Source organism: Proteiniphilum sp. UBA5463 (genome assembly GCF_002427225.1).
Classification (GTDB): domain Bacteria; phylum Bacteroidota; class Bacteroidia; order Bacteroidales; family Dysgonomonadaceae; genus Proteiniphilum; species Proteiniphilum propionicum.
The window spans coordinates 1-54,976 of the sequence record NZ_DIQL01000015.1; the positions used below are offsets into that span (position 1 = coordinate 1).

The window sequence follows — 54,976 nt, forward strand, 5'->3', positions numbered from 1 at the left end:
TTTACCCGATACTGATACTGTTCGTTGTTGTGCTTACGGTGATCCCGGCCTGGATAATGAGCCGGAAACTCAGCCGCCTGTCGGGAAGCGATTACAGGCTGTTTTTCGTAACCAAGAAAAACCGGTGGATCGGCACGTTGGTAACCGCGCAGTTCTTGATTGCCATTGCGCTCATTACCGCTGCCATCACGGCAAACCGGCAAGTAAGCCTGGTAAAACAAAACGGCGACCGTTACCGCAACCTGATTGAAATATCCGAAGTGATGGAAATCGGGAAACTTCGCGAACTTGAAACCCGCATACAAAATATCCCCGGCGTATCGGGTGTTTCAACCGGAAACCTCCCCATGATGAACGCGTGGATTATGCACAACACCCTGCGGAAAGAATCGGGCGAAGAAATTGAAACGGCGGTGTTGCAACTATCGGGCGATAAGGAATTTCTACACATTCTCAAACTCAGGCAGCTATCGGGAACCGATTGGGAAACGCTGTTTGAAACCAACCCGCACGCGGTGCTTGTAAATAAGACGTTTGCCGACGCGCTGGACAAACCGGAAACGGAATTAACCAACGAGCCTTTATCCAAATATTTCGATTCGGGCGATTCACTGGCCGTTATCGGTGGTGTGATTGAAGACTTCTATTTTAATTCTCTGGAAGAAAAAAACACATCCATCCTCATTGGCCAATATGTCCACGACCCACGATACACCAGCACACTACGCGTAAAACTTACGGATAAAGGAAATTCCGAAACCTTTTCCACCATCAAATCGGTTTGGCGGCAAACCTTTCCCGATGCCGGATTCAATTGCATCGACACTTATCACGAATTTATAAAGCTCAACAGCAAAATCTTCGAGATGTCACGCCTGCTAAACATGTATTCGCTTATCAGCATTCTGCTTACCTGTTTCGGGTTGTTCGGCATTACGTTTTACGCCGTGCAGCAACGCACTAAAGAAATCGGTATCCGAAAAATCAACGGCGCCAAAACGCCGCAACTCCTGTGGCTGCTGATGATACCGATGTTCGTATGGATGGCGGTGGGATTTGCCGTAGCCCTTCCGCCGGCATGGTGGCTGATGGAACGGTGGTTGCAACAGTTTGTGTATCGGGTGGATGTGTCGGTAGGTTCGTTTCTGCTCGCGCTGCTGTTGGTTGCCGTCGTCGCGTTCGCAACCGTCGGCTGGCACGTGTGGCGCACGGCACGAAGCAATCCGGTGGAAAGTTTGAAAGCGGAATAAACGGGAGACGATGACTCCGCCTTCGTCAAAAAAATCACGAAGCCAAAGGCGTTCGTGTCCCGAACAACAAGTCTAATAAAACAAATCGTAAATCGTAATTCTAAAATTGTAAATAAAATATATGCTTTTACATTATCTAAAAATCGCTTTTCGAAACTTATTTAAGTACAAAACCCAAACAATTGTCAGTATTTTGGGTTTGGCAATCGGCTTTACGGCATTTTCGTTCACTATGTCGTGGATAAGGTACGAAATGGGATATGATAGCCATAATCCCGACAGGGACAGAATTTATATGGTTGCCAAAGTAGATGAAAAAAGAGCGGGTGGGTTATCAAATCTGGTGCCGGATGCTTTAGCGGGATACCTGAAAAAAACTTTTCCGGAAGTGGAAGCGGCCACAATGCTTTCTTATAATGACAAAATGAGGATAAAAGATTCATTGGTGTCTATACATTTGATTGAAACGGACATCTCTTTTTTCGAGGTTTTTTATCCCGAAATCACCGTCCGGTTTCCGGAACCATTGCCCGAAACCGGAATTTCTTTAGTTACATCAACTGATTATCAAATGTTGAAACAAAGTGGAATCCCCGATAGCTTACTGATTAATTACAAGATAATTCCCGAAAAAACGCTCCACAGCAATGTGGCATACGACCAAATCAATATCCGTCCATACAAACTTCCAGATGAAAGATATTCGCCGTGGGTATATCATTCAAAATCGGCATTTGTGCGCTTTTACGCCGGAATAGATATCAATGCCTTTCAACAGAAACTCGATAGCGTTAACGTAGAAAATTCAATGCAAGGAGTGATGTCTTACAAACTCATTCCGCTGAAAAAGGTGCATTACACCATACCCGATGCTAAAACAAACATCAAGTTTAACCATTTGCGTATATTTGCAGGAGTGGCGTTGCTGGTTATTCTTTGCGCGTTGTTCAATTACTTGATGTTGTTTATCAACCGGATAAAGATCAGAAGCCGAGAAATGGCGTTGCGGAAAGTAACAGGAAGCGGAACCGTACAGTTGTTGACTTTGCTGTTTTTCGAGTTTATACTTATTCTGTTTTTATCGGTGTTTATCGGTGGCGTGCTTACTGAATTGTTTTTTTCTGCTTTCACAAAACTGTCGCAAATTGAAGCTGCAAAAACCTATTTTGCACGTGAAATGATGCTGTATGCCATTGGACTTATCATCGTTTCGGGACTCTTCGCTTTCTTTCCTATCCACTATTTTATGAAACGTAGCGTTCGCGAAAATATTCAACCCGAAACGAGACAACACCTCGGTTTCAAAAACAGTTTTACGCTCATTAGCATTGGATTACAGCTTTTTATCGGCGTATTGCTTATTTTCTGCACATCGGTTTTTTTCCATCAGATGTGCCTTTTAAACCGTGCAGAGATTGGTTTTAACAGGCACAACATCAGTCAAGTGAATATGTGGGCATTGCACGATCCCATCCTTTTGGAAGAAGTAAAAAGCGTTTCGGGAGTGGAAGATGCCATCTATTTTCCGCAGGCTTTTTTGCCAAGCAGGAGTAGTGCTTCTACCCAGGTTTCGTTAGAAAAAGGAACGCCTTCTGAACGCATGCAGAATTTTGAATTGTTTAATGTGCAGTCGCCCGAATTTTTCGATTTCTTTGATATTAAATTGCTCCAAGGTCGTGCTATGAATGAAAACGAAACGCGTGTTTGCGTGATTAATGAAACCGCGAAAAGAATGATTGGAAAAGAAAATCCTATTGGCGAAAAACTAAATAGCCACTGGACAATTGTCGGCGTAATCCCCGATTTGCACGCTCAATCTCCTTTGTTACCCATTCAACCCACCCTATACCGAACACCACAAGATGCAGGCAATACAAATATGGCCGGAAACACAATTGCATATAAATATGCGAAAGATTTCCGCAAACAAACGGAACAAGCCATAGAAGAAATAGCAGGTAAGAAAGACAATATGCCCTACAATAGGGTACATTTCGAAAATATGGAAGAAGTCTATTCCGAATACACCAAATCTGAGCGTTGGCTACTCATTTTGTTGGGTATCATGACCGTCGTTGCCATCCTCATCGCCGTTTTCGGCATTTTTTCGATGATTACCTTGGCGTGCAGTCAACGGCGCAAGGAAATCGCCATTCGCAAGGTAAACGGTGCGAAGGCAAAAGAAATTCTGGCGTTGTTTTTTCGTCAATATTTCGTGGTAACGGTGACGGCGTGCTTGGTGGCGTTTCCCGTTGGTGTGTACGTGATGTTGCGATGGTTGGAACAGTACACTCGTAGGGTATCTATGGAATGGTGGCTTTTTGCCGGTGTGTTTGTGTTGGTGGCTGCCATTGTTTTTACCAGCATTATTTTCAGGGTATGGAAGGCGGCGAGCGAAAACCCGGCAGAGGAGGTGAAGTCGGAATAAATTTGATAATTTAAAGAAACATCTAGTAATCAAAAAGGAATGAAAATACTGACAACATCCGTTCGAATTTTAAATCGATTCCGGCTCTATTCCGTCATCAACGTGTTAGGGTTGACGCTCAGCTTGGCGTGTGTTATCACGGTATCGCGGTATGTGCATCAGGAAACCACGGTGAATCGGTTTATCGATGAGTTGGACAGGACGTACCTAACAACTATTGAACAGGAAAACCGTCCTAGACGATTGGGCGCCGCCGTAAACATCAATCGCCGTGAAGATTTTACCAGTCCGTTAGATGCCCCCTCGGTTGAGAAATCAACAGATTTTATCGCTTTTGATAATGAGCAAATTGGGGTAAAAAATCATCGTTACAGTGTGAATATTTTTGTCGTGGACAGTGCTTTTTTGCAAATTGTTCCTTATCCCATTGCGCTGGGGAGCAACAAGCTGCAGGCTCCGGAAGACGCGATTATTACATCGAAATTGGCAAAGCGACTTTTCGGAAACGAAAACCCCATCGGGCAGAAAATCAGTTACGTGTCGGGCGATTTGCTTAATGCGGTGGGCGTATGGCAATCCGGTTTATTCCCTCCGACCCACTGTGCCGGTAAAAATCGAAGGAGGAGAATACAAAAGTGTGGGCTACTTGAATATGTCGCAAAAACAGATGAAAATCTTTAACTACCAACTGCTCGAAGGGCGCTTGTGGGATTCAACCGATGTGTCCATTCAATATCGGTTCATCATCAACGAAACGGCAAAAAAACAGTTCAACATAACCGATATTCACACCGCATATCTGCAACCAGAACATCGGCTTTGGTATGCACAAGGCGATATGAGCGTTAATCCCGCCTACGAAATTGTGGGCGTAATAAAGGATTTTAATACCGGCCATTTGTCCAACCCAACCCTTCCGGTGGTTATTGTATATCAGGAAGAATATATGAAAGAAGAAAATTTGATTGCTAAAATTGCTCCTGGGAAACAGCAAGAAGCTATAGAGTTTCTCCAAAAACTCAACACGGAACTTTATGGCGATGCCGAATTTACATATACGTTTATGGAAGATGAAATAGCGGCATTGTATGCAGACGACAAATGTATAATCCGTATATATACAGCGTTTTCGTTAATCGCCATTTTCATCTCCTGCTTAGGCTTATTTGCCCTTTCGCTGTTCGATATCCGTCAGCGATACCGTGAAATAGCGCTGCGAAAAATCAACGGTGCCAAACCCAACGACATTATGCGCCTGTTGCTGAAAAAATACGCGTATCTGCTTGGCGCGGCGTTTGCGGTTGCCGTTCCCGTTTCGTATGGGGTAATTAGCCGATATATGGAAAGTTTCGCGCATCGGACGGCGATTTCGTGGTGGCTGTTCGTGGTTTCGGCAATTGTGGTAACCGCCGTGTCGCTACTCACGCTTATGTGGCAGGTGCGGCGGGCAATGAAGATTAATCCGGCAAGCGCGATAAAAGTGGAATAAAATAATATGCCAATAACTAGACATCAGAAAACAGATTTTTTGTGCAACGTGGCGCCTTTGTGTCTTAGTGGCAAAAAACAAAACAATAAAATAAAAACAACAGCCAATAATTCCACCAAAAAGTCTTTACTTTACTCTTGGTTCTTGGCTCTAAAATCTCAAAAAAAATGATTAAAACAGAAAACTTACTAAAAATCTTCCGCACGGAAGAAGTGGAAACCTGGGCATTGTCCGATGTGGATATAGAAATCAACGAAGGCGAATTTGTCGCCATTATGGGGCCGTCGGGCTGCGGAAAAACCACGTTGCTCAATATTTTGGGCTTACTGGACAATCCCACGTCGGGACATTATTTCCTCAACGGAACCGACGTGTCGAAATTTACCGAAAACGAGCGGACAAGCCTTCGCAAAGGCGTTATCGGCTTCGTGTTCCAGAGCTTCAACCTCATCGAAGAACTCAACGTGTATGAAAACATCGAGCTTCCGCTCCTCTACATGAAAATCCCTGCTGCCCAACGCAAGCAAAGGGTAAAAAAGGCTATGAACCGGATGGCTATTTCTCATCGTGAGAAACATTTTCCACAGCAACTTTCGGGCGGACAACAACAACGCGTTGCCATTGCCCGCGCCGTGGTAGCCAATCCCAAACTCATCCTTGCCGACGAACCCACGGGTAACTTAGACAGTAAAAACGGCGCCGAGGTAATGAGCCTGCTTACCGAACTCAATAAGGAGGGAACCACAATTGTGATGGTTACACACAGTCAGCACGATGCCGGTTATGCCGACCGCATAATTAAATTGTTTGATGGAAAAGTGGTACCGGAGGTGGTGCTGTAGTTGTTATCAAGTAGCTATAGCACTAAATGCTAGAGCTACTTAGAATTCTAAATATCAATATTATCATGAAGTCAAAAACAATTCTTATCCTTTTGCTTATCGCCGTGGCAATATCGGTGCAAGCGCAAGACAATACTAAAAAGTTAAAAGAAATTCGCGTTGACCTTGTTCAGCTCGATACAATAACGGCGCAAGCGAAAAAAACGGAGCCACTTATTCTGCAAGGGCAAATAACCAACAGTCCGGAAAAAGAACTCTATCTTTTCACCGACAGCGTGGGTAAGTATAAACCCGACACCCTGCGGCTCGATAATGAGGGACGCTTTTACTTGAAAACCTACAATGCAATCAATCCCCAAAAGGTAAGTATTCAAAACAAGCGAACCCAATTAAACAACATATATGTCGCGCCCGGTTACAACCTGACCATCACCGCCGATGCTTCCGACTTTCCTACCTTGATGGAAACCACTCAGATTACCGGGAAAGGAGCGGAAAGCAACCGGTATCGGGAACTTTACCTCAAAGAATACATCCGCCGGAAAGAGGCTGACAACTGGTACGAATTTACCGATGAAGCCAAATTCTCAAGTTACCTGGAAGCTGAAAAACAGTTGACCGACTCCATAGAAAAGGTAGCCTTCGGCAAGGCGGTCGGCAACGACCCGTATTTCTCCCACTTTGAGGAAATGACCCGCTTGGACAATTTGTTTCTGCTCGAGTACAAAAAAATAGCCTTTACAAAGCTTACGGGAATGAATGCCAGGCAGGCGCGTGAATTTGTAGAAAAACTGGCTGACGCAACGTTGATCAAAGATATCAACAACGAAGCCTATTTCATCTCGGAGAATTACAAAGGATGATATGTGAATGAATACCTTGATTATCTTCTGAAACTCGATTATGATAAAGATTCCACGTTGCTTGCCAACAACTTCTACAACATTGAAAAAATTAATCAAACCCTCAAGGGGAAAATACGTGAACACACCCTGTACAACAAACTGATAGGAAAAATTCATTATGCCACGGGAAATTTTCAGCAACTGAATGAAACCCGGGAAAAAGCGCGTCCGTATGTGGCTTCCTTGGAAAACCGATATTTCAGGCAAGCCATCGAAAACGCGTTTGCGGAGAAAGAGAAGCTGCTTTATCGTACGCAGAAAGGACAGCCCGCCCCACCGTTTGCGCTCAAAAGCGACAATGATATGACGTACAGTCTAAGCGATTTCAAGGGGAAAGTGATTTACCTGGATTTGTGGGCGAGCTGGTGCGCACCGTGCCGCGCTCAAATTCCGGACCTGAAGAAGATTTACGACACCTATAAAAACGATGACTGAATCGAAATCATCGGAATAGCCGTGAATGACGGTAAAAAAGAATGGCTGAGCACCATCAAGAAAGACACGCCGCAATGGTTGCAACTATACGATGAAAATGGAGCCGTGCATCGTTCTTACAATGCCATTGCCATTCCCAAGTATGTGTTGATCGACAAAAACGGGAACATCGTCGATTTTGACGCGCCTCGTCCGTCGGATTACGAAAAGTTGATATCGGAAATTAATAAATTGTTAGAAGAAAAATAATGATGAACCCAAAAACACTCCTTACCTTTTTGCTGGTTGCCGCGGCAATATCGTTGCAGGCACAAATAAAAACAGTAGATTTACCTCATGCGGCATTCGCCAACAACCGTGCGCTGGAAATCTCCAAAGTAACGTTATCGGACACCACAACGGTACTTGACGTGGAAGCTTTTTTTACACCCGGCTATTGGATAAAAATAGCATCCGATACTTATCTGCTTGCCGATGGTAAAAAGTATATGGTTCGCAGCGGTGACGGCATCGAACTCGATTCGCTGTTCTGGATGCCAAAATCGGGCGAAGCATCGTTTAAACTCATGTTTGAACCGCTACCCCAAAATACCCGCACGTTCGATTTTATCGAGAGCGATTGTAATGATTGCTTTAAAATATATGGCGTTGATTTGGTGAACAAACGCATACAACTTCCTGAAATTCCGGCAGAATTTAGACAAAAACATCGGGCAGAAAATAATTTTCAGGCTCAATTACAGAAAGGCGAAGCCCTTGTGAGCGGAAAAATAATGGCTTATGCGCCCACACACGAAAAATATACACTCTATTATTTAAATCCGATAACGGGTACCGAAAAAAACGAACCGGTTACGATAAATAGTGACGGCTCTTTTTCCGCATCTATAACCGTCGATAGCCCGACGCTGGTTTTATTGACAGACCGTAAACTTTTTACCGTTCCCATTCGGGTTGCACCCGGTCAGGAATCGAAGGTATGGGTAAACTTTCCTGAAATCTATCGTGCCGGATCGCGTCTGTTAAAGGAAGAGTTATCGTATGGAAATAAAGCTTATTATTCCGGTTATTTGGCAGAACTCAATACCGATCTGAGCCACAAAAATATATCCAACCTGATTGAGGGAGATTTCAGAAATGAGATTGCCGATATGGATGTGTACCAGTTCAAGGATTTTATGATTACGAAATACAACGAAGCCGTTGAATACAATAACAATCTCAATATCAGTTTGCTGGCGAAGAAAATTGCCAATTATGAGATGGCATACAAATTAGTAAACTTTCTTTCAATGGCAGATTATGTTGTTATCGATGCCTATGCCTTTAAACATGGCGTAACGTTTGAAGATGCAAGAAAAATCAAAAATCCTGCACAGTTTACCGACGATTTCAATGACTTTTACCGGATGATCCCCTATGATGATCCCGATGTGCTTCTGGTTCGAAACATCGGACATTTCATTCGCAGCTTACTGTATGCAAAAGAAAATTTAAACGACCCATTGGTAGTCATACGGTATCTCTCTGAAAATAAAAAGGTATCCCTGGAAGACCGTCAATTTTTCAAAGATTACATTTCGGCACAGGAAAAAGGGGAAAAGTTTGAAAAAGCTTCTTCCATCGGTTCGGTATTCAATAAATATCAGAACATTGCCAACAAATTTATGAAAACCCAATCGGGCGAAGGATTCCTTTCTAAAATATGGAATACCAACAATGCATTTTTATTCAAGTTGATGAGGTCGCAACAGTTATGTTCAGCGTTGCAGGACTTCAATCCACTTACCGATGAACAAAAATCCGAACTCACCACCCTGCCCCCGTTGATTCGGGAAGTTATCCTAAAAGAAAATGAAGATTTGCTGGCAAAAATAGAAGAAAACAAAAAGAAAACCGGATATACCGTTTTAAATCCGCCTGCCAATGTGGATGAGCAACTGTTTCTCGAATTGATGAAACCCTTTAAAGGAAAAGTTGCACTGGTAGATGTTTGGGCAACCTGGTGCGGGCCGTGCCGAGCGGCACATGCCGAAATGAATCCGATGAAAGCGCAGTTTGCCGATAAAGATGTGGTGTTTTTATATCTCGCGGGCGAAGACTCTCCCGAAAACACGTGGAAAAATATGATTGCCGATATCCACGGTTCGCATTACCGCTTGAATCAGGCACAATGGGAGTATATTTATAAAACCCTGAATGTAAGAGGAGTCCCGACCTATCTGATATTAGACAGAGAAGGAAATCAAACATATTACACCACCGGTTTCCCAGGCGTGGATACAATGAAAAATGAATTGAACAAAGCGTTAGATAAAAAATAAGAGCCACCAATTACCACGCCGCTTTAGCGCGCGGATAAAACAAACCGGATATCCGGCCTTAGCCGAAGTTTATTTTCTCTTTATTGAATGTCTCCGATATTCGGGATAAGTTTGGCTAAAGCCCTTTTTAGAGTACTTTTACATCCACGACTTAAAAGTCGTGGCAACAGATATAAATTATTGAATAATAATGAACCCAAAAACAATCCTCTTCCTCTTCCTCTCCCTTATTCTCTCTACCTGCCAACGGCAGAAAGAGGACGGAATGCCGCCCATATTTACCGGGGAGAAAACAGACCAGGGCGAGAAAGCCATTATTACCGGGAAAATAATCAATCTGGATGTCTATCCACACGTTAAAAAGCTCGAAATAAAACTGCTCGATTTCTACGGAAATGAAACCACGCACACCTCGCCCCTTACCGAAGACGGGATGTTCCGTTTCGAAATTTACCCCATCACCACCCGCGAAATATCGTTTGTTCCCGTGGAAGACCGCATCGTTATCGCTCCGGGTGACAGTTTGTATATCGAAAAAGATTTTCGGAACATCTCTCATACTGTTTTCGGGGGCACTACTGCCGAACTGAACAAGCATATCAACGCCTTCCGAAATCAATATTTGGGACGATACTCCCAACCTTATGAACTGCTATTTTCGGATTACAGGGCGGAAACCAATAAGCAATACAACGAGACTTTGCAAAAGCTCGCCACGTTTCAGCAAAAACACAACACACCGGAAACGTTTAACACGTGGGCAAAAAAGCAGGTGGCATTGGATTATTACCAGGCGTTGTTCACATATCCTTACCAGCACGCCATTCGAACAAAAAAGGAACTGACAAGAGAGGAGCGAGAGAAGTATTACGATTTCGTGAAAGAATTTGAGAAAGAAGTGGATAATTCGATGATGATGGCTGATTATATTGGAACGGTCAGTTTGTTTTCGAGATACAAAGTAGAAGAAAGTAACCCCGAATTATTTAAGAAAGAGAACGCGAATATGTCGTGGGACGGAATGTTGGAAAAGATGAAATCTAGTTCTGAAAACAACTACCTCTCGCAATTAGCCTCTGCCATTTTTGTTAGTAACTTCTACCTCACCGCTCACAAAACGGATTGGATCGACAGCAACCGCGTAATGATAAACAAAACAATTACCGACCCGTTCCTACGAACCACGCTCAACAACCAATACAATCAGGTAAAAGCCTACAATGCCAATCCGCGCGTTTATTCCGATGCCGTTTTAGGACGAAACGCCATTGAATTGCACGGAAGCGGTTCGCTGATAACTGACTCTGCTAACATTGTAAAACACATTCTCGATTCCAATCCGGGGAAGGTGGTGTATGTGGATATCGGTGCGACGTGGTGCAGGCCGTGCATGAGGCAAATACCGTACAGCAAAACCCTTCACGAAGAACTTGCCGACAAACCCATTGTGTTTGTTTATTTGTGGCTGGACAGTGAAACCGAACGCGGAAAAAACATCATTGCAAGTCTCGACCTTCCCGGCATTCACATAGCCCTTACCGATAAAGAGTGGCAAGACATCGTAAAACGTTTCAACACGGGAAGCAGCGTCCCTTATTTCCTGCTTTTCGATAAATGCGGTGTAATGGTGGATTTTGGCAACCACATACTTCCGTCTTTACCGGAAACCAAGGTGGCGATTGAGAAGTTGTTGGAAAAATAAAAAAGTAGCTGCTGCTTAAAGAAATTGTAGTATCTCAAAAGTCATTCATTAAGCTTTAGAAAAAATTATTAACCGATTATGTTTTGAAATAAACTTGACACTAGGATATTATAATACGATGTTACGGTATTGTGATGTTATGATATGCAAGTTAGTACATACACCAGTTAGTCGATGTACAAGTACAGAGCTAAACAAATGTAAATATGTCGATATGTACATATATTGAATAGTTGTACAAACTTTACAGCTGTGTTGCTACTACACTTCATCCCTGTTCGCAAATAAACATCTTTGCATCTCTATCCCTACCTTTCATCCTATTTGACCAGGTGTCCCAGTTTTCAGGTTAAATGGATAATTTCGTGCTGAAGTGTGAAACAGTTCCTTTAACAGTTATTCTTGCCATAATAGGCATTGTTCCGTCTTTTTTAGAAGCTGCTTTTTAAGAAAAAAGCGTGGAAAAGTTGTTCTCATAATTCCTCATTTTTAAGTTACTAATTAATTACAAAATTATAGCATAATTGAATAATTAGCGCAGCTTTTAGCACGCCATAAAGCGCCAATAAAGAGTCACTTACAGCCAAATCGCGACTTATTTGGCTCATTTTGGAGTAGGTTACGAATAGGTTACTTTTCAGGTGTAGTTTATGGCTTGTTTGCGGCTTTTTCATGACCTGTAAGCAAGAGGATATATAAAATAAAAAATCCTGTAGATGAGATTCTTACAGGATTTTATTTATTTTTTGTTGACTTTTTTAAGCCTTTTTCGCGGAAGCGGGGGGATTCGAACCCCCGGTACAGTTACCCGTACGGCAGTTTAGCAAACTGCTGGTTTCAGCCACTCACCCACACTTCCTTATGAATTTTTGCTAAAATCGGATGCAAATATACAAGTTTGTTTTTAACTTGTCAAAGAAAATGTGATATTTTAAAGCGAATCTTTCTACATTTGTTCCTGTTTTCATGTCTCACTATATAAAAGATGAAACTTCCGTGTGAAGCGATGTTACAAAAGACAAATTTATTTGGATTATTATATCGGGTAAAACAGTGCAATAAAAATTGAACAAGTGAAGAAAAAGAAAAAAAACAGGCTTCTGCCATGGATCACCGGCGTTCTGCTGCTGCTTGTCATTTCAACAAGCGTCTATGCATACAATCTTATCTTTAAACCGTTTTCATTATCAGAAACGGCTTACATCTATATAGACCAGGACAAGAACTATGAAAAAGTGGTTGATCAGCTAAAAGCAAAAGCGGGGCTGCCGTCGGAACATATATTCCGGCTACTGGCAGAGAGAATGAATCTTGCGAACAGAATAAAAACCGGAAGATACGCCATAAAGGATGGCATGACCATGCCGGATGTGATACGACTTTTGCGGTCGGGAAATCAAACGCCCGTGAATCTTACTTTTAACAACATGCGTACCAGCGAAAATCTGGCTGGGAGAATCTCCCAACAATTGATGATAGACAGCCTAAAACTGTTGAATGCCCTTAATGATACTGCAAACGCCAAAAAATATGGGTTTAACGAATACACGTTTATTTCGATGTTTATTCCAAACACCTACGAAGTGTACTGGGATACGGGTATTGAAAATCTTCTGGACCGGATGAAGAGGGAGTATGGCGCTTTTTGGGACGAAGAACGAAGATGCAAAGCAGAAAAAATCGGACTTACACCATTAGAGGCATCGATACTTGCTTCCATAGTGGAGGAGGAAGCTACTTATACAGATGAATATCCGGTTGTGGCAGGACTATATCTGAACAGACTAAAAAAGGGGATGAACCTTGAAGCCGACCCGACAGTAAAGTTTGCCGTTGGCGATTTCACCCTGCGTCGCATTTTATATAAACACCTGGAAACAGATTCGCCTTACAATACCTATAGGAACTCCGGCCTGCCGCCGGGTCCGATCAGGATACCGTCCATAGCAGCAATAGATGCGACATTATCACCTCAGCAACACAAGTATCTGTTTATGTGTGCAAAAAACGATCTCTCGGGCCGTCACAACTTCGCAGTTACTCATGCCGAACATACACGCAATGCAGCAGCGTACCAAAAGGCTCTGAATGAAAGAAAAATCTATTAGAATGCAGTTTTATGAATTGCCGGGCACTCGGATAAAGCCCTGAATAATTAAAGGAACCATTTAAATCCAATCCCGGAAAGGACAATGGTTTCATTTGAGGCATACAAGCTCAAATAAATAAAAATTATAAACAGAACAGGGTTTGACAAGGCAAAGTTTTAGGAGAGAAATACCGATACAACTATCTAATATTTTTCAACCTTTTCTTCACTGACTCTTTATCCTGATGAATTTGTGCAACCAGCTCCTCAATGGTATCAAACTTCTCATCGGCTCTGATAAAATCTATAAATTCAACCGCCATCGACTGATCGTAAAGATTCGCTTCGAAATCAAAAATATTTACCTCCACGCTTGTTTCAGTGTCTGCATGAAGCGTTGGACGAGTCCCAATATATAACATACCCGGATATATTATATCTCGAAGATGAACCTGGACAGCATACACACCCAGTTCAGGCAACACCTTATAACGCTCCCATACACATATATTTGCTGTAGGGAAGCCAATAGTACGGCCTACCTGATAACCCTCCACTATTTTTCCCGACAACCTGTAATTATAAGACAATAGCAGATTCGCCTCCTTTATTTTTCCTACTTTTAACAACCTTCGGATTCTAGATGAGCTGACATCGCTCTCCCCATATTGAAGTTCGGCAGCCTTAATAACATTTATTCCCAGCTCACTCCCATATCGCTGATATTGGGTATAACCATCCTCCCTGTTATGCCCAAAACGATGGTCGTAACCCACAAACAGCGTATCTACATGAAGTTTCTCCTTAAGTACCTTTTGCATGAAATCTTTGGCAGAAAGCTCCGATAGTTCAATCGTAAAGGGCAGGCTGATACAATAATCTATACCTGTTGTAGCAAGCTGCTCCAATTTTTCTTCAAATCCACAAAGAAGAGCTGGTTGAAAATCTTTTTGTAGCACTTTGCGTGGATGTACTGGAAAAGTGATAACCGCCGATGGTAAATTTCGATTCCGGGCTTCGGCTTTCACCTGATTTATAAGATGTCTGTGCCCGATATGTACACCATCAAAAAAACCTACAGTTGCCACATATGATAAATCGGCAATCTCTTTCTCTACAGCTAAATCGATGAATTTCAAAATCTAATGAATAATTTGTTAAACTGTGCCTGTATAAAACACAAATCTAGTGACTTTAGTTTAAAAACAGCTGGAAAATAGTTTTATATCTGATAAATTCAATTACTTCTGTAAAAAAAGAAGAATTTATATGCATATTGTCGTTTTTAAGCAGAAAATCATATCTTTGCATAGAATTAAATGTTTAATCCTATAAAAAAGAAAACATGCAAACTAAAGTTATTTTAATTACTGCGATTGTGATGGCTACTTTAACTACTGCTTGCACCGGCGTGGCAAAACACAACACCCTTACACAACAGGAGATTGCCGATGGATGGGAGCTTCTGTTCGATGGTGAAACACTCAACGGATGGCGGGACTACAATGGCGAAAGCCTTACTGCACCATGGTTTGCCGAAGAAGGCATGATACAGGCCAAAGGCGAAGGTGCTGACGAACACGGTTATATTGTTACCGAAAAAACTTATGAGAATTTTGAATTGGTTTGGGACTGGAAAATTGCAGATGGTGGAAACAGCGGTGTACTCTACCATGTGGTTGAAAATCAGAAATTCACCGTCCCCTACATTACAGGACCTGAATATCAGCTTATAGATGATCTTGGTTTCCCCGATCCTCTTGAAGATTGGCAAAAGACGGCTGCAGACTATGCCATGCATACCACAGATCCGGCTAAAACAGTTATCAAGCCTGCAGGAGAATGGAACAGCTCGAAGATTGTTTTCGACAATGGCCATGTGGAACATTGGCTTAACGGAGAAAAGGTAGTTGAATTCGAAGCATGGACTGACGATTGGTTTGAGCGCAAGAACAGTGGAAAATGGGAAAATGCGCCCGAGTACGGCCTGGCACAAAAAGGTGTTATCTGCCTGCAGGACCACGGATCGGCAGCCTGGTTCCGCAATGTAAAGATAAAAGAGTTGCCCCGAAAGACAAGGGAAGTAACCCTGTTCAACGGTACCGATCTACACGGATGGGAAGTATACGGAACCGAAAAATGGTATGTTGAGGACGGCCTGTTGATATGTGAAAGTGGCCCCGATAAGCAGTACGGATATCTGGCAACGCGCGAATATTACGACGATTTTGATTTAACAGTCGAGTTTAAACAGGAAGCCGATGGCAATTCGGGCATTTTCTTCCGTTCATTCATTGAGCCAGTAGCAATTGTTAACGGCTGGCAGGTGGAGGTGGCTCCGAAGGGTCATGACACCGGTGGAATCTATGAATCTTACGGGCGTGGGTGGCTGGTACAGATTCCCGATGAAAAAGAGGAAATTTTGAAAGAGGGAGACTGGAACACAATGCGTATCGTTGTAAAAGGAGATAATGTAAAGACCTATCTCAATGATGAGGAAATGGTTGATTTGACTGATGAGAAAATTGGCAAAGCACAGGGCCGCATAGCTCTTCAGATCCACGACGGAGGTGGTATAAAGGTTTTGTGGAGAAATTTGAAACTACAGACACTCTAACCCTTAAATAATACAACCATAAGCCCTGTCAATCCGGCGGGGCTTTTTACTTTCTATACCTACACAACACTACGTTAACATCTTGAAATATTGTAATCAATTACTTAATGCTGATTTTCACTTTTCCTGCGCATAAAATATTTTCATCACAGATTGATATCTATTTATCAAAAAACAACCTATCTTTGTATCATCAACTCACTTAAAACAAAGAATGATAGAAAAAAACAGATTATTACAAAGTATTATTGAAGGAATTCAAGAAAAAAAAGGAAAAAATATCAGCGCAATACAACTAAAAGGCATGTCGGGTGCAATTTGTGATTATTTCGTTATTTGTGAAGGTAACACCCCGACACAGGTTTCGGCGTTGGCCGATTCGGTAGAAGAGATTGTTAAGAAAAACACAAAAGAGAGCCCTATCCGTGTACACGGACAAAAGCTTGCCGAATGGATAGGTATGGATTACGGCAACGTAATAGTGCATATTTTTCTCCCCGAACTCCGCAGCTTTTACAACATTGATAATCTCTGGGAAGATGCAAAATCATTGCGTATTCCCACATTGGAATAAAACTTATTCCTTAAAAAATTGTTACTAATTATCCAGTGGGCATACAAAAACATGTAGAGTTGCCCATATAAAATTTCGAAAAGAGGTGGTAGCCAAATGAGTAATACAAACAATAACAAAAAAGATAAGCAGCCTACACTACGTCCAAAGATTGGCGGGCCTAATAATTCTAATAGGCCGTTTAATCCGTATTGGATTTACGCCGCGATACTTGCCATACTAATGGGTATGTGGTTCTTCGGGCAGGACAATACAGTAAAAGAGGTTAAATGGTCGGAATTCCAGCAATATGTCAGAGACAACCGTGTGAAAAGTGTGGTTGTATTCAGCAATAAAGAGACCGCCGAGGCTGTCATACGGGAGGAGTCTGCAAGCTTTATCTTTGGGAATGACGCCAGCAAGCTGGGCAAAACTCCTTCTATCAAGGTAAATGTGCCCTCAACAGACGCAGTGTCGGAGTTTATCGATAAAATAAAAGATGAAAAAAATTACGAGATTGAAGTTCGTTACGACACCACATCCGAATTTTGGGGAATACTTATCACTTTTGCCCCATTTATTCTTCTAATAGTGTTCTGGGTATGGATGATGCGCAGAATGCAGGGAGGGGCAGGTGGAGGCAGCGGCGTTTTTAGTGTGGGAAAATCCAAAGCACAGCTTTTCGATAAAGATTCGAGCCAGAAAGTGACGTTTAAAGATGTGGCAGGACTTTCGGAAGCAAAAGAAGAGATACAGGAAATTGTAGAGTTCCTTAAAAACCCCAATAACTACACTAATCTGGGTGGTAAGATACCTAAGGGAGCACTGCTGGTAGGACCTCCCGGAACAGGTAAGACATTGCTGGCAAAAGCTGTTGCCGGTGAAGCCAACGTTCCCTTTTTCTCAATATCGGGATCTGATTTCGTGGAGATGTTTGTGGGTGTCGGCGCATCACGTGTGCGCGACCTGTTTCGTCAGGCAAAGGAGAAGGCTCCATGCATTGTGTTTATTGATGAAATTGACGCGGTAGGCAGAGCAAGGGGCAAAAACACCAACTTCGGCTCAAACGATGAACGTGAGAATACTCTTAACCAACTACTGACAGAGATGGACGGCTTCGGCTCCAATAGTGGCGTTATCATACTTGCAGCAACCAACCGTGCCGATGTGCTGGATAAGGCATTGCTGCGTGCAGGACGCTTCGACAGACAAATCTATGTGGAGCTTCCTGACCTGAATGAACGTAAAGATATATTCAAAGTGCACTTGCGCCCTATAAAAATTGATGAATCGGTAGATATTGAGTTCCTTTCTAGGCAGACTCCGGGTTTCTCCGGTGCAGATATTGCAAACGTATGTAACGAAGCAGCTTTGATTGCAGCACGTAAGAAGAAAAAATATGTTCAGAAAGAGGATTTCATGAATGCTGTTGACCGTATCGTGGGGGGACTTGAGAAGAAAAATAAAATCATCACTCAGAATGAGAAGAAGTCTATCGCCATTCACGAGGCAGGCCATGCCACTTTAAGCTGGTTCCTGGAGCATGCCAACCCGTTGGTAAAGGTAACGATAGTGCCCCGAGGGAAAGCACTGGGAGCAGCCTGGTACCTGCCTGAAGAGCGACAGATAACCACCAAGGAACAGATGCTCGACGAGATATGTTCCCTGTTAGGTGGAAGAGCAGCCGAAGAATTGTTTATCGGACAAATCTCCTCAGGTGCTATGAATGACCTGGAACGTGTTACCAAACAGGCCTACGCTATGGTCACCTACCTGGGCATGAGTGACAAACTACCCAATCTCAGCTATTACGATTCATCGGGACAGGAGTATATGTTCTCTAAACCCTACAGTGATGAAACAGCTAAGCTGATTGATGCGGAAGTAAAATCAATGATAGCCGAACAGTATGCCAGGGCTAAACAGATACTCTCCGACAAATCCAACGGACACGGACAATTAGCAAATATTCTTTTGGAGAAAGAGATTATTTATGCTGAGGACCTGGAACATATCTTCGGCAAGCGCCAATGGGTTTCACGCTCACAGGAGATTTTCGAGAACAAGAAAGAGACAGAAGAAGAGCCTGTACCACAATCGAAACCTGTTGGTTCAGGGGACATAGCTTCAATAGAATCACATTAAACAAAGAGCATTCTTGAAGAAAGTTATTTTTTCCGAAATCAGTTTTTTGAATTCAAATCAGTGAGTCTGCTCCGAAAATCCCCAAATCCGGTTTTAATAGTTTTCAACTCGCTTAAAATTAATGAGGATTTTGGAAAATTTTCAGTAGAAAAGAGTTATCGGAGGGGACTTATCAGTTAAATATTCAAAAACTCTTATGCCAATCTTATAAAAGAGGGCTCAATAAATAAATTAAAAGTACAATAAAGAAAAACTATAACTCTCTTATAAAACTACTATCAGTCTGAATATTAACGTTCGGGCTGATTTTTTTTTGCGCTATTTTATCATTATTAACGGCAATGAATAAAACAGATACCGAACTTTTCGAGGATTCATTTCGTTATATTATTGAATATTCAGTATGCTGGAATTATTGACCGGGGAGGTAAATTATTCGCATCATAACGAATGTTTTCAGTAAAATACCGATCAATAAGGCAATGCGTGTAAAACTTTTAAGAACATGCTAATGCGAGTACAACAAACAGAATAGTATGAAACCAATTTATTACATATTAATAGGATTATTCGCAATCAATACTGCAAGCTGCAATAATTCTCAAGCAAGGAACAACGAAAATAACAATCATAAAAACGAAGTAAATATGAAATTTGAAAAAGTAGCTTTGCCCTACGCAACCGATGCATTGGAACCAGTTATCAGCAAACAAACAATTGAACTCCACTATGGTAAACACCATCAGGCTTATGTGGACAATTTGAATAAACTGACAGTTGGGACAAAATTCGAAAAGTCCGATCTTGAAACTGTCGTGAAAGAAAGCGACGGAGCCATATTCAACAACGCGGGACAAGTTTTAAACCATAATCTCTACTTTACATCATTTAAAAAAGATGGTGGCGGAGAGCCCAAAGGTAAACTGGCTGATGCTATCAGTGAACAATTCGGTTCATTTGATAAATTCAAGGAAGAGTTCAATGCCGCCGGGGCTTCCCTGTTCGGTTCAGGATGGGTGTGGCTGGCAAAAGACGGGAGCGGTAAACTTTCTATAGAAAAAGAGAGCAATGCCGGCAATCCTATAACAAAGGGATTAACTCCTATTTTGGGATTCGATGTATGGGAACATTCATACTATCTCGACTACCAAAATCGCCGCGCAGATCATCTGAAGGAATTATGGAAGGTTATAGACTGGGACGTTGTTAGCGCACGTTATTAATTGAATGCAGTCTTCTGGCGGAAGCGCGTAATTTAAATAGGGAAAAGGGAATGAATTAAATACTCATTCCCTTTTTTTATTCACCTCTTCATCATTATTCCCGTAAGCATTCTGCCTGAATGAACAGTCTGCCTTCGTGCAGAAAAGAACAGCTCCTGTTTTTCGAATGTGCACAAATTGCTTTTCTCAATCCCTTCTTCGGGAACACCAAGCCTCAAAAGTTCCCGTCTATTTATCTCTTTCAAATCGATATGATATTTGGAAGTGGAATTTTTCCTGTAAAAAAAGGTCTGATCGGAAAGATTGAACCCGTTTCTGATAAATTTATCTGTCACCTCATCCCCTACCTCGTAGTGAACAGCAGATATTGCAGGGCCAATGCCGGCTATCATATCTTCTGCCGAAGATCCATATTGCTTACCCATCTCTACGATTGTTTTCTCAACAATCCGTCCGGCCGTACCTCTCCACCCGGCATGAATAGCAGCAATAACCTCCTTTTTTCTGTCATAAAGCAGTATCGGCACACAATCAGCAGTTGTGACACAGAGAAAAAGTTCCTTTTCTTTAGTTATAGTGGCATCAACGCCATACATAATTTCAATAGCATCTGCATTATCCATATCTAAAAACTGTCTGTCCACTTTTAAGACCCTTGTGCCGTGTGTTTGATGAGGAACAATAAACCGTGAAAGATCCATGTAAAACATACGGGCAAGAATCTGCCTGTTTTCATAGATATTTATGGGATTATCATCCGAAAAATTACCCATATTGAAAGAAGAATAGGTGCCGTTACTTACTCCCCCAATCCGTGTAGTGGTGAAGTGAACAATACTCTTTTCACTTTCAAACAGATCGAACTGCAGTAAATTTTTATTATGCGGATGCGGTTTCATTGCATAAATCAAAAATCTTCCTCAAAATAGTTGTCATCATCTTCTTCATCATCAACATTGTCATAATCATCGTCAGGAAACTTTTCCTCAGGTCCTAAATCGAGATTCGAAACATCCAGATCTCTGTGCACCAACGAGTCCCTAGACACAGACATAGGGACATGGTCGTCAGAATTCAATTCCCTCCAAAGAATATCCTTTAGGGCAGGGATACCATATCCCGTAATTGAAGAGATAAACAAATAAGGCATATTGGGCAAGCCTAAAGCTATTTCTTGCATGAGCTCTTCATCCAACATATCAGATTTAGAAATAGCAAGAACATGTTTTTTATGCAGCAATTCCGGATTGTATTTTTTCAGTTCACCCAACAAGATCTCGCACTCTCTTTTTATATCATCGGCATCGGCCGGTACCACAAACAGTAATAATGAATTTCGTTCTATGTGCCTAAGGAATCGAAGGCCAAGCCCTCTGCCTTCACTGGCACCCTCAATAATTCCAGGTATATCGGCCATCACAAACGATTTCCCTTCACGATAGCTGACTATTCCTAAATTTGGTTCCAACGTTGTAAATGGATAATTGGCAATTTTGGGTTTTGCCTCCGACACCACCGAAAGCAGGGTGGATTTTCCGGTATTAGGAAAACCTACCAGCCCCACATCGGCCAATAGCTTTAACTCCAGAATTACCCAGCGCTCCTCGTAAGGTTCGCCCGGTTGCGCATATCTGGGTGCCTGATTAGTGGCCGATTTAAAATGGACATTGCCCAGGCCGCCTCGACCTCCCTTTAACAGAATCGCCTCCTGCCCATCATCTGTTATATCGCAAAGATATTCCCCGGTATGTGCATCGTAAGCCACGGTACCGCAAGGCACCTCTATAATTCTGCTAATCCCCTTTTTCCCAGATCTCTGCGCTTTTGATCCGCTTTCGCCGTGGCCTGCGAAAACATGTCGTTCGTAGCGAAGATGCAGCAGTGTCCAGTAGTTACGATTACCCCTCAGAATAATGTTGCCGCCATCACCTCCGTCTCCTCCATCGGGCCCACCTTTCGGGATATACTTCTCTCTCCTGAAATGAGCTGAGCCTCGCCCTCCTTTACCCGATCTGCAAAAAATCTTAACGTAATCTACAAAATTTGTTTCCGCCATCCTTACACAACTAACTGATCTATTTCGTCTTCAATTGCATTAAATATTTCATCAACTGTACCTGTTCCACGGATCACTCTCAAAATGCCTTGTTCTTTATAAAAATCCTTTAAAGGAGATGTCTGATTGTAATAAACCCTCAGTCTCGATTCAATAGTCTTTCGGTTATCATCTTTTCTGCCTGAGATTTGCCCTCTTTTAAGCAATCTGTCAATCAGTTCCTCATCCTCCACATCCAAGCTTATCACAACATTCACATCTTCATCGTGTTTCATAAGCATTTTGCTTAATGCTTCGCCTTGTGTAAGTGTCCGTGGAAAACCATCGAAAATAAAGCCTTTAATTTTGCCGTTCCTTTCAATAAGTTCTTCTAAGATATCAATTACTACATCATCTGGTACCAGCTCTCCTTTCGACATATAGGACTCAGCCAATTGTCCCAATTGCGAGCCTGCTCTGATCTCACTCCTAAGTATTTCTCCGGTGGAAACGTGTTTGAGTCCGTATTTCTCAACAAGTCTAGCACTTTGTGTCCCTTTTCCCGATCCCGGAGCACCAAAAATAACAATATTCAACATATACTATCTGTTTTCTCAATCTGCAAAGATAGACATTTTGATTCGTTTAGTATTTATACTGACATCATTATTCCGCTTTTATCCATAAAAACAATGAACTAATCTAATCATCTGAATGTTTATCAATAGAAGTCAAACTATAACATAGTCATATAATGAAGAAAGATGAATTCAAAGAAAAGACACAGAAAGTTTTGAACGATCTGGCCGACTATATTTCAAAACTTGAAGATAAAGCCGGAGAGATAGCTGATGACGCAAAGGAAGAATACCGGGAGCGGTTAGAAAAACTGAAAGAAATAAGGGAAACCCTTTCAATCAAATTAGATGAGTATGAAAATGTTGCCGACAATAAATGGGATGTGATAAAAGAGAGTGCCGGCAGTTTCATCTCTACTGTAGCCGATGCATGGAGAGAGAATTACGATAAGGTTGCTGAAGCATTTAAAAAAGATAAATCCACAAAAAACACTGATACCGAAGAAGATTCAGATGCTCCCGACTATTATACAAACCGGGATGATTAGGTTTAAAATTCAAATACAGGCATACTAAATTAAGAGAAGATTGAAGTTCCCTGGCATTATCATTGATTGATCACCGGACTGCGCTGTTGGTATTGGCTGAAAGCATTTTAAATTGATATTCAGCATGATATAACATATCGGCCCGGGGTGGAGAGTAGATGGTTGTGTAAATAAAACTGTTTCAGGTTTCAATTTCACCTTTATTCCACTTGACAGGCCTGCAATTGGTGAATGTAATGAATTACCCGGAATGTTTAAACGACATTCGGGTTGTTGTTTTTTTATATTTTAAAACATTTATTATCTTTGCTTTTGCCCACAAATTGAAACACAATGGAAAGCCTCTCAGGCGTGTAATCCGTAATTAATCGGATTCCGGTATTCAATTCCGGTGGGCACACATTTGAGAGGTTTTTTAATTTTCTATGAAATACGATTTTGTTGCCGTTGATTTCGAAAATGCCGATAGCGATCAGTTCGCATGTTCTGTTGGAATTGTAGCCGTTAAAAACAATGTAGCAGTAGAAGAAGTTTACCATCTCATTCAACCCCCAGGAAATAGATACGGGGAAACTCAAAAAATTATCCATAAGATTTATCCAAGTCATACGGAAAACTCCCCCACCTTCGAAGAGATTTGGCCAGAAATTGAAAAATATTTCTCCGACCAACATTTGGTAATGCATAATGCACCAACGGATAGATCGATCCTACATAAGACGCTTTCCTATTATTTTATTGAAATACCTGATTACACTTACAGTGATACTTGCTTTGATTTAGATTGTGGTAAAATAAGCTTGCCAATTTTAGCAAAATCCTACAATATTAAATTTGTAAACCACCATAATGCATTGGAAGATGCGAGAGCAACCGCACAGATTTGGTTAAAACATATAAATGGAATTACTCCGGATCAACAAATTATTGACAAAGAGCGTGACAAACCCAAAAAAGGACTTTACGCTGATAAAAAACTTGATCCGGATTTATATAAGAAAGATCTATCGAAAGCCGATAAATCAAGTCCATTCTATGACAGGAAGGTGGTAATCACAGGTGATTTTTCGGATAGAATAAAGATGGCGAGGAAGTTAAAATTAATGGGTGCAGATATCAACTCTAATATAACCAGAAAAACTCATTTTGTTATAATTGGAGATAATCCAGGACCAAGAAAAATGGAGACCCTCAACAAATTGAGATTTGATGGCTACAGCATAACAACTCTGTCTGAAGATGACTTAAATAGAATATTTGAAGGCAACCTATGTAAAAACAACCCTGTCGGTCAACAGTCAAGCAGTAAATATAGAGAGAAATAAAAAAATCCAACACTAACAAGCAGTGCTGGATCATGAACTTGGAGGTACCTGGCGGATTCGAACCGCCGTAAACGGTTTTGCAGACCGACGCCTAGCCACTCGGCCAAGGTACCGATTTTATGTAAAGCGGATGCAAATGTAGTGTAATTTTTTGAATTATAAAAGAGTTCACCCTTTTTTCTTTAACAATTCTATACTAATATAGACTATCGTGAATGCTATGAAAATGTAACAGTTAGGTAAAAAAAGTCACGGAACACAATATAAACCATTAACTATAAATAGAATAATAGCCATTAAACGCCAGCGACATATCTCATTGATTATATGATATTTAAATAAATATTTATTGAACTATTGCAAATATTTTAGAACAGGAAATTCATGAGAATAGTAACCTGAAAGCATCGCTTACTCTCTTCACTTGCATTATCTCTATGGACACCTTCTTATCAAATCCTTTCAGGTTGTTAGAAGGAACAAGTATGCGCGAAAAACCCAGCTTTTCTGCTTCCTGAATACGTTGCTCGATACGGTTCACAGGGCGTATTTCTCCCGATAGCCCCACTTCACCACAGAGACATGTGTCGCGATCGACCGTCATGTCGAGACTCGATGACAGAACGGCACTAATTATCGCAAGGTCCATACCAGGATCGTTCACTCTCAGGCCTCCTGCAATATTAAGGAAAACATCTTTTTGTGCGAGTTTGAAACCTGCACGTTTTTCCAAAACTGCAAGCAACATATTCATCCTCCTGATATCGAAGCCGGTAGCAGAACGTTGAGGCGTGCCGTATGCAGCTGTACTCACAAGTGATTGCGTTTCGATTAGGAAAGGGCGGATACCTTCAATAGCGGCAGCAATAGCAACACCACTCAACCCGTCATGGTTTTGTGAAAGTAATAGTTCCGAGGGGTTGTCTACCTCCCTCAGTCCAGTCTGATTCATCTCATAAATACCCAACTCGGCAGTACTGCCGAACCGGTTCTTAATCCCTCGCAGAATACGATACATATAGTGCTGGTCGCCCTCAAACTGCAACACAGTATCAACAATATGCTCAAGTATCTTTGGTCCTGCAATGCTTCCATCCTTGGTAATATGCCCGACAAGCAATACCGGAGTGCCAGATTGCTTTGCAAACTTCAAGAAAGAAGCAGCACACTCCCTTACCTGTGAGATGCTTCCCGGTGAAGACTCCAGAGCTTCGCTGTAAACAGTCTGGATGGAATCGATAATAAGCAGTTGCGGTGATGTTCTCTTCACATGCCTGAATATCTCATCGAGGTTGGTTTCACACAATATCAGGCAATCATCATTTTCAATTCCGATGCGTGCAGCACGAAGTTTCAACTGCCGAGCGCTCTCCTCTCCCGATACGTATAGAGAGCGAACATTTGATAGTTTCAGAATGGTTTGCAGTACCAGAGTAGATTTTCCAATTCCAGGTTCGCCGCCAATAAGCACCAGTGATGCCGGAACAAGCCCTCCTCCAAGTACACGATTTAACTCCGTGTCACACATATCAATGCGTGGTTCCTCGTCAGCCTTTATTTTACTCAACGGCAACGGATCGCTTTTAACTCCTTCAAACGAGCGGGCATCTTCATGTTTGTGCGCAGCATCTTTGCGTACCAGTTCTTCCTGGAATGTGGACCACTCTCCGCATGACGGGCATTTACCCATCCATTTAGGTGAATCATACCCGCAATTAGTACAAAAATATACTGATTTCAGTTTAGCCATTCTATAGTTGATTTAAATAGTAAAGATAGAAAAATTTATCCTATTTTTGTATTGCAACTTAAGTTAGATGTTCGCTCGCCGTAGCATAATCCAAATGAATTTGCCTTTTGCAAATACGGCTCAACGCGAATAGTGCAATTAAAGTCGGCATTTTTCTCGCGATGGCATAGCTCAAGCAAGCTTGCTATGCTCATTTCGCTTGACGAAAAAGTTTAAAAAAAACGAAAAATATGTCAGTAATACATTCATTGATCTCAAGATCACTCAATATCAACTTAAAGAACGTTGAAAGCACACTCAAACTACTGGACGAAGGGGCAACAATTCCCTTTATCAGCCGCTACAGGAAAGAAGTAACCGGTGGACTGGATGAAGTGCAGATAGCAAGTATCAAAGAACTGAACTTGAAATATCTTGAACTTGAAAAGCGAAAGGAGTATGTGCTTAAATCAATAACTGAACAGGAGAGACTAACACCGGAACTCGAAAAAAAAATTACAGAATGCTGGAGCACCACTGAACTTGAAGACCTTTACCTCCCTTTTAAGCCCAAGCGGCAGACACGAGCAGAAATTGCCCGCAAACACGGCTTGGAGCCACTAGCCAAGTGGCTTATGGCTCAGTATTTCAAACCAGTGGAAACGGAAGCCTTTAAGTACGTAAAAGAGGAGCTGCTCGATGCTGGATCAGTACTCAAGGGTGCTTGCGATATTATTGCCGAATGGGTAAATGAAGATGTGAATACCCGGCAGACAGTACGCAATATCTTTGCACGTGAGGCGGTAATAACTTCTAAAGTAGTGAAGGGGAAAGAGGATCAGGGAGAAAAATACAGAGACTATTTCGACTTCTCCGCCATGCTTTCGCGTTGTCCATCGCACAGGATTTTAGCGATCCGCCGCGGAGAAGCAGAGGGTTTTTTACGTGTTTCTATTTCTACCGACGATGAAAAATGTCTCAATACGCTGGTACTCCGTTATGCCAAAAACGATAGTGAAGCAGCCGATTATGTGAAAAAGGCTGTTATTGACGGTTACAAGCGTCTGCTCAAACCATCAATTGAAACGGAGTTTGCCAATCTCTCCAAAGAGAAAGCCGATGAGTCAGCTATAGCTGTATTCGCAGAAAATCTTCGTCAACTGCTCCTGTCACCGCCACTTGGACAAAAGCGCATACTAGGCATCGATCCAGGTTATCGCACCGGCTGCAAGCTGGTTTGTCTCGATGAACAAGGGAGCCTACTTCACAATGAAACAATCTACCCCCATCCTCCGCAGAACGAGTTTAGCAAATCGGCCGGCAAAGTGAGCAAGCTTGTCACTACCTACAAAATCGACGCCATTGCAATCGGGAACGGGACAGCAAGCCGTGAGACAGAGCGGTTTATCGCTAACCTGAGGTACGACCGTGAGATAAAAGTGTATGTGGTGAGTGAGAATGGCGCCTCCATATATTCGGCATCAAAGACAGCACGTGAGGAGTTCCCGGAATATGACGTCACGGTACGTGGGGCAGTATCTATAGGCAGGAGGCTTAGCGACCCGCTGGCAGAACTGGTGAAGATAGATCCGAAATCGATAGGAGTGGGACAATATCAGCACGATGTAGACCAGTCCAAACTGAAACAGTCTCTCGACCAGACTGTGGAGAGTTGCGTGAACCTCGTGGGAGTGAACCTCAACACTGCAAGCAAGCATCTGCTAATGTATGTATCCGGCTTGGGCGAGTCTCTGGCACAGAACATTGTGAATTACCGTACAGAGAATGGTATATTCCGTTCGCGGAAAGAACTGAAAAAAGTACCACGCCTTGGCGAAAAAGCTTTTGAACAGTGCGCCGGGTTCCTGCGTATTCCCGATGCAGAAAATCCACTTGACAATTCAGCTGTGCATCCTGAAAGTTATCCTGTAGTTGAGAAAATGGCTAAAGATCTGAAATCATCGGTCAGGGACCTGATCGGCAACAAGCAATTGATTGAGACTATCGACATAGACAGTTACAAAAACGATAAAACAGGCAGGGAAACACTCATCGATATCTTGCAGGAACTGGAGAAACCGGGGCGTGACCCACGAACAAAAGCTCAGGTCCTGGAATTTGATGCCAGTATCCGCACCATTGATGATGTGAAAGAGGGGATGACTCTTCCGGGAATCGTAACAAACATCACCAATTTCGGATGTTTCGTGGACATCGGAATAAAAGAGAACGGGCTGGTACATATATCTGAGCTGGCTGATAAATTCGTATCGAACCCAACCGATGTTGTTTCATTGCATCAGCATATCCGCGTGAAGGTGCTGTCTGTTGATTTGGAACGAAAAAGAATTCAATTGAGCATGAAGAATATCGGTTAACAGAATAGGCCTGTAATTTACAAAAGGAAATATATAAAATATTGGCTCACACTTCATAAATCACCAATTAATCTCCAACTGCCTGTCAAACAGATTAAAGCTTTTCCGATGATGCCCGGTAATGCCGTACTTCCTGATAGCTGCACGATGTGCCTTTGTAGGATATCCTTTATTCCTGTCCCAGCCATAGAAAGGATATTCCTCGTGTAGCTGCCTCATATATTCATCCCGGTAAGTTTTTGCTAAAACCGAAGCAGCAGCAATGGAAAGGTACTTTGAATCACCCTTGATTACACAGGTGTATGGAGTATTCATATAGGGAGAGAAACGATTTCCATCAACAAGAATATGCTCAGGGGGTAAAGTAAGGCGAGATAATGCGCGGTGCATTGCTTTTACGGAAGCCCAAAGGATATTCATTTTATCAATCTCTCCGGGAGTGCATACTCCCAAAGCAAAGCTAAGAGCATTTTCTTCAATTACTGGGCGCAGTTCATCTCTTTGATTTTCGGACATTTGCTTTGAGTCATTTAGATAATCACAATGAAAATCAGCAGGAAGGATTACCGCTGCGGCAAATACCGGACCGGCAAGGCAGCCTCGTCCTGCTTCATCGCAACCGGCTTCCAAACGGCCAGGGCTAAGACATGGCAATAAACCAGCAAAAAGCTTCATTCAATCTCACTCTATCTCTTTAAAACAACTCAATCACCACATTGTTATCCTCTGGGGGAAAATCAAAAGCAAAGGAATTTATATCTGCTTCTCCTTCCATAAGTATGGCAAAATCACGAACAGCCGTCATCATTTCCATATCGGGCATCTCATCACCTCTTACATGAAGCAAGTTCATTTTCACAATCAAATCGGTAATCGTCTGTTTCATTTCACAGGACATCGTCAAGCCAATTCTATTCAGCCTGCCAAATACCACTCTACGGGTAATTCTCTCCAGCTTTTGTCTATACTCTTTATCAAGAAATGGATTTCCCGGCACAGAGGATATAAAACGAGTATCTATTGATAAGTTTTTGTTGGTCAATAGCATTATTCTATATGCAAAAGGATACTGTGCCAGACTTGCAGTCTCCACATCGTAAATTGTATTACCGGCAGAAGTGACTCTCAGTGTAATATCATTGGAGTGAAAATGTCCCGTAAAAACCACATTTAACCCGGCATCGGCCAGAAGATCAGCATTTTTCTGCCAATCCTTCACAAGATAATTTGGAAAAAAGGCTGCCTGATAAGGGAAATGCTCTACCAGTCCGTGGTGCATCATCCCCAAAATTCGAATATTTTTTTCTCTCGCTTCACGAACTATATCTAGCGCCCAATCCAAAGTTTGCGTGCGAATTGTGCCACCAGTAATAGAGCTCTTGCTACTCTCATCGTAACGGTTGGTATCTAAACATAGCAACCAGGTAGTTTCATTTATTTCAGCCAGATAACTCAAAGAAACATCATCTCTTTTCAATGCTCCTCCATAACCAAACAATGCGTATAGCTCAGCAAATTCTTTCCTGGAAACACTTTTTACCGGAGTAGGATCCATTCCTTTATAAGCTTTTGCATCTGGAACATTCACATCGTGGTTCCCTGGAATAACAAAAACACGTGTACCCTCATCTTGAAGCGGTTTTAGTTTATCAATAAAATCGATATGGCTTTGTTGTTCACCATTATTTGTAATATCGCCGGCTATAAGCAATATATCGGGTGCAACATCTTTTAATTCGTCAACAACCTTGTTCAGCACCTCGTGCAAGTCGCCCACATTCCTGCCTGTAGCCTCCTCATAGGCATAGAGTGCATCACCTTTGCAAACAAGCTGTGGCGAGAGAAAATGTATATCGGTTATCAACGCTATCTTCAGCTGATCCGGATAGGCTGATGCGCGACAAGTAAAAATGACAACAAGAAAAGAAAGCATTGACAGGTAGCCTCTCATCTCCTGTTTCTGTTTAGTAAACATTTCATATCTTCAATCCACCTCTCAAACGGGCTGCATTCAATCTGCAAAAAACTGTTGGTAAGCTTTTTAAATTCAAAAGGAACCGACTTATACTTTCCCCACACATGTTCCACCAAATCGGGATAATCAATATAGGGATTACGGTTTCCCTGTATCTTGTACACCTCTTCATTCCTTCTAACCTCTTTACTGCTGACCGGATCATCGCGATGCCACTTTAAAAGTAGTAGGAGCGACCATTCACTGAATCCAGGATATCTGAGCCCACCAACCTGGTCTGAGCTCCAGTAGGGAATCCTGTCTTCATAGGCTGTTACAACATAGAGCAGAGACCGGGCAAAATCGCCCTTGTATTCATCAACTGGTTCAAAAATTGTTTTAGTATAGTCCCCGAAAGTGTTCCTTCCAACTTTTGAACCGTTAGAAGATTCCCAGTAGGTTATTCCTGCTTCTCCAAAAGGAAGGCTACCCCGTCGATTGTTAACGTAACCATCGGCAGGATAAATGTGAAATAGATCTGATTCCAATGATTTAGTACCGTTAAACCAGCTTAGAGGCATTATATGCTCACGGTTATAGCAATCACCCTCTTCTCTGTAGGAACCGCAACGGTCAGTAGTAAAGTCATAAAGGTATTTGGGCCCCCCATCCGATCTATCTGAATACATGTCCCATACTTTGTTATTCTTTCGTGTATCGGTTGTTTCAAATACCTTCCACAAATGAGAGTATGGAATCACTTTGGGATCCTTAATAATATTATATAATGCAGTCTTCAGTTCAGCACCACTCATCCCATCGGCTGCGGAATAATACCCTTCCGGAACCTGAGAGTAAAGAGTAAATCCAATCAGCAGAAAAACAGCAGTGAGAATCCTTTTACTAGAATACTCCATTTCTTATATGATACATGGTGCAAAATCGCACCGAATAAATGTCGGCCTAAATTGCAAATATAGTTATTTCATTTATTTGCGCCATACTCAAAACGGTAAAAAAACAGAAAAGTTAATCAGACAAAAGTCATATTCCTGCATATCAGGAGTTCAGTATTCTTTCAATCTCATCAATATCTGAACGGAAGCTTTTGTCAACATCATAGTAGTTTTTTACTGTATTACAAGCATGAAGTACTGTTGCATGATTACGGTTGCCCACCTGTACACCTATCTGGGAGAGAGATAACTCAGTGTGCTTTTTGATAAAAAACATTGTCACCTGGCGCGCCTGTACAATTTCCCGCTTTCGTGAGGCCGACTGAATAAGCTCATTTTTCACATTATAAAACTCAGATACCGTATCCTGTATCTTCTGTACAGTAATCCGTTTCCTCTCGAATTTTATACTTTGTTCCACCACCCTCCTTGCCAGCGCCATATCAATTTCACGATTGTTGATAATAGAATGCGCCATGAGTGATACAACTATTCCCTCCAGATCACGTACGTTTTCTGTCACATTTTCCGCAATATATTCTATCACATTATCAGGTATAGAGAGTCCGTCGGACAACACCTTGTTCTGAAGAATCTTCTTTCGCAGCTCCTTATCGGGGCGTTCCAGTTTTGTGGTCAAGCCCCATCGAAAACGTGTAAGCAGCCTCTCCTCAACCCCTTGCATATCCATGGGAGCACAGTCTGATGTCATAACCAACTGTTTGTTATTCTGATGCAAGTGGTTGAAAATATGGAAAAAAGTGTTTTGCGTTTTTTCCAATCCCGATAGTTCATGAATATCGTCAATCAGCAAGACATCAATACTCTGGTAGAAATTGATAAAGTCGTTTATTGTGTTGAACCGCCGAGCATCGGTATATTGAACCTTAAAGAGATGTGCAGACAGATATAACACCTTTTTTTCAGGGTATAATTCCAGCACTTTTGATCCGATTGCATGGCAGAGATGGGTTTTGCCCACACCAGAGTGCCCATGCACAAAAAGTGGGTTGAATGCAGTTTTCGCAGGATTCATAGCTACTGCCTCTGCTGCTGTTCGTGCCAGACGATTGCTCTCCCCCTCAAAAAAATTGAGAAAGGTGTACTTTGAATTTATCTGTGAATCGAACTCTGATGTCTCCACCCTGTCGAACGGGCTTGGCACTTTGGCTGAAATTTTTTTAGAAATGTTCTTTTCTACACCTGCTAAAGGTTTCCTCTCTCCTCGAAGCTCAACAGCGGTGTTACTTTCTGTTTCAACAAGTATACGATAGTTGAGGATAGTACCATCACCAATCTCCCTATAAAGGGTCTGTTGGATAAGATCAAGGTATTTGTCCTCAAGATACTCATAAAAAAACTGACTGGGGACCTGAACGGTCAGTACATTGTCAAGGTACTTTAAAGGTACAATAGGAAGAAACCATGTATTGAATGCTGGTTCGGGTATATTATCCCGAATAACTTTCAAACAGTTATCCCATAAAAGTCGGTAATCTTTATTCATTAGCACAAATGGTCTTTTTCTTTCCAGAAACTAAGTACAAATTTTCAAAAAAAAATTGAGAAAAAAAAATTGAGTTCATCAAGTGACTTTTTTCGCGAAAAAAAACACTATTTATCAACCCGATACAGGCATCTCATTATATGACAGCATATTAGTAAAACTTCTTGATCTAAACATGGCTGATTGACAACATGATATAAAAAGCATTAACACTCTTAAATTAATGCAAATATACTACATTTTTATTACCTATCTTCTGCTATACAAAGAGTTTCATCAATAATTGCCAAAAAAGACATTATTTAGAATGATTCTAATTAAATAATTTCTACAGTAACGAGATGAAACCTCTGAAACCTAGAATAAGCGCACTCTTACAGTCAAATACCTCTCCGGATTCTGACGAATATCTTCGAGCAGTTTTGAAGCAGTATCCAAAGTTACGCTCAAACTGTCATATAGTTTGGTGTCGTTCAAAAGCAGGCCCAATGAATTATCGTTACTGTTAAGCTTTCCGGTCAACAATTTTAGATTGTTTGCTGTTTCATCAATTGAAATAAAAGTAGTCTTAATATCCAATTGACTCAGCCCTCCGCTAAAATCTTTCAAATCGTTTGATACAGAAGCGAGATTATTCCCAATCTCTGGAAGTTCTTTTTCCAGTGAGCCTACGATACGGTTCAAGCTTGCACTTGAGTTGTTAAGTTGCTCTATTGTTTGGCCTATACCATTAATTGAACGTTCCCATGAAGGGTGTGACAAAATCTTGTTCAATGAAAAAAGGACAGAATCGATTCGCTGAATAATAGAATCGGCCATAGGCATCATGCCAGCAACATCATCCATAAGCCCTGTCTCTTTTCCCCCGGTAATTGTATCGCCAGGCTGAAGATAAACGCCTGATGGTGCCATAAACAGATTTACTGTTGATGCACCAAACATATCGATACCATATTCGAGATAACTACCTTCAGTAATCCTTATGCCTTCATCAAGATTAATTCCTACTGCAAATTGCATTGGTTCAGTGCTGATAATATTTATTGTGTTTATCAGTCCTATTTGATATCCTTTTACATATACGGGTGAAGAAATTAATAATTTCGATACATCCTCAAATACAGCATAATATTGATTCTGCCTTTTGAAAATATTTATCCCTTTAAGAAAATTAATTCCGAAATAAATCATGACGAGGCTTGTAATAAATGCCAGCCCTATAAGCGCACTCCTGTTTAAGTTTTTATTCATACGATTAAAGCTGTTTATTTTACTCGTTCCCCATTTTCAAACTCGATAATGAACGCATCTTTGAATTTTTTCTGGACATCTCTCAGTAATCTCCTCACCTCATCAGGATTATCGGTACTTCCGTATGTATATTTGTAAATTTTGCCGTCTAAATAATAATCAACAGGTTTCAACCCTTTAAATGCAGCTGCACCGTTTTCAATTTTTCGCGATGATGTTAGAAACTGAATTCTGAATTCTTTCCCGTTTTCATCAGCTGACAATGCATGCGAATCGGTGTCCTGTGAAACATTTTCCTGAAAACCACGTGTTCCTGTATTGGTGAATAGGTGGCTCTTTTTGTCATACTCTCTCTTATACTCTCTGAAGCCATTATAAACTGACTGAGCCAAAGAGGACTGTCCTGCTTCACTCTTAAGGTATTTTTCATCCTGTCTGTTGCTTATATATCCCAATTCAACTAGAATACTCGGCATAGCCACCTCTCTCAGCACAAGGAATCCGGCCTGGCGTACATTTCTGTTTACCCTTTTAGAGTTTAACACAAGTTGATTCTGTACTAATGAGGCAAGACGTACACTCTGGTCAAGGAACTCGTTAGCCATAAACTCAAATATTATATATGACTCCGGCTCGTTAGGATTAAATCCTTCATATTTTATAGAATAGTCTTCCTCATACATTATCACAGCATTCTCAGCTTTTGCCACGTCTAGATTATCTTTACTTCTATGCAGCCCAAGAACAAAGGTCTCCACACCTTCAGGCGATGTCCTTTTTCTTTCGAGTGCATTGCAATGAAGAGAAATAAACAGATCGGCACGGGCCTTGTTAGCTATCTCCGCCCTTTTATTTAGTGCCACAAAACGGTCGCTGCTTCGTGTATATATAACATTAACATCGGGGTGATTGCTCTTAATGAGTTTACCCAATTTCAGTCCTACCGAAAGGACAATATCCTTCTCTTTTGAACTCTGCCCTACAGCACCCGGATCCTTTCCCCCATGGCCGGGATCTATAACAACTGTGAATTTACTGTTTTGAGCGAATATCTTATTTACATTGAAGAGTGAAACAGGCAAGCTCAGAAACAGCAAGAAAAGCAACTCTCTACAGTGTTTCATGTGAACCTCTTTTCTGCAAAAATAGACATAAAATTTATATTGAAAACAGTTATTCCGAATTCGCAAAAAGAATTTGCACAACTTTGAAAGAATTTAACAAGAAATAAGCCTCTGCCAAGGTAGAAAGGCATGAAAAAGGAAATAACCAGCAAAAAAATTGAGATGCCAATTATCTCACAGCCTCAGAAATTGTACTACGCAGACAGTCTTCAGCTAGTCAACTAAGGCATCAACTCAGCCAGCTTATCAAACAACTCGTTACCTCTCAAATTCTTTTCTATGATGATCCCCTCTTTATCCAAAAGTACAGTATGAGGAATACCATTAATAGCATACATATCAACCAATGGGCTGTCCCAATATTGCAAGTCGGACATCTGCGGCCAGGTCATATTCAAATCCTTTATCCCCTGAATCCAGTCAGCATGATTTTTGTCAAAAGATACACCTATAACTTCAAAACCTTTTTCCTTATATTTATCATAAGCGGCTACCACGTTAGGCATTTCATTGCGACAAGGGCCGCACCAAGAGGCCCAAAAATCCACTAACACATATTTCCCCTTTCCTGCATAATCAGAAAGTGAGACATCATCTCCTGAACTACTCTTCAACGTAAAATCAACAAATTTTTTCCCTACAGCTACATTTTCAACATTTTCCAGATGCTTCATTATTTTTTTAATTTTCTCTTTACCCTTAAAGTCATCATCTGCCAATGAAAGGATCTCTTTCTGCTGTTCAGGCTCAAACATTGAAGAAGAGTTCAGAAAAATATATTCTCCAAGCTCGTTCTTGATATTATCTTTTATAATGGTGAAAGTCAAATCAGCCAATTGACCTTCAATATTATCGTATGCTTTATTAATTTCAGCCTCCAGAGAGTCGGTCATCTCCCCGGCAGCCTTTGTACTGTTATATTGCTCTATCAGACTTTTTATTTCTTTCCTCAGAATATTCTGTTTCAGCCTGTAATCAGTATAGGCACTATTTATTTTAGTTCCCTTTACAATAATCACGGAATCGAACCTTACATCCAGCTTACCCGGTTCAACCAATATCGGTATTCCGCTTGCCTTCTGCGGATCAACTGATTCATCAAGTATAATAAAACGAAGCTCCTGAACATCAACGATTCCCGAAAAGGAAAACTTTCCGTTTTGAACTATTCCGCTATCAGTTATGATCATAGTATCATCTGCCATTTTTTGCAAATAGACATTTGTCCCTTCGTAAGCCACATCAGCAACAGTACCTTTTATTTTGTATTTGGCGTTGTTTTGGCATGACAGAAAAACGCCCGCTGCTAAAAACAGTAAAATTACTTTTTTCATCTTATATCTTTTTATAGTTAGACAGTAGCAAAGATATGTAAAAAGTCCAGACAAAGAAGGAACTTGCTAATTTTTTTGCACGGTTGCAATAATCAAGAATATTATTCGTTTAAATCATATATTTTAAGCTTCGCAAGAATTAAATATTATCTCATACAGCCTAATATAAGACATATAATAATAACCTGATATGGGTAAGTATCATAATAATAAATTTGAATTAATTGCCGGGGATACTCCCGGCAATGAGCCTTCAGAACTCACATTGTCCTTTTTAAGGCAATTTGCCAGAAGCCTTAAGGTGGAAAAATATCGGGGACTGCAGGTCAAGACACATGATGAAAACTGAATGAATGCGCCCTTTAAAGTAGAGACTCCATTTTACCGGAATAAAGATTTTTCCTATCTTTGAATTTCAAAAAAATAATTTTTTATAGCATATGAGCACAATGGTAGCACCGTCTCTTTTGGCGGCTAATTTTCTTAATCTGAAAAAAGATATTGAAATGCTGAACCGTAGCGAGGCAGACTGGATTCACCTTGATATTATGGACGGTGTTTTCGTTCCCAATATCTCTTTCGGTTTTCCCGTTATCAATCTCTTGCGAAAAATCACTGATAAACCATTGGATGCGCATTTGATGATTGTGCAGCCAGAGAAATTCACCAATGAGATTGCAGCTGCAGGAACTGCTTACATGAATGTTCACTACGAAACCTGCCCCCATCTTCACCGGGTTATACAGAGTATCAGGGCTAAAGGAATGAAACCAGCCGTTACTCTAAACCCGCATACTCCGGTATCTTTACTTGAAAATATACTTCCCGACCTTGACATGGTGTTGCTGATGTCGGTAAACCCCGGATTTGGTGGCCAGCAATTTATTGAACACTCCTTAAAAAAGGTTGACCAGTTAAAAAATATGATTCAAAAAATGGGCACCGCCACTCTTATCGAGGTTGATGGCGGAGTCAATCTTGAGACTGGGAAGAGGCTTGTGGATGCCGGCGCCGATGTACTTGTAGCCGGGAGCTTTATCTTTTCTTCTGATAATCCGGAGGAGGCAATAAGTCAGCTGAAGTCGCTTTAACGCCTCTTTAACCGGCCTTCATCTCTGATTTTTAAACTGCCTGCACCGTTTGTAAGCACCTGCTTGTCAATAGAGTGCTTTTATTTATTGTAATTCACTTTCATGTCTAAATGAAGGTACTGATTGGAAAAACACCCTTCTTTCGTCTATTGATTCCCGTTATAATAGGTATTGCGGCATGTTCAATATTTCCGTGGATAGTACTCTTAACTCCTCTAACTGGCTTGACTGGATTATCCCTGATGCTGTTCTCTTACCGCACAAAAAAGTATAATTTCAGACTCAGATGGCTTTTTGGCGCTGGGGTATTTCTCTTTTTGTTTGCCCTTTCAATACACCAGTATGATGAGCAGGAACATCAAACCAGATTTACCTTTTCCAATGGCGAGCTGAGCTATATTGGCATTGTACAGGATATTCCAGAAAATAAACCCCGATCCATAGCAATAAACATGAAAACAGCATCTCCTACTATGAGGAAAATTATTCTTTACCTGGAAAAAACAGATGAGGCAATGTCTCTGAAACCGGGTGACGAAATTGTTTTTGCCACACAGTTACAACCTTTCCGGAATTTTGGCAACCCTGACGACTTCGACTATTCTAGGTTCATGAAAATAAAGGGTTTTGCCGGATTTGGATTTGTTACTGCCGGCAGCTGGCGTGCAACAGGTAGAAAATCATTCTCAATTCCAATTCTTTCCCAGAATCTCCGTGCCAAAGCACTTGATTTTTACCTCAGATTCAACCTCGACAGAGATGCATACGCTTTATTGTCAGCAATTACTCTTGGTTATAAAGCATACCTGACCGATGATATGAAGGAGGCGTTCAGGGCATCAGGAACTTCGCATGTATTGGCCGTTAGCGGATTGCATGTAGGTATTATATATATTATTATCAATACTATGTTTGCTTTTCTTGGCAAAACAGGAAAAAGTTTTAACATAAGGCAATGGCTGGTAATACTTTTACTTTGGGGATATGCGTTCATTGCCGGGATGTCTGCTTCGGTAATACGTGCTGCAATAATGCTCACTATATACTGCCTTGGAAGAATCAGTAAGGGAAGGGGATTTACATACAACACACTGGCTGCAGCTGCTTTTCTCATACTTATTTTCCGTCCATTCTTCATTTTCGATATTAGTTTTCAGATGAGCTTCGGAGCAGTTTTTGCTATCCTTTATTTTAATCCTAAGATAAATAGTCTTTATCGTCCTGCAAACAGAGTGGCAACATATATATGGGAGTTGCTAACTGTGTCAGTATCGGCACAACTGGGCGTTTTCCCTCTGGTCCTTTACTATTTCGGGACATTCCCAACATATTTCTTTATAACTAACATTCTGGTAATACCAATGATTGGATTAATTATCTATGGAACCCTTCCACTTGCTGCAATGGGAGCACTCAATTTCCTGCAGTCTGATATACTGGAACATTCATATAATTTTTTCCAATGGATTGTGAAGATACTTGCCGAAGCAACATTAAAAATTGTATATATTTCTGAATCAATCCCTTTTGCGCAAATATCGGATATTCACATTACACTATTCCAACTTATAGTGCTCACGTTTATTATCTTTACCTTTACCCAATTTCTCTATTCAAAACGGCCTGGAAATCTCATAATATCACTTTCTGCTATTTTATTATTTCAACTTACCATAACGCACAACATTATGTCTATGCCTTCTCCAAAAATAGTTGTATTTAATCATTCCAGTAAAAGCGATATAGCCGTGGTTGTCAAAAACAGACGCATTTTTGTGGAGGTTCCTCACAACGGACTGCTACCTCATCCCGAAAAAAGTATTCTTCGTATTTCGGATGATTATTTCGACAATTACATCGGCCGGGAGAGGTTTAATACTGATATACTTATACTTTCGCAAAAAAGATATTTTAATATTGAACAAATACATAACATTTTTAACCCGTCCACAATTGTTTTGGACAGCTCTCTACCGCGTTTTACAGCAAAAAAAATGGAGATGGAATGCATCCGGTTGGGTATAAAGGTTCACGATGTGGCGCAAAACGGGGCTTTTTCAGTAAATTTTTAGTAATTTTGTCGCTCATCATCTAAAGGGTGCAGATTAAAATGAACTTTACAAAATCCATCTCCCATGTTATCAAACCCAAGAGAGTGAAGCAGATAATGGAGTCTGTCGACAGGTCCGAAAAGATCGTTATCACCACTCACCTCTCCCCCGATGGAGATGCGTTGGGAGCCTCTCTTGCTTTATTTCATTATCTGAAGGCAAAGAGAAAAAAGGTGAGGATTATTGTCCCCAACTCCTTTCCCTATTTTCTTAAATGGATGGAGGGTGCAAACGAAGTTGAAGTGTATGAATACAATCCCGCAGCCGGGCAACATATACTTCGGTCGGCTGATCTGATTTTTGCTCTCGATTACAACATCTCAAAAAGAGTTGGAGACATGGCGCCCTTCCTCGAAAATTCACTAGCGAAAAAAATTCTTATCGACCACCACCCTTTCCCCGGTGATAACTTCGATATAATTGTATCTCATCCCGAAATATCCTCCACAAGTGAACTCATATTCAGGCTGCTCTTTCAAGCCGGAAAATATGACGAGATAACACAAGCCGGGGCGGAATGTATCTATTGCGGCATGATGACAGATACCGGCGGGTTCACCTACAACTCAAGTGATCCTGAGATATTTGAGATCATCAGCATGTTGCTGCGTAAAAAAATAGACAAGGATACCATCTATTCGCGGGTATTTCACAACTTTACTGAAAACAGGTTTCGCCTTTTAGGCTTCACACTGTCGCAGAGAATGGAGATTTATCCTGAACTTCATGCTGCCCTTCTATACCTCTCAAAGGACGACCAGGGACAATTTCGCATCAACAAAGGTGATACAGAGGGATTTGTAAATTATCCGCTCAGCATCAAAAATATCATATTTTCTACATTCATCCGAGAAGAGGAAGGACTGGTAAAACTATCGTTTCGTTCCCAGAACTCATTCCCTTGCAACGAGTTTGCAGCGGAATTCTTTAACGGTGGTGGGCATCTGAATGCTTCAGGAGGAGAACATATTGGTTCATTAGAAGAGGCGCTTCGTATTTTTTCAGACGGACTCAAAGCATATGAAGATAAGCTTCGAAAAGCCAACAACGAACTTTAACCCATTTTTAAGAATAGATAATGTTTATTTCGGTGTAATAGATGTGTTTTTTACGTAGATTGTTTAATTTTGTAACTTGGATTTCGGTGTACGGATTTTTTTAATATTGAATTAATTTTATGAAGAAAATAAATATAATTCCTTTTTTGCTCATCGGGCTGCTGATTCTAATAATTTCTTGCAATGACAGGAAGTCGTATGCCGACTACCTGAAAGATGAATCAAGGGCAATCAACCTGTTTATTGCAAAGAACAATTTTGCTATCCTGGACAAATTCCCTGAAAATGGCAAGTTCGAAGAAAAAGAGTTTTATAAAGAGCCGAATACAGGAGTTTACTTTAACATAATCTCTTACGGAGATACAACTGATAGCAAACAGTGGAGGGTACAGTGGAGAGAGAAGGTGTTTATTCGTTTCAAAGGGTTGCAATATTTTATGTCTAACGACACTATAAGGTATTCCAATTCTCAGAGCACCTTCCCCGAAGAGCTTGAATTTTTAGGCCCTGTTACTTCATCTAACAAGAACAGCTACGGAACCCCGGCGTGGGCTGTGCCTCTGTTATATATAGGCCATAACGGAAAGGTAAAAATGATTGTGCCTTTCGAGGTGGGATCTTCTTACGACAGGTCTCAATACCAACCAACATATTACGATGAGGTTTCATACAGGTTTGAAAATCATATAAACAAGTGATTGGCTGACGGAAATATTCATTAAAACAGAAAATGGACGTCAGATTATCTTTTTTCGCATCATTCAGGTTCAAAATAATTTAGAAAATCAGAATCCATATGACATTGATTAAATCAATATCCGGCATCAGAGGGACAATAGGTGGTGCAACAGGAAACAACCTCACTCCACTCGACATAGTGAAGTTTACTGCTGCCTATGCAACATTTATTAAAAATTCATTACAGGTGAAGAAACCTGTAATAGTAGTAGGCCGCGATGCCCGAATCTCAGGTGAGATGGTACACCGCATAGTCACTGGGGCCCTCATGGGGATGGGCTGCAACGTAACTGATATTGGAATGGCTACTACCCCCACAACAGAGATAGCAGTAATAAAGGAAAACGCCTCCGGAGGAATAATTATCACGGCTAGTCATAACCCAAAGCAGTGGAATGCGCTGAAACTCCTTAATAACAAAGGGGAATTTCTTAATGCGGATGAGGGGCAACAGATTCTCGCCATTGCCGAAGAAGAAGATTTTGCATTCTCTCAGGTAGATGATCTGGGTATAATTACACAGAAGCAATATCTTCACGAACATATTCAAAGTGTTCTGTCCCTGGAACTGGTAGATAAAGAAGCTATTAAAGCTGCCAATTTCCGTGTAGCCATAGATTGTGTAAACTCTGTAGGAGGAATTGCAATCCCTGAATTACTCTATGCCTTAGGAGTTAAAGAGATATTTAAGCTTCACTGTGCACCACATGGTAATTTCTCACATAATCCTGAGCCACTACCTCAACACCTGACAGAGCTCTCTTCACTTACAAGAAGCTCTAAGGCAAACGTTGGATTCGCGGTTGACCCTGACGTGGACCGGCTTGCCATCTATTGTGAAAATGGTGAACCTTTTGGCGAAGAGTATACACTTGTAGCCGTTTCAGACTACGTTTTGCAAAATACTCCGGGCAACACTGTCTCCAACCTGAGCTCAAGCCGCGCCTTAAGAGATGTCACACTTGAGAGAGGCGGAGAATACCATGCGGCAGCCGTTGGTGAGGTTAATGTTGTTGCCAGGATGAAAGAGGTGAACGCTGTGATTGGTGGAGAAGGTAACGGAGGGGTTATCTATCCCGCCTCACACTACGGACGGGACGCACTTGTTGGTGTTGCTCTTTTTCTTACACACCTCGCTAAATCGGGTAAGAAACCATCTGAGCTGAAAAAGATATATCCCTCATACTATATGGCTAAACAGAAGGTAGAACTCACACCCGAAATAGATACTGACTCTGTTCTTGAAAAGATGAAAGAAAAATTCAGCGACCAGCAGGTAACTGATATCGATGGAGTGAAGATAGATTTTCCGGACAAATGGGTCCACTTGAGAAAGTCCAATACTGAACCAATTATACGCGTTTACTCTGAGGCACACTCTATGGAGGAGGCAGAAGAGATAGGTAAAGATATAATAAACCTTATTAAAGAACTCACCTAATATAGCATAACAGTCATATGTTTTTATCACTCAATTGCCACATCATCTTTTTGACGTGGCAATTGAATTAAATAGACAGGATATGAAAGATGCATTAATTAGCCGCGAAGACCTGAGGAAGCTGCATCCCGTGTTCCGTGGAAAATATGGAGATAAGATCATCGATTTTGGTGTAAAAATATCTGCCTTACATGTTCCGAATGAGATTTACAATAGATCAAAACACCTTACAGGCCCGGCTTTCTGCAAGGATGTTTTGGATAATCTGGAAATTATCAGGACTATCAAAAATTTGGAAATTCTGGATAACTGCAAGGGCAGCCCTTTTATTACTGTATCAAATCATGCCTACGGACATATCGATGGTATTGCAGCTATCGAGACGGTAGGCAGCCATGTGGAGAATTACAAAATGATGGTAAACGTAATTCTGGGATTAATTGACACTATGGCAGAGAATTTTATTACAGTTAATCCGATGAAATATGCAGAAAAGAACAGTATCACCTATGCCGGCATAAGAGAAAGCATTTCGCATGTGCGGAAAGGGTATCCGCTTGGTTTTTTCCCTGCTGGAGCAGTGTCAAATATGGTTTTAAAAAATGGGAAAATCGTTATAGAAGACCGGGAGTGGCAGCCGGCTGTACTGAAGATTATTCAAAAGGTAAAGGTACCCGTTATCCCAATGCATATATCAGGCAGAAACAGCCTTTCGTTCTATTTTTCGAGAATATTCGGATGGAAAGTCCGAAACCTCAGGTTATGCCACGAAATGTATAACAAAAAAGGGAAAGAGATAGTCATCACCTTCGGTGAACCCATTACACCCGATGTTATTGAACTGTTTGAAGATGACACTAAAAGCCTGGGAGAATTTCTGAAAGCAAAAACATACGCTTTAGGAAAAAAATAAATTAATTGCTATCTTTGTTAATCTCAAACAGTACAACAGCCACACTTATGGTAAAGCATTCAATACAACAGGTGAAACAACGTTTTGGTATCATAGGCAATGATGCCATGCTTGATCGTGCCATTGATGTAGCCTTACAGGTGGCTCCAACCGACCTGTCGGTACTTATCACCGGAGAGAGCGGAACCGGAAAAGAAAATTTTCCTCAGATCATACATCAATACAGTAACCGCAAGCATGGCCCCTACTTTGCCATAAATTGCGGGTCCATCCCCGAAGGGACCATTGATTCGGAACTTTTCGGACACGAAAAAGGCTCTTTCACAGGTGCTACGGGAACCAGGAAAGGCTACTTTGAAGTAGCCGATGGAGGTACACTCTTCCTTGATGAAGTAGGAGAACTGCCTCTTTCAACTCAGGCACGCCTTCTCCGAGTGCTGGAAAGCGGAGAGTTTATAAAAGTAGGCTCATCGAAGGTTGAAAAAAGTAATGTTCGTGTAGTCGCTGCCACCAACCTCGATATGGTGAAAGCTGTAGAGATAGGGAAATTTCGCGAAGACCTCTATTATCGCCTGAACTCGGTGCCTATACGCATCCCCCCGTTGCGCGACAGGAAAGAAGATATCCCTCTCCTGTTCCGTAAGTTCGCAGGCGACTGCAGTGAAAAATATATGATGCCACCCATCACTCTTTCGGAAGATGGCAGGGAGATGCTGAAGAACTATCGCTGGCCAGGCAATGTCCGTCAATTGAAAAATATAACTGAACAGGTTTCGATCATCGAACAAGAACGCATGATCACAACTGATATCCTTCAGAAGTATCTGCCTTACAACGAAGTAGGCATGCTGCCTGTTTCGGTTTCCCAGATTCAGGGAAGGGAGCATAAACTGTTTGCAAACGAACGCGAGATTCTTTACCAAGTGCTTTTCGATATGAAAAAAGATATTACCGATCTCAAACAGGCAGTTAAGAGTATTATGAAAGATTCATCACACGTTCAGCATTCAGCATCTTTCGACTCCTCATCCTCCGATATCCACCAGTCGTCAATTATTACAAATGACAATAAAAGGGTGTCAGTACCCATGAAATATGAAGTTGTCCCACAAAAAATATCCATTGACGAGCCCGACAAGAATGATATCCAGGAAGCTACTGAATATGAAGAGGCCGCATTATCAATCAGCGAGGTAGAGAAAGAGATGATAGCTAAAGCACTGGAACGCCATAACGGAAAGAGGAAACTTGCCGCAAACGACTTGGGTATCTCGGAACGTACTCTTTATCGCAAAATCAAGGAGTACAACCTATAAGATCAAAAAGCAACTAACCATAACAGATTTCAAACTATCAGAGCCTACATCTTCCTCACTTCTGAATTCAGATCTATAAAGGGAAAAAACTGATTAATCGTATGAAACAGAGTATTTACATTCTCATTTTGTTGTTTGCATTGAACTCATGCAAAATATCCTACTCTTTCAGGACAGCTTCTATAGATTATAATCTTACCAAAACGCTATATATAGGACATTTCATCAATCAGGCTCCACTGGTGTATCCACCTCTTGAGCAAAGATTCAATGAAGAGATGAAGGATATGTTCACCCGCAACACGCGCCTTCAGCTGGTTGACAGGAACGGCGATATGGAGATTGAGGGCGAGATAGTGGGATACGAGCTTACACCTTTGGCTGTACAAGAGGATGCTTTTGCTTCAGAAACACGACTTACCATGACTGTAAGGATGCGTTTCAGGAACAATAAGACAGATGCTCCCGAAGTTGAGGAGAGATTCTCTGCAAACAGAACCTTTCCCAGTAATACTTTGTTCGATACAGTTCAGGATCAACTTATTAAAGAGCTTACTGATGAGATTATAGATCAGATATTTAATGCTACAATGGCTAACTGGTAACAATATGCAAAAAGAAGATCTGTATACTCTTATCTCCAATCCCGGCACACTGGATATCGCAACTTTGGATAAACTTGAAGAGGTGATAAATGAATACCCATATTTTCAAACTTCAAGGCTTTTGCTTACAAAGAACCTTAAAGTAACAGATAATGAAAGGTATAACGAAGAACTTGGAAGAACAGCTATTCTGTGTGCAGACAGAAAAAGACTGTTTTACCATATTTTTAATGATGATTATAAAGGACTTATGGCAAATCAGAAAAAGCCCGATTGTGAGACAGGCGACAGGACTGAGGAGCTGCTGGAGTCGTTTCTCTCATCTCTATCTAAGAGTAAACCGTCACAGTCATGCATTGATGATGCAGAGTTGAATATTGTTTCTACCGACTATTTATCATATCTCAATCATCTGGGTGTTAACATGGTGACTGAACAGGCAAAAGGCCAAAAGCTTCAGCATCACGATATCATAGATGCTTTTATAGAAAAAGCAGAAAATGACGCAATTTTTATACCAGGAGAAAAGGTTCCGGACAGTATTGCTCTGAGCTCAGGTAGTGAGAATGAAGATGAAGATGAAACAGGTGAGTTCCTGACCGAAACGCTGGCAAAAATATACATCAAACAGAAAAAATATGAGCAGGCACTCACAATAATTAAAAGAGTAAGTTTGAATTTTCCAAAAAAAAGTGCTTACTTTGCAGACCAAATTCGTTTTCTTGAGTTATTGATTATTAACGATAATAAAAAAAACAAATAAAATATGTATATTTTTATTACAATCCTTATCTTGCTTGCGTCCATCCTGATGATTCTGGCTGTTTTGGTACAGAAATCGAAAGGTGGAGGCCTTGCTAGCGGCTTCTCGTCATCGAACCAGATCATGGGTGTACGGAAAACGACCGACTTCCTGGAAAAATTCACCTGGACACTGGCCGGTATTGTGATTGTTCTTAGCATCTTAACGGCTAAATACACAGCCTCACGCACAAATGCTCCACAATCACAGGTAGAAGTGCAGCAAACTGCACCGCTTAGCCCATCAACAGCTCCGGATGTGGCCCCGGGTATGCCTGTTCCTTCACAGGTGCCTGCTCAGCCTACACCCGAAGAGGGAACGCCGGCCGAGTAATCCGGTCAGCAAAAATCTAAAAATATAGAAGTTGGGCCTGTGTTCAACTTCTTTTTTATTTGCTTAACTTTCGCAGCTATAACTGGTGATATGTTTTAGCAATTTGCGAAGGTTTAATGAATGAGCCCACTTTAATAAGTTATTTAAATCTAATTTCAACAATACTTGAACAGGGTAGTGATTTTTGAACATCCCTAAAAAAACTGAGATCTGATTATGCAAAAGTTCTATTTAATTTTATTACTGATTTTTCCACTGACAGCTAAAGCACAGATTATCACTTACGATACAATCAGAGTATCTCCGAATGACGAACGCAATATCCATCTCTACCAACAACGAAAAAAGACGGATAATAAAACATATCATTCAGCAAGCAGAGATAATAAAGATAACCACATACCGGCATTCGATAAAAGTAAACTTCGTTTTGGTGCAGACTTTGGCCTTTCGATAAGCCATAACTTCACAAATATTGGACTAGGCCCTCAGCTGGGATATCAATTCAACAACCATTTAATGGCAGGAGCCGGGATTAAATATTATTACAAAAGGTCAAAAACGTATGATTATGAAATAAAAAACAATCTGCTTGGGGCAAACGTATTTGGTTATTTTTACCCTGTACGTTTTATCACAATATTCATACAGCCGGAGATAAACTACACCTGGTCTGAATTAAGGCCCGAATCACATGAAGAATCCATTTCTAGCAGGGGATACGCGCCGTCACTGGTAGCAGGTGCCGGATTCAGGCTTGAAAGTTCGCATGTAACATTAAACTACGACTTGATGCAACACACCAATTCACCTCATCCAAGCGGGCTTTATCTCGGTATTTCAGCATTTTTCTAACCCACACCATCCCCTGATAGCTATTGTTGAAAAAAGAGAGTGTTCTTATTTGAAGGCGAGTTCAGAAAAGAGCTGATTAGTGGTCTTATGCCAGTCAACATCGCAGGAGTTATGTCACACAGAAATACCATTTATGTAACGAATAATGCATACTGTCACCGGTTTCAGATAGTTAATGAAACGCAGTGATACAAAGAACACAAATTTTTATCTGATCACAATATCCCTTATAATTGGAAGCCCGGCATGATCGTTTAATTTTTTAATCAGCCCCTCCTTGTTCATCAACAGCTCTGCACGAAGAACAGCCGATGTAAGTTGCACATAGAGGACACCCCGATTGAAATATACATTTCCGGTATATTTTGACACAGCCTCTCCCAGGACTTCACCCCACCCTCTTATGGCGCGGTGTTCAGCCATCTTGTTCTTCAAGGCACTGTTTTCTTCAAAAAAGTCTGAAAGTGCCTTCGATAAAGGTTGTGTATTTTTCTTCAACATGCGATCTTAATCATTCATAGGTTTTATCTCTCCGTCTACTACTGAGAAAATTTGAGATGAATTATGTATCCTTTCCAGAATTTTATCAAGCGAGCCTCTATTGGTGTCAGATATGAAAATTTGTCCAAACCCAGGGCCCGAAACAAGTTTAACAATCTCTTCCACCCTGTTGGCATCAAGCCTGTCGAAAATATCATCGAGCAACAATATTGGAGTAGTATTCCCTGTTTGCAACAGAAAATGAAATTGTGCCAACTTGAGTGATACAAAATATGTTTTGTTCTGACCTTGAGAGCCCACTTTTTTTATGGGGTAACCATTTAACAGCATCTCAAGCTCATCACGGTGTACACCCACAGTAGTGTGCCCAAGTATTATGTCACGCTGCCGGTTTGAGTATAGCATTTTGCTAAAATCACCATCATTTAACGGAGAAATATAATCGAATGAAACACTCTCACCCGATTGACTGATCCGGGAGTAAAAATCGTTGAAGATAGGTGTAAATTCCCTGATAAAATCTTTCCTCTTTCGGTAAATGAATGTGCCATCTTCAACCATTTGATCTTCCCAGAGTTCAAGCAAGGTAAAATCTATATACCTCTCTTCGTTTTTCAGAAGCACATTCCTTTGCTGCAGAGCTTTCGTATATCTTACCAGTGCACGAAGATACTCTTTATCAAACTGGGATACGGCAATGTCCATAAACTTGCGGCGCACTTCGCTTACCCCGGTAATCAGTTCGTTATCGGCCGGAGACACCATTACCAGAGGAATCAAGCCAATATGATCAGAAAGCCTTTCATACTCCTTCTTGTTACGCTTAAACTGCTTTTTCTGCCTTCTACGTATTCCACAATATATCTCTTCATTCGAAGCATCTTCGAACTCGTATCTTCCCTGCAACATGCATACATCCTCATCATGCTTGATAATCTGAGAATCGACAGGATTGGTATAACTTCTGCAGAACGACAGGTAATAGACCGCATCAAGCAAGTTTGTTTTCCCCATTCCATTGTCACCTATAAAACAGTTTATCTTCGGAGAAAATTGCAGTTCTGCCTGGGCAAGGTTCTTATAATTTATTATTGACAGTTCTTTTAATATCATCCTTTTATTCCTCTATCAACAAGCGTTGAAGGTCTTCTGGAGAAATATTCATCTTCAGGCGTCCCTGTGAAGCAAATGAAATCTTACCCCTCTCTTCTGAAACAATGATAACTTTAGCATCAGTCTCCTGTGAGATGCCTAACCCGGCTCTATGCCTCAACCCTAGATGAGTTGGAATATTTGGATTTTGAGAAATGGGCAGTATGCATCCGGCAGCCTTGATTTTTGTTCCTACAACAATCATTGCGCCATCGTGCAATGGACTGTTTTTAAAAAAAATATTCTCTACTAGCCGCGATGATATATCAGCATTCACAATTTCTCCAGTCTGTTCATAAAGTCCCAAATGAATGTCGCCCTGAATAGCTATAAGTGCACCGGTATTGGCTCTCGACATATTCATGCAGGCAAGCACTATAGCAGTAAGATGAGAGTTGTCTTTCTTCTGCTTTTCACTTGGAAAAAACAGCTTGGTGATGAAATTCCATCCTCTTTTAGATCCTAAAGACATCAGAAAACGGCGTATCTCATCCTGGAAAAGAATTACAAGCAAGAACAATCCCACACTCACAAACTGATCGAGAATGGAACCAAGCAGAACCATATTGAAAACTCGAGACACCAGAATCCAGATCACCATAAACACCAGAATCCCAATGAACAGAGGACGTAAGCCGGAAATTTTTACCAGCCTGAAGAGGTAATAAAGAAGAAACGCTACCAGAAGTACGTCTATGAAATCTTTTATTCCGAAGTGTGCAAACATACAAATTATGTGTCAAATTCTGCTATCTTCCCGACAATTCTTATGCATTCCACAGCCTCTTTCACATCGTGAACCCGTAAGAAAGAGGCACCGGAGAGCAGGGCAACTGTATTAAGCACTGATGTGCCGTTTAGACTTCCTTCCGGAGTGGATTGGAGCAACTTGTAGATCATCGACTTTCTCGATATACCTACCAGTATCGGCTCTTCAAAGATATGAAAATATTTCAGATAAGCCATCAATTCATAGTTTTGAGATAGGGTTTTACTAAATCCGAAACCCGGATCAATAATTATATCGTTAACTCCAAGGAGATTCAGCTTTGCCTTGCGTTCTGAAAAATAGTAGAGAATCTCCTGAATAAAATTTTCATAATCTGTAAACTGTTGCATTGTTTGAGGTACTCCTCTCATATGCATAAGTATATAAGGCACATTCAGTTCTGCCACAACCGGGAACATGCGGCTATCTATCTGGCCCCCCGAAATATCATTTATTATGTTCACTCCATACTTCTCTACCGATTGCTTTGCCACATCGGCATGAAAGGTATCAACGGAGATTATGGCATCGGGAAATTCATTTCGCACCAACTTCAGTGCAGGCATCAGTCTTCCAGCCTCCTCATTTGCCGTTAGGAAAGAAGAAGCCGGGGTAGTGGACTGTGCCCCTATATCGATAATGGTTCCACCCTCTTCAAGTATCTGATGGCACCTTTCTATAATCTCGGTTTCCGAGTTCTTTCTGCTTCCGGAGAAAAAAGAATCTGGAGTAATATTTACAATCCCCATCACCAATGGTGTGGAGAGATCTATCAACTCTCCTTTTATGTTAATGGTTTTCTTCATTCTTCCTTTTTTCATCTTGTACTGTTTCTCTCCATCTATCAAATAAATCAATATGGCATTAAAGGACAGAGTCCGGATCCTGAAAAGGGTAATCTATTGTAAAGTGCAATCCCCTACTCTCCTTTCTGGCCATGGCCTGTTTAATGACCATATAACCCACTTTTATAATATTACGCAATTCACAAATATCGCGTGACACTACTGAGCGCTGGAAAAAATCCTCTGTCTCCCTGAACAGAATATCCAACCTGTCCAATGCACGCTGCAGACGAAGATCTGAACGTACTATTCCCACATAAGACGACATAATCTGCCCTACCTCCTTATAACTCTGCGTAATAAGCACCATCTCTTCAGGTGATGTTGTCCCTTCTGCATTCCATGGCGGTATATTCTCCTGAAACCCAAATTTTTTGAAGAGAGGGAGCGAATGCCTGGCTGCTGCGTCAGCAAAAACAACTGCCTCTATTAACGAGTTGGAGGCAAGCCTGTTAGCACCATGAAGGCCGGTACAGGCACACTCTCCGTTTGCATACAAACGGCCAATGCTTGTTTCTCCGTTTATATTGACCTTTATACCTCCGCACAAATAATGCGCAGCGGGAGCAACCGGAATCATATCTTTTGTAATATCTATACTATAGGAGAGACATTTTTTGTAGATGCCTGGAAAGTGATTACGGGTCTCTTCAGGGTCTTTATGTGTAACATCCAAATAAACATGTTCATAACCACGTTCTTTCATCTCCGTATCAATTGCCCTTGCTACTATATCGCGAGGCGCGAGTGACCCCCGTTTATCATATTTATGCATAAACTCCTTACCCTCAATCGTTTTTAGTGTCCCCCCATAACCTCGCATAGCCTCTGTTATAAGAAAAGAAGGACGTGCTCCGGGATGATAAAGTGCCGTGGGATGAAACTGCACAAACTCCATTCCTTTTATCTCACCCTTTGCCCGTGCTACCATAGCAATGCCATCACCTGTAGCAACAAGCGGATTGGTTGTTGTTTGATAGACCGACCCGATACCACCGGTAGCCATCATTGTAACACGCGAAAGGAATGTATCAATTTCGTTTGTATCCTGATCAAGGATATAGGCTCCGTAACACTCAATACCGGGTGTATGACGCGTTACCACCTGTCCTAAATGATGCTGAGTAAGTATTTCTATAGCGAAATGATGATCTAACACATCAATATTGGGATGATTCCGGACAGCTTCTATCAAACTTACCTGTATTTCCGCTCCGGTACTGTCTTTATGATGAAGTATTCGAAATTCAGAATGGCCGCCTTCTCGATGAAGGTCGAAATTTCCCTTGTCGTCTTTATCGAAATCCACCCCCCAGCTAATCAACTCCTTTATTTGAGCGGGTGCTTCACGAACCACTTTCTCCACTACACGAACATCACAGAGGCCACCACCGGCATCAAGTGTATCAGCGATATGTTTCTCAAAATTGTCCCATGGATTTGTTACCGAAGCTATTCCTCCCTGTGCATAAAATGTATTTGCATCCTCAAGCGAATTTTTCGCTACAATTGCCACTCTTCCCTGCTTTGCCACTTTCAGTGCAAAGCTCATTCCGGCAATACCTGAACCAATTACCAGAAAATCATACCTGTAAACCATCTTTTTCCTCTTTTGATTATTTTCACAACAGAGTGCAAATGTACACAATTCTCACGGTTTTTGTCCTCAGACAACCATTTTGATGATATAAAAGACTGAAGTGGCTCTCAATTCAGATTAAAAATTAAATTCATAAGAATATTTATCACAAAAATTCTGTAAATTGCACATTAAAATATTATATCTGACGTTATAACCAAACATTACATACAAATGATCCCTATAAATTCACCAATGCAACAGAAAGAGGATTATATTTAAGTTAAATAAACCAGTTTGATTTGTATATTTCATACATTTTATTTCCTTTGTATATTATAGCAAAGTTGTTGTTTAGCACAACTTTATTGGGCCTTTAAACCAAAATAAAGTTTTAATGAGATTCTGTAGTAAACGGCCAAATCATTATACTGTTGTAAAATTAAATTATTATTGTATGAAACACTTATTACAACTACTCCTGCTCTTTTGCTTCCTTCCGGCTTTGAATCTCTTCTCCGGAAATATTGAGCAGTCTGATTCAACATTAGTACTTAGAGGGAGGGTACTAGGTGGTGATACAAACCAGCCATTGCCCAATGCAAGTATAACCGTACAACAGGTGAAAGTTTCCAGTGTAACCAACCAAGATGGATACTTCTCTATAAGAGTACCGGAGTCTACACTGAATAAACAGCTGATTATACACTATCTGGGGTATGAAAACAAGGAAATTCCAATAGTTACCCTTATCAATAATCCAAATAATCACATTACCCTTATCCCCGCTCCAATTCAATTGAGCGAGTTGCTTGTGGTTTCTGGTGAAGGTAAAAGCCTTATAAAAGATGCATTGCAGCGTATTCCCCAGAATTACTCCTCAGATCCCAATATGATGGTGGCTTTTTACCGTGAATCGGTTAAAAAAGGATCAAATTATATCTCTCTTGTAGAAACAGTATTGGATGTTTACAAGGCATCTTACAGATCGTACAGCAACGATCAGGCAAAGATCTACATTGGACGGAAAGCCACTGATATATCACCGCGCGATACAGTGTTACTTAAATTTCAGGGAGGAATCAGTGATGCTCTGATGCTCGATATTGCCAAAAACCCGGAGGTTGTATTTGGCACAGATGCGTCAGAATATCAGTTTCATATTGAAGGATTGGTAAATATCAACAACAAGCCTCACTACATTGTTTCATTCACTGAGTATGAAGGAATAAAAGATATCCTTTTCAGAGGGAAAATATACCTTGATGCGCAAACCCTTGCTTTTGCACGAATGGAATTCAACATGAACGTGGAAGGCCGAAAAGATGCAGCGAACATTTTTATCAGGCGAAAACCGTCTAAAATGAGGGTGGAAGTGAATAAAGCACATTATGTGGTCGATTTTATTGAATATAACGGGAAATGGTATTTTAATTACAGCAGCACTGAAGTTGCGTTTCGTGTACGATGGACAAACCGATTCTTTGGACTGTTTGCAACCACTTACACTATTGCCTCGGAAATAGCCATTACAGATAGGTATAGTGACAATGTGGTTAAGTTTGCACGTGACGAACGTATCCACTCTACAGATGTAATTGCTGAACGTGTTGAATATTTTCTGGATCCTAACTTTTGGGGGGAGTACAACGTTATTGAACCCGATCAACAGATCGCCGATGCAATTAAAAGACTGAGTGGTAAATTACAGCGACGCAAACAATAAACATACTAAACTGTTTGTAATTATAAAATTTAAACGTACCTTTGCAACCCAATTATTTATATATGTAATAATTTTTACAAACAAGTATGTATTTAGATTCTGCTAAAAAGAAGGAAATCTTTGCCCAATACGGGAAGTCTAACACTGATACTGGCTCACCTGAAGCGCAGATAGCATTGTTTTCATACCGTATTTCGCATTTGACTAATCATTTGAAGTCAAACAAAAAAGATTATAACACGGAAAGAGCACTGAGAATTTTAGTAGGTAAACGTCGCCGTTTACTTGATTACCTCATTGAAAAAGACATTGAAAGATATCGTTCAATTATCAAAGAGTTAGGTATAAGAAAATAATTTTCTCAAAAGAAAAAATGAAGAGGGTAAAAGTATAATTTTATCCTCTTTTTTTTATTTTTTT

Annotated in this window: 49 protein-coding genes, 2 tRNA genes and 1 pseudogene; 32 read left to right on the forward strand and 20 right to left on the reverse strand. The window is 41.1% G+C overall.

Features of this window, described 5'->3' with window-relative positions; all coding sequences use genetic code 11:
• The 10 genes from B3B27_RS02920 to B3B27_RS02965 all read left to right on the forward strand — a co-directional run.
• On the forward strand, nucleotides 1–1,250 hold a 1,250-nt coding region (locus tag B3B27_RS02920; RefSeq protein ID WP_349681144.1), incomplete at its 5' end, for an ABC transporter permease.
• 193 nt (nucleotides 1,251–1,443) lie between these two features.
• Nucleotides 1,444–3,678: an FtsX-like permease family protein gene (locus tag B3B27_RS02925; RefSeq protein WP_286834060.1), complete on the forward strand. Its 2,235-nt coding sequence runs from the start codon at nucleotides 1,444–1,446 to the stop codon at nucleotides 3,676–3,678.
• A gap of 39 nt (nucleotides 3,679–3,717) precedes the next feature.
• On the forward strand, nucleotides 3,718–4,359 hold the full coding sequence (locus tag B3B27_RS02930; protein WP_286834061.1) for an ABC transporter permease: 642 nt from the start codon (nucleotides 3,718–3,720) through the stop codon (nucleotides 4,357–4,359).
• Entirely contained in the window at nucleotides 4,346–5,167 is an 822-nt protein-coding gene (locus B3B27_RS02935; protein WP_238868912.1) for an ABC transporter permease, read from the forward strand. The genes B3B27_RS02930 and B3B27_RS02935 overlap by 14 nt, the downstream gene beginning before the upstream one ends.
• Before the next feature lie 167 nt (nucleotides 5,168–5,334).
• A complete protein-coding gene (locus B3B27_RS02940; protein WP_238869421.1) occupies nucleotides 5,335–6,009 on the forward strand; it encodes an ABC transporter ATP-binding protein in 675 nt (224 codons plus the stop codon).
• Between the two features lie 65 nt (nucleotides 6,010–6,074).
• On the forward strand, nucleotides 6,075–6,872 hold the full coding sequence (locus B3B27_RS02945) for a hypothetical protein (RefSeq protein WP_286846805.1): 798 nt from the start codon (nucleotides 6,075–6,077) through the stop codon (nucleotides 6,870–6,872).
• 3 nt (nucleotides 6,873–6,875) lie between these two features.
• Nucleotides 6,876–7,349, forward strand: coding sequence for a TlpA family protein disulfide reductase (locus B3B27_RS02950; RefSeq protein ID WP_286846808.1), 474 nt, complete (start codon nucleotides 6,876–6,878; stop codon nucleotides 7,347–7,349).
• 21 nt (nucleotides 7,350–7,370) lie between these two features.
• Nucleotides 7,371–7,598 carry a TlpA family protein disulfide reductase gene (locus B3B27_RS02955; protein ID WP_238868909.1) on the forward strand — a complete coding sequence of 76 codons (228 nt, stop codon included), beginning with the start codon at nucleotides 7,371–7,373 and terminating at the stop codon, nucleotides 7,596–7,598.
• Nucleotides 7,598–9,673, forward strand: a complete 2,076-nt coding sequence (locus B3B27_RS02960) for a TlpA family protein disulfide reductase (RefSeq protein WP_238868908.1) — start codon at nucleotides 7,598–7,600, stop codon at nucleotides 9,671–9,673. The genes B3B27_RS02955 and B3B27_RS02960 overlap by 1 nt, the downstream gene beginning before the upstream one ends.
• Before the next feature lie 190 nt (nucleotides 9,674–9,863).
• Nucleotides 9,864–11,375, forward strand: a complete 1,512-nt coding sequence (locus tag B3B27_RS02965) for a TlpA family protein disulfide reductase (RefSeq protein WP_238868906.1) — start codon at nucleotides 9,864–9,866, stop codon at nucleotides 11,373–11,375.
• 349 nt (nucleotides 11,376–11,724) lie between these two features.
• Here B3B27_RS02965 and B3B27_RS11795 read toward each other — a convergent pair.
• Nucleotides 11,725–11,799 (reverse strand): annotated as a pseudogene (locus B3B27_RS11795) (Arm DNA-binding domain-containing protein); the annotation flags it as partial.
• Between the two features lie 348 nt (nucleotides 11,800–12,147).
• Nucleotides 12,148–12,234: transfer RNA gene (locus tag B3B27_RS02970), tRNA-Ser, on the reverse strand.
• A 205-nt stretch (nucleotides 12,235–12,439) separates the two neighbouring features.
• Here B3B27_RS02970 and mltG point away from each other — a divergent pair.
• Nucleotides 12,440–13,483 carry an endolytic transglycosylase MltG gene (gene mltG, locus B3B27_RS02975; protein WP_238869420.1) on the forward strand — a complete coding sequence of 348 codons (1,044 nt, stop codon included), beginning with the start codon at nucleotides 12,440–12,442 and terminating at the stop codon, nucleotides 13,481–13,483.
• 181 nt (nucleotides 13,484–13,664) lie between these two features.
• Here the strand turns inward: mltG and B3B27_RS02980 are convergent, their stop codons facing one another.
• Nucleotides 13,665–14,603, reverse strand: a complete 939-nt coding sequence (locus B3B27_RS02980; RefSeq protein WP_407681785.1) for a bifunctional riboflavin kinase/FAD synthetase — start codon at nucleotides 14,601–14,603, stop codon at nucleotides 13,665–13,667.
• A 242-nt stretch (nucleotides 14,604–14,845) separates the two neighbouring features.
• Here B3B27_RS02980 and B3B27_RS02985 point away from each other — a divergent pair, with 242 nt between their 5' ends.
• The 4 genes from B3B27_RS02985 to B3B27_RS03000 all read left to right on the forward strand — a co-directional run bounded on the left by B3B27_RS02985 (nucleotide 14,846) and on the right by B3B27_RS03000 (nucleotide 20,002).
• On the forward strand, nucleotides 14,846–16,081 hold the full coding sequence (locus tag B3B27_RS02985) for a 3-keto-disaccharide hydrolase (RefSeq protein ID WP_238869418.1): 1,236 nt from the start codon (nucleotides 14,846–14,848) through the stop codon (nucleotides 16,079–16,081).
• Nucleotides 16,082–16,295: 214 nt separating this feature from the next.
• Nucleotides 16,296–16,655: a ribosome silencing factor gene (rsfS, locus tag B3B27_RS02990; protein WP_238868905.1), complete on the forward strand. Its 360-nt coding sequence runs from the start codon at nucleotides 16,296–16,298 to the stop codon at nucleotides 16,653–16,655.
• Nucleotides 16,656–16,751: 96 nt separating this feature from the next.
• Nucleotides 16,752–18,779 carry an ATP-dependent zinc metalloprotease FtsH gene (gene ftsH / locus B3B27_RS02995; protein WP_286846811.1) on the forward strand — a complete coding sequence of 676 codons (2,028 nt, stop codon included), beginning with the start codon at nucleotides 16,752–16,754 and terminating at the stop codon, nucleotides 18,777–18,779.
• A gap of 647 nt (nucleotides 18,780–19,426) precedes the next feature.
• Nucleotides 19,427–20,002, forward strand: a complete 576-nt coding sequence (locus B3B27_RS03000; RefSeq protein ID WP_286834067.1) for a superoxide dismutase — start codon at nucleotides 19,427–19,429, stop codon at nucleotides 20,000–20,002.
• 80 nt (nucleotides 20,003–20,082) lie between these two features.
• On the opposite strand, the gene pgeF is transcribed toward B3B27_RS03000, so the two are convergent.
• Genes pgeF through B3B27_RS03015 form a run of 3 tightly spaced genes read right to left on the reverse strand, consistent with a single transcriptional unit; the run spans nucleotide 20,083 to nucleotide 22,636 of the window.
• Nucleotides 20,083–20,901 (reverse strand): peptidoglycan editing factor PgeF, encoded by an 819-nt coding sequence (gene pgeF, locus B3B27_RS03005; RefSeq protein WP_238868901.1) that lies wholly within the window; start codon nucleotides 20,899–20,901, stop codon nucleotides 20,083–20,085.
• Between the two features lie 8 nt (nucleotides 20,902–20,909).
• Nucleotides 20,910–22,058, reverse strand: a complete 1,149-nt coding sequence (obgE, locus tag B3B27_RS03010) for a GTPase ObgE (RefSeq protein WP_286834070.1) — start codon at nucleotides 22,056–22,058, stop codon at nucleotides 20,910–20,912.
• A 2-nt stretch (nucleotides 22,059–22,060) separates the two neighbouring features.
• Entirely contained in the window at nucleotides 22,061–22,636 is a 576-nt protein-coding gene (locus B3B27_RS03015) for an adenylate kinase (RefSeq protein WP_238868896.1), read from the reverse strand.
• 155 nt (nucleotides 22,637–22,791) lie between these two features.
• On the opposite strand from B3B27_RS03015, the gene B3B27_RS03020 reads away from it, so the two are divergent.
• Nucleotides 22,792–23,163, forward strand: coding sequence for a hypothetical protein (locus tag B3B27_RS03020; RefSeq protein ID WP_238868894.1), 372 nt, complete (start codon nucleotides 22,792–22,794; stop codon nucleotides 23,161–23,163).
• Between the two features lie 425 nt (nucleotides 23,164–23,588).
• Nucleotides 23,589–24,488: an exonuclease domain-containing protein gene (locus B3B27_RS03025; protein ID WP_238868893.1), complete on the forward strand. Its 900-nt coding sequence runs from the start codon at nucleotides 23,589–23,591 to the stop codon at nucleotides 24,486–24,488.
• Nucleotides 24,489–24,527: 39 nt separating this feature from the next.
• Here the strand turns inward: B3B27_RS03025 and B3B27_RS03030 are convergent.
• Nucleotides 24,528–24,601, reverse strand: a tRNA-Cys gene (locus tag B3B27_RS03030).
• Between the two features lie 269 nt (nucleotides 24,602–24,870).
• Nucleotides 24,871–26,238 carry a DNA repair protein RadA gene (gene radA / locus B3B27_RS03035; RefSeq protein ID WP_238868820.1) on the reverse strand — a complete coding sequence of 456 codons (1,368 nt, stop codon included), beginning with the start codon at nucleotides 26,236–26,238 and terminating at the stop codon, nucleotides 24,871–24,873.
• Nucleotides 26,239–26,468: 230 nt separating this feature from the next.
• Here radA and B3B27_RS03040 point away from each other — a divergent pair, with 230 nt between their 5' ends.
• Nucleotides 26,469–28,595: a Tex family protein gene (locus B3B27_RS03040; protein ID WP_238868819.1), complete on the forward strand. Its 2,127-nt coding sequence runs from the start codon at nucleotides 26,469–26,471 to the stop codon at nucleotides 28,593–28,595.
• A 60-nt stretch (nucleotides 28,596–28,655) separates the two neighbouring features.
• On the opposite strand, the gene B3B27_RS03045 is transcribed toward B3B27_RS03040, so the two are convergent.
• From B3B27_RS03045 to B3B27_RS03075, 7 genes are all read right to left on the reverse strand, one after another.
• Complete coding sequence (locus B3B27_RS03045; RefSeq protein ID WP_238868817.1) at nucleotides 28,656–29,270, reverse strand: ribonuclease HII; 615 nt, start codon at nucleotides 29,268–29,270, stop codon at nucleotides 28,656–28,658.
• 19 nt (nucleotides 29,271–29,289) lie between these two features.
• On the reverse strand, nucleotides 29,290–30,570 hold the full coding sequence (locus B3B27_RS03050; protein WP_238868816.1) for a metallophosphoesterase family protein: 1,281 nt from the start codon (nucleotides 30,568–30,570) through the stop codon (nucleotides 29,290–29,292).
• On the reverse strand, nucleotides 30,543–31,466 hold the full coding sequence (locus B3B27_RS03055; RefSeq protein ID WP_238868814.1) for an endonuclease: 924 nt from the start codon (nucleotides 31,464–31,466) through the stop codon (nucleotides 30,543–30,545). The genes B3B27_RS03050 and B3B27_RS03055 overlap by 28 nt, the downstream gene beginning before the upstream one ends.
• A gap of 142 nt (nucleotides 31,467–31,608) precedes the next feature.
• Nucleotides 31,609–33,012: a chromosomal replication initiator protein DnaA gene (gene dnaA / locus B3B27_RS03060; protein WP_238868811.1), complete on the reverse strand. Its 1,404-nt coding sequence runs from the start codon at nucleotides 33,010–33,012 to the stop codon at nucleotides 31,609–31,611.
• Between the two features lie 357 nt (nucleotides 33,013–33,369).
• Complete coding sequence (locus tag B3B27_RS03065) at nucleotides 33,370–34,263, reverse strand: MlaD family protein (RefSeq protein WP_238868808.1); 894 nt, start codon at nucleotides 34,261–34,263, stop codon at nucleotides 33,370–33,372.
• A 14-nt stretch (nucleotides 34,264–34,277) separates the two neighbouring features.
• On the reverse strand, nucleotides 34,278–35,387 hold the full coding sequence (locus B3B27_RS03070; protein WP_286846812.1) for an N-acetylmuramoyl-L-alanine amidase family protein: 1,110 nt from the start codon (nucleotides 35,385–35,387) through the stop codon (nucleotides 34,278–34,280).
• A 221-nt stretch (nucleotides 35,388–35,608) separates the two neighbouring features.
• Entirely contained in the window at nucleotides 35,609–36,721 is a 1,113-nt protein-coding gene (locus B3B27_RS03075) for a TlpA disulfide reductase family protein (protein WP_286834073.1), read from the reverse strand.
• Nucleotides 36,722–36,911: 190 nt separating this feature from the next.
• Between B3B27_RS03075 and B3B27_RS03080 the strand changes: the two genes are divergently transcribed.
• From B3B27_RS03080 to B3B27_RS03135, 12 genes are all read left to right on the forward strand, one after another.
• On the forward strand, nucleotides 36,912–37,070 hold the full coding sequence (locus B3B27_RS03080) for a hypothetical protein (protein ID WP_238868803.1): 159 nt from the start codon (nucleotides 36,912–36,914) through the stop codon (nucleotides 37,068–37,070).
• Between the two features lie 91 nt (nucleotides 37,071–37,161).
• Nucleotides 37,162–37,812: a ribulose-phosphate 3-epimerase gene (gene rpe, locus B3B27_RS03085; protein WP_238868801.1), complete on the forward strand. Its 651-nt coding sequence runs from the start codon at nucleotides 37,162–37,164 to the stop codon at nucleotides 37,810–37,812.
• Nucleotides 37,813–37,922: 110 nt separating this feature from the next.
• On the forward strand, nucleotides 37,923–39,884 hold the full coding sequence (locus B3B27_RS03090; protein ID WP_238868799.1) for a ComEC/Rec2 family competence protein: 1,962 nt from the start codon (nucleotides 37,923–37,925) through the stop codon (nucleotides 39,882–39,884).
• A gap of 38 nt (nucleotides 39,885–39,922) precedes the next feature.
• Nucleotides 39,923–40,981, forward strand: coding sequence for a DHH family phosphoesterase (locus B3B27_RS03095; protein WP_407681784.1), 1,059 nt, complete (start codon nucleotides 39,923–39,925; stop codon nucleotides 40,979–40,981).
• Between the two features lie 119 nt (nucleotides 40,982–41,100).
• On the forward strand, nucleotides 41,101–41,679 hold the full coding sequence (locus B3B27_RS03100) for a DUF4827 family protein (RefSeq protein ID WP_286834075.1): 579 nt from the start codon (nucleotides 41,101–41,103) through the stop codon (nucleotides 41,677–41,679).
• A gap of 98 nt (nucleotides 41,680–41,777) precedes the next feature.
• Nucleotides 41,778–43,160, forward strand: coding sequence for a phosphoglucosamine mutase (glmM, locus tag B3B27_RS03105; protein WP_238868795.1), 1,383 nt, complete (start codon nucleotides 41,778–41,780; stop codon nucleotides 43,158–43,160).
• Nucleotides 43,161–43,242: 82 nt separating this feature from the next.
• Entirely contained in the window at nucleotides 43,243–44,073 is an 831-nt protein-coding gene (locus B3B27_RS03110) for a 1-acyl-sn-glycerol-3-phosphate acyltransferase (protein ID WP_238868794.1), read from the forward strand.
• Nucleotides 44,074–44,120: 47 nt separating this feature from the next.
• The gene (locus B3B27_RS03115; RefSeq protein WP_238868793.1) at nucleotides 44,121–45,389 is read left to right on the forward strand and encodes a sigma-54 interaction domain-containing protein; all 1,269 of its coding nucleotides are present in this window, start codon (nucleotides 44,121–44,123) and stop codon (nucleotides 45,387–45,389) included.
• A 101-nt stretch (nucleotides 45,390–45,490) separates the two neighbouring features.
• Nucleotides 45,491–45,994 (forward strand): LptE family protein, encoded by a 504-nt coding sequence (gene lptE / locus B3B27_RS03120; protein WP_238868792.1) that lies wholly within the window; start codon nucleotides 45,491–45,493, stop codon nucleotides 45,992–45,994.
• A 4-nt stretch (nucleotides 45,995–45,998) separates the two neighbouring features.
• Entirely contained in the window at nucleotides 45,999–46,757 is a 759-nt protein-coding gene (locus B3B27_RS03125) for a tetratricopeptide repeat protein (protein ID WP_238868791.1), read from the forward strand.
• Between the two features lie 3 nt (nucleotides 46,758–46,760).
• Complete coding sequence (gene secG / locus B3B27_RS03130; RefSeq protein ID WP_238868789.1) at nucleotides 46,761–47,129, forward strand: preprotein translocase subunit SecG; 369 nt, start codon at nucleotides 46,761–46,763, stop codon at nucleotides 47,127–47,129.
• 216 nt (nucleotides 47,130–47,345) lie between these two features.
• Nucleotides 47,346–47,984 (forward strand): outer membrane beta-barrel protein, encoded by a 639-nt coding sequence (locus tag B3B27_RS03135; protein WP_286834076.1) that lies wholly within the window; start codon nucleotides 47,346–47,348, stop codon nucleotides 47,982–47,984.
• A 207-nt stretch (nucleotides 47,985–48,191) separates the two neighbouring features.
• Here the strand turns inward: B3B27_RS03135 and B3B27_RS03140 are convergent, their stop codons facing one another.
• Genes B3B27_RS03140 through nadB form a run of 5 tightly spaced genes read right to left on the reverse strand, consistent with a single transcriptional unit; the run spans nucleotide 48,192 to nucleotide 52,851 of the window.
• Nucleotides 48,192–48,485, reverse strand: coding sequence for a DUF721 domain-containing protein (locus B3B27_RS03140; protein ID WP_238868786.1), 294 nt, complete (start codon nucleotides 48,483–48,485; stop codon nucleotides 48,192–48,194).
• Between the two features lie 6 nt (nucleotides 48,486–48,491).
• Complete coding sequence (gene recF, locus B3B27_RS03145; protein ID WP_238868784.1) at nucleotides 48,492–49,598, reverse strand: DNA replication/repair protein RecF; 1,107 nt, start codon at nucleotides 49,596–49,598, stop codon at nucleotides 48,492–48,494.
• Between the two features lie 4 nt (nucleotides 49,599–49,602).
• The gene (gene cdaA / locus B3B27_RS03150; protein ID WP_238868782.1) at nucleotides 49,603–50,364 is read right to left on the reverse strand and encodes a diadenylate cyclase CdaA; all 762 of its coding nucleotides are present in this window, start codon (nucleotides 50,362–50,364) and stop codon (nucleotides 49,603–49,605) included.
• Nucleotides 50,365–50,369: 5 nt separating this feature from the next.
• Nucleotides 50,370–51,227, reverse strand: coding sequence for a dihydropteroate synthase (gene folP, locus B3B27_RS03155; protein ID WP_238868780.1), 858 nt, complete (start codon nucleotides 51,225–51,227; stop codon nucleotides 50,370–50,372).
• Between the two features lie 43 nt (nucleotides 51,228–51,270).
• A complete protein-coding gene (gene nadB / locus B3B27_RS03160; protein ID WP_286846813.1) occupies nucleotides 51,271–52,851 on the reverse strand; it encodes an L-aspartate oxidase in 1,581 nt (526 codons plus the stop codon).
• A gap of 436 nt (nucleotides 52,852–53,287) precedes the next feature.
• Here nadB and B3B27_RS03165 point away from each other — a divergent pair, with 436 nt between their 5' ends.
• Both B3B27_RS03165 and rpsO read left to right on the forward strand, forming a co-directional pair.
• Nucleotides 53,288–54,556: a carboxypeptidase-like regulatory domain-containing protein gene (locus tag B3B27_RS03165; protein ID WP_286845730.1), complete on the forward strand. Its 1,269-nt coding sequence runs from the start codon at nucleotides 53,288–53,290 to the stop codon at nucleotides 54,554–54,556.
• 86 nt (nucleotides 54,557–54,642) lie between these two features.
• Nucleotides 54,643–54,912, forward strand: a complete 270-nt coding sequence (gene rpsO, locus B3B27_RS03170; protein ID WP_238868775.1) for a 30S ribosomal protein S15 — start codon at nucleotides 54,643–54,645, stop codon at nucleotides 54,910–54,912.
• The last annotated feature ends 64 nt before the right edge of the window (nucleotides 54,913–54,976 follow it).

Coding starts and splice junctions, on each gene's coding strand:
- B3B27_RS02930 (WP_286834061.1), top strand. CDS start 3,718: ATGAAAATACTGACAACATCCGTTCGAATTTTAAATCGATTCCGGCTC.
- B3B27_RS02935 (WP_238868912.1), top strand. CDS start 4,346: ATGAAAATCTTTAACTACCAACTGCTCGAAGGGCGCTTGTGGGATTCA.
- B3B27_RS02940 (WP_238869421.1), top strand. CDS start 5,335: ATGATTAAAACAGAAAACTTACTAAAAATCTTCCGCACGGAAGAAGTG.
- B3B27_RS02945 (WP_286846805.1), top strand. CDS start 6,075: ATGAAGTCAAAAACAATTCTTATCCTTTTGCTTATCGCCGTGGCAATA.
- B3B27_RS02960 (WP_238868908.1), top strand. CDS start 7,598: ATGATGAACCCAAAAACACTCCTTACCTTTTTGCTGGTTGCCGCGGCA.
- B3B27_RS02965 (WP_238868906.1), top strand. CDS start 9,864: ATGAACCCAAAAACAATCCTCTTCCTCTTCCTCTCCCTTATTCTCTCT.
- B3B27_RS02985 (WP_238869418.1), top strand. CDS start 14,846: ATGGCTACTTTAACTACTGCTTGCACCGGCGTGGCAAAACACAACACC.
- rsfS (WP_238868905.1), top strand. CDS start 16,296: ATGATAGAAAAAAACAGATTATTACAAAGTATTATTGAAGGAATTCAA.
- ftsH (WP_286846811.1), top strand. CDS start 16,752: ATGAGTAATACAAACAATAACAAAAAAGATAAGCAGCCTACACTACGT.
- B3B27_RS03000 (WP_286834067.1), top strand. CDS start 19,427: ATGAAATTTGAAAAAGTAGCTTTGCCCTACGCAACCGATGCATTGGAA.
- pgeF (WP_238868901.1), bottom strand. CDS start 20,901: ATGAAACCGCATCCGCATAATAAAAATTTACTGCAGTTCGATCTGTTT.
- obgE (WP_286834070.1), bottom strand. CDS start 22,058: ATGGCGGAAACAAATTTTGTAGATTACGTTAAGATTTTTTGCAGATCG.
- B3B27_RS03015 (WP_238868896.1), bottom strand. CDS start 22,636: ATGTTGAATATTGTTATTTTTGGTGCTCCGGGATCGGGAAAAGGGACA.
- B3B27_RS03020 (WP_238868894.1), top strand. CDS start 22,792: ATGAAGAAAGATGAATTCAAAGAAAAGACACAGAAAGTTTTGAACGAT.
- B3B27_RS03025 (WP_238868893.1), top strand. CDS start 23,589: ATGAAATACGATTTTGTTGCCGTTGATTTCGAAAATGCCGATAGCGAT.
- radA (WP_238868820.1), bottom strand. CDS start 26,238: ATGGCTAAACTGAAATCAGTATATTTTTGTACTAATTGCGGGTATGAT.
- B3B27_RS03040 (WP_238868819.1), top strand. CDS start 26,469: ATGTCAGTAATACATTCATTGATCTCAAGATCACTCAATATCAACTTA.
- B3B27_RS03045 (WP_238868817.1), bottom strand. CDS start 29,270: ATGAAGCTTTTTGCTGGTTTATTGCCATGTCTTAGCCCTGGCCGTTTG.
- B3B27_RS03050 (WP_238868816.1), bottom strand. CDS start 30,570: ATGTTTACTAAACAGAAACAGGAGATGAGAGGCTACCTGTCAATGCTT.
- B3B27_RS03055 (WP_238868814.1), bottom strand. CDS start 31,466: ATGGAGTATTCTAGTAAAAGGATTCTCACTGCTGTTTTTCTGCTGATT.
- dnaA (WP_238868811.1), bottom strand. CDS start 33,012: ATGAATAAAGATTACCGACTTTTATGGGATAACTGTTTGAAAGTTATT.
- B3B27_RS03065 (WP_238868808.1), bottom strand. CDS start 34,263: ATGAATAAAAACTTAAACAGGAGTGCGCTTATAGGGCTGGCATTTATT.
- B3B27_RS03070 (WP_286846812.1), bottom strand. CDS start 35,387: ATGAAACACTGTAGAGAGTTGCTTTTCTTGCTGTTTCTGAGCTTGCCT.
- B3B27_RS03075 (WP_286834073.1), bottom strand. CDS start 36,721: ATGAAAAAAGTAATTTTACTGTTTTTAGCAGCGGGCGTTTTTCTGTCA.
- B3B27_RS03080 (WP_238868803.1), top strand. CDS start 36,912: ATGGGTAAGTATCATAATAATAAATTTGAATTAATTGCCGGGGATACT.
- rpe (WP_238868801.1), top strand. CDS start 37,162: ATGAGCACAATGGTAGCACCGTCTCTTTTGGCGGCTAATTTTCTTAAT.
- B3B27_RS03090 (WP_238868799.1), top strand. CDS start 37,923: ATGAAGGTACTGATTGGAAAAACACCCTTCTTTCGTCTATTGATTCCC.
- B3B27_RS03095 (WP_407681784.1), top strand. CDS start 39,923: ATGAACTTTACAAAATCCATCTCCCATGTTATCAAACCCAAGAGAGTG.
- B3B27_RS03100 (WP_286834075.1), top strand. CDS start 41,101: ATGAAGAAAATAAATATAATTCCTTTTTTGCTCATCGGGCTGCTGATT.
- glmM (WP_238868795.1), top strand. CDS start 41,778: ATGACATTGATTAAATCAATATCCGGCATCAGAGGGACAATAGGTGGT.
- B3B27_RS03110 (WP_238868794.1), top strand. CDS start 43,243: ATGAAAGATGCATTAATTAGCCGCGAAGACCTGAGGAAGCTGCATCCC.
- B3B27_RS03115 (WP_238868793.1), top strand. CDS start 44,121: ATGGTAAAGCATTCAATACAACAGGTGAAACAACGTTTTGGTATCATA.
- lptE (WP_238868792.1), top strand. CDS start 45,491: ATGAAACAGAGTATTTACATTCTCATTTTGTTGTTTGCATTGAACTCA.
- B3B27_RS03125 (WP_238868791.1), top strand. CDS start 45,999: ATGCAAAAAGAAGATCTGTATACTCTTATCTCCAATCCCGGCACACTG.
- secG (WP_238868789.1), top strand. CDS start 46,761: ATGTATATTTTTATTACAATCCTTATCTTGCTTGCGTCCATCCTGATG.
- B3B27_RS03135 (WP_286834076.1), top strand. CDS start 47,346: ATGCAAAAGTTCTATTTAATTTTATTACTGATTTTTCCACTGACAGCT.
- B3B27_RS03140 (WP_238868786.1), bottom strand. CDS start 48,485: ATGTTGAAGAAAAATACACAACCTTTATCGAAGGCACTTTCAGACTTT.
- recF (WP_238868784.1), bottom strand. CDS start 49,598: ATGATATTAAAAGAACTGTCAATAATAAATTATAAGAACCTTGCCCAG.
- cdaA (WP_238868782.1), bottom strand. CDS start 50,364: ATGTTTGCACACTTCGGAATAAAAGATTTCATAGACGTACTTCTGGTA.
- folP (WP_238868780.1), bottom strand. CDS start 51,227: ATGAAAAAAGGAAGAATGAAGAAAACCATTAACATAAAAGGAGAGTTG.
- nadB (WP_286846813.1), bottom strand. CDS start 52,851: ATGGTTTACAGGTATGATTTTCTGGTAATTGGTTCAGGTATTGCCGGA.
- B3B27_RS03165 (WP_286845730.1), top strand. CDS start 53,288: ATGAAACACTTATTACAACTACTCCTGCTCTTTTGCTTCCTTCCGGCT.
- rpsO (WP_238868775.1), top strand. CDS start 54,643: ATGTATTTAGATTCTGCTAAAAAGAAGGAAATCTTTGCCCAATACGGG.